58 protein-coding genes and 1 riboswitch (2 of these 59 running past the window's edge) are annotated in these 57671 nt (G+C 46.7%); of the genes, 35 read left to right on the top strand and 23 right to left on the bottom strand.

Translation table 11 applies throughout. From position 1 onward, the window contains the following. From EL173_RS09995 to EL173_RS09950, 9 genes are all read left to right on the top strand, one after another. Positions 1-1075, top strand: partial view of an ATP-binding cassette domain-containing protein gene (locus EL173_RS09995; RefSeq protein WP_005692952.1) — the 3' portion only. It extends 512 nt beyond the left edge of the window; the window shows 1075 of its 1587 coding nt (coding positions 513-1587); its start codon lies beyond the left edge, outside the window; it ends in the stop codon at positions 1073-1075. 1 nt (position 1076) lies between these two features. Then, a complete protein-coding gene (locus EL173_RS09990) occupies positions 1077-2729 on the top strand; it encodes an ATP-binding cassette domain-containing protein (RefSeq protein ID WP_014571433.1) in 1653 nt (550 codons plus the stop codon). A gap of 65 nt (positions 2730-2794) precedes the next feature. Further along, entirely contained in the window at positions 2795-3058 is a 264-nt protein-coding gene (locus tag EL173_RS09985; RefSeq protein ID WP_005692954.1) for a hypothetical protein, read from the top strand. A gap of 968 nt (positions 3059-4026) precedes the next feature. After that, entirely contained in the window at positions 4027-5697 is a 1671-nt protein-coding gene (locus EL173_RS09975; protein ID WP_005692955.1) for a peptide ABC transporter substrate-binding protein, read from the top strand. A gap of 103 nt (positions 5698-5800) precedes the next feature. Continuing rightward, complete coding sequence (locus EL173_RS09970; protein WP_005685979.1) at positions 5801-6751, top strand: ABC transporter permease; 951 nt, start codon at positions 5801-5803, stop codon at positions 6749-6751. A 14-nt stretch (positions 6752-6765) separates the two neighbouring features. Next, the gene (locus EL173_RS09965; RefSeq protein ID WP_005685980.1) at positions 6766-7722 is read left to right on the top strand and encodes an ABC transporter permease; all 957 of its coding nucleotides are present in this window, start codon (positions 6766-6768) and stop codon (positions 7720-7722) included. Between the two features lie 101 nt (positions 7723-7823). Continuing rightward, positions 7824-8132 carry a hypothetical protein gene (locus EL173_RS09960; protein ID WP_005716811.1) on the top strand — a complete coding sequence of 103 codons (309 nt, stop codon included), beginning with the start codon at positions 7824-7826 and terminating at the stop codon, positions 8130-8132. A 72-nt stretch (positions 8133-8204) separates the two neighbouring features. Beyond that, the gene (locus tag EL173_RS09955; protein WP_005692957.1) at positions 8205-9269 is read left to right on the top strand and encodes an ABC transporter ATP-binding protein; all 1065 of its coding nucleotides are present in this window, start codon (positions 8205-8207) and stop codon (positions 9267-9269) included. A gap of 20 nt (positions 9270-9289) precedes the next feature. Continuing rightward, positions 9290-10180, top strand: coding sequence for an ATP-binding cassette domain-containing protein (locus tag EL173_RS09950; RefSeq protein ID WP_014571432.1), 891 nt, complete (start codon positions 9290-9292; stop codon positions 10178-10180). A 390-nt stretch (positions 10181-10570) separates the two neighbouring features. Here the strand turns inward: EL173_RS09950 and EL173_RS09945 are convergent, their stop codons facing one another. The 8 genes from EL173_RS09945 to EL173_RS09905 form a co-directional block, all read right to left on the bottom strand. Beyond that, a complete protein-coding gene (locus tag EL173_RS09945; RefSeq protein ID WP_019728359.1) occupies positions 10571-11275 on the bottom strand; it encodes an ABC transporter ATP-binding protein in 705 nt (234 codons plus the stop codon). Positions 11276-11293: 18 nt separating this feature from the next. Then, complete coding sequence (locus EL173_RS09940; RefSeq protein ID WP_005692960.1) at positions 11294-12670, bottom strand: hypothetical protein; 1377 nt, start codon at positions 12668-12670, stop codon at positions 11294-11296. 174 nt (positions 12671-12844) lie between these two features. Beyond that, the gene (locus EL173_RS09935) at positions 12845-14260 is read right to left on the bottom strand and encodes an IS5-like element ISLrh2 family transposase (protein WP_019728464.1); all 1416 of its coding nucleotides are present in this window, start codon (positions 14258-14260) and stop codon (positions 12845-12847) included. Positions 14261-14561: 301 nt separating this feature from the next. Continuing rightward, the gene (locus EL173_RS09925; RefSeq protein WP_005690384.1) at positions 14562-14792 is read right to left on the bottom strand and encodes a hypothetical protein; all 231 of its coding nucleotides are present in this window, start codon (positions 14790-14792) and stop codon (positions 14562-14564) included. A 58-nt stretch (positions 14793-14850) separates the two neighbouring features. After that, complete coding sequence (locus EL173_RS09920; protein WP_019728464.1) at positions 14851-16266, bottom strand: IS5-like element ISLrh2 family transposase; 1416 nt, start codon at positions 16264-16266, stop codon at positions 14851-14853. Positions 16267-16392: 126 nt separating this feature from the next. Next, positions 16393-17100: a hypothetical protein gene (locus tag EL173_RS09915; protein WP_019728502.1), complete on the bottom strand. Its 708-nt coding sequence runs from the start codon at positions 17098-17100 to the stop codon at positions 16393-16395. Next, complete coding sequence (locus tag EL173_RS09910) at positions 17093-17809, bottom strand: ATP-binding cassette domain-containing protein (RefSeq protein ID WP_005692962.1); 717 nt, start codon at positions 17807-17809, stop codon at positions 17093-17095. The genes EL173_RS09915 and EL173_RS09910 overlap by 8 nt, the downstream gene beginning before the upstream one ends. After that, positions 17799-18176 carry a GntR family transcriptional regulator gene (locus tag EL173_RS09905; protein ID WP_005685986.1) on the bottom strand — a complete coding sequence of 126 codons (378 nt, stop codon included), beginning with the start codon at positions 18174-18176 and terminating at the stop codon, positions 17799-17801. The genes EL173_RS09910 and EL173_RS09905 overlap by 11 nt, the downstream gene beginning before the upstream one ends. Before the next feature lie 166 nt (positions 18177-18342). Here EL173_RS09905 and EL173_RS09900 point away from each other — a divergent pair, with 166 nt between their 5' ends. Beyond that, the gene (locus EL173_RS09900; protein ID WP_005692966.1) at positions 18343-19200 is read left to right on the top strand and encodes an alpha/beta hydrolase; all 858 of its coding nucleotides are present in this window, start codon (positions 18343-18345) and stop codon (positions 19198-19200) included. A 103-nt stretch (positions 19201-19303) separates the two neighbouring features. On the opposite strand, the gene EL173_RS09895 is transcribed toward EL173_RS09900, so the two are convergent. After that, positions 19304-20335: a helix-turn-helix domain-containing protein gene (locus EL173_RS09895; protein ID WP_014571428.1), complete on the bottom strand. Its 1032-nt coding sequence runs from the start codon at positions 20333-20335 to the stop codon at positions 19304-19306. 112 nt (positions 20336-20447) lie between these two features. After that, entirely contained in the window at positions 20448-21185 is a 738-nt protein-coding gene (locus tag EL173_RS09890; RefSeq protein WP_005692970.1) for a sulfite exporter TauE/SafE family protein, read from the bottom strand. 346 nt (positions 21186-21531) lie between these two features. Between EL173_RS09890 and EL173_RS09880 the strand changes: the two genes are divergently transcribed. Next, positions 21532-22935, top strand: a complete 1404-nt coding sequence (locus tag EL173_RS09880; protein WP_005692972.1) for an MFS transporter — start codon at positions 21532-21534, stop codon at positions 22933-22935. Between the two features lie 147 nt (positions 22936-23082). On the opposite strand, the gene EL173_RS09875 is transcribed toward EL173_RS09880, so the two are convergent. The 6 genes from EL173_RS09875 to EL173_RS09850 all read right to left on the bottom strand — a co-directional run bounded on the left by EL173_RS09875 (position 23083) and on the right by EL173_RS09850 (position 28717). Continuing rightward, entirely contained in the window at positions 23083-23715 is a 633-nt protein-coding gene (locus tag EL173_RS09875; RefSeq protein WP_005692974.1) for a TetR/AcrR family transcriptional regulator, read from the bottom strand. Continuing rightward, positions 23712-25328 carry an ABC transporter permease gene (locus EL173_RS09870; protein WP_014571427.1) on the bottom strand — a complete coding sequence of 539 codons (1617 nt, stop codon included), beginning with the start codon at positions 25326-25328 and terminating at the stop codon, positions 23712-23714. Before EL173_RS09870 ends, EL173_RS09875 begins: the two co-directional genes overlap by 4 nt. Then, complete coding sequence (locus EL173_RS09865) at positions 25315-26232, bottom strand: ABC transporter ATP-binding protein (protein ID WP_005692978.1); 918 nt, start codon at positions 26230-26232, stop codon at positions 25315-25317. The genes EL173_RS09870 and EL173_RS09865 overlap by 14 nt, the downstream gene beginning before the upstream one ends. A 305-nt stretch (positions 26233-26537) precedes the next feature. Then, positions 26538-27326 (bottom strand): NADPH-dependent oxidoreductase, encoded by a 789-nt coding sequence (locus tag EL173_RS09860; RefSeq protein ID WP_005692979.1) that lies wholly within the window; start codon positions 27324-27326, stop codon positions 26538-26540. Between the two features lie 75 nt (positions 27327-27401). Beyond that, on the bottom strand, positions 27402-28247 hold the full coding sequence (locus EL173_RS09855) for a DUF1129 domain-containing protein (RefSeq protein ID WP_005692981.1): 846 nt from the start codon (positions 28245-28247) through the stop codon (positions 27402-27404). A 131-nt stretch (positions 28248-28378) separates the two neighbouring features. Beyond that, positions 28379-28717 (bottom strand): PadR family transcriptional regulator, encoded by a 339-nt coding sequence (locus tag EL173_RS09850; protein WP_014571425.1) that lies wholly within the window; start codon positions 28715-28717, stop codon positions 28379-28381. 231 nt (positions 28718-28948) lie between these two features. Between EL173_RS09850 and EL173_RS09845 the strand changes: the two genes are divergently transcribed. Continuing rightward, complete coding sequence (locus EL173_RS09845) at positions 28949-29566, top strand: NADPH-dependent F420 reductase (RefSeq protein WP_064522070.1); 618 nt, start codon at positions 28949-28951, stop codon at positions 29564-29566. Between the two features lie 4 nt (positions 29567-29570). Here the strand turns inward: EL173_RS09845 and EL173_RS09840 are convergent, their stop codons facing one another. Further along, positions 29571-30077, bottom strand: a complete 507-nt coding sequence (locus EL173_RS09840) for a GNAT family N-acetyltransferase (RefSeq protein WP_005692987.1) — start codon at positions 30075-30077, stop codon at positions 29571-29573. A 52-nt stretch (positions 30078-30129) separates the two neighbouring features. On the opposite strand from EL173_RS09840, the gene EL173_RS09835 reads away from it, so the two are divergent. The 16 genes from EL173_RS09835 to EL173_RS09745 all read left to right on the top strand — a co-directional run bounded on the left by EL173_RS09835 (position 30130) and on the right by EL173_RS09745 (position 43545). Next, entirely contained in the window at positions 30130-30684 is a 555-nt protein-coding gene (locus EL173_RS09835) for an RNA 2'-phosphotransferase (protein ID WP_015764554.1), read from the top strand. A gap of 81 nt (positions 30685-30765) precedes the next feature. Then, on the top strand, positions 30766-31023 hold the full coding sequence (locus tag EL173_RS09830) for a hypothetical protein (RefSeq protein ID WP_005686010.1): 258 nt from the start codon (positions 30766-30768) through the stop codon (positions 31021-31023). A 281-nt stretch (positions 31024-31304) separates the two neighbouring features. Beyond that, the gene (locus tag EL173_RS09825) at positions 31305-32654 is read left to right on the top strand and encodes a CitMHS family transporter (RefSeq protein ID WP_005686012.1); all 1350 of its coding nucleotides are present in this window, start codon (positions 31305-31307) and stop codon (positions 32652-32654) included. Between the two features lie 394 nt (positions 32655-33048). After that, the gene (locus EL173_RS09810) at positions 33049-33372 is read left to right on the top strand and encodes a hypothetical protein (protein WP_014571423.1); all 324 of its coding nucleotides are present in this window, start codon (positions 33049-33051) and stop codon (positions 33370-33372) included. A 5-nt stretch (positions 33373-33377) separates the two neighbouring features. Then, a complete protein-coding gene (locus tag EL173_RS09805; protein WP_005692993.1) occupies positions 33378-33785 on the top strand; it encodes an acetyl-CoA carboxylase biotin carboxyl carrier protein subunit in 408 nt (135 codons plus the stop codon). 14 nt (positions 33786-33799) lie between these two features. Beyond that, entirely contained in the window at positions 33800-34924 is a 1125-nt protein-coding gene (locus tag EL173_RS09800) for a sodium ion-translocating decarboxylase subunit beta (RefSeq protein WP_005686017.1), read from the top strand. A gap of 66 nt (positions 34925-34990) precedes the next feature. Continuing rightward, positions 34991-35134 (top strand): OadG-related small transporter subunit, encoded by a 144-nt coding sequence (locus EL173_RS09795; RefSeq protein WP_005686020.1) that lies wholly within the window; start codon positions 34991-34993, stop codon positions 35132-35134. 1 nt (position 35135) lies between these two features. Beyond that, the gene (citC, locus tag EL173_RS09790; RefSeq protein WP_005692996.1) at positions 35136-36140 is read left to right on the top strand and encodes a [citrate (pro-3S)-lyase] ligase; all 1005 of its coding nucleotides are present in this window, start codon (positions 35136-35138) and stop codon (positions 36138-36140) included. Next, the gene (gene citD, locus EL173_RS09785) at positions 36130-36435 is read left to right on the top strand and encodes a citrate lyase acyl carrier protein (RefSeq protein ID WP_005686024.1); all 306 of its coding nucleotides are present in this window, start codon (positions 36130-36132) and stop codon (positions 36433-36435) included. Before citC ends, citD begins: the two co-directional genes overlap by 11 nt. Beyond that, positions 36423-37301, top strand: a complete 879-nt coding sequence (locus EL173_RS09780) for an aldolase/citrate lyase family protein (protein WP_014571422.1) — start codon at positions 36423-36425, stop codon at positions 37299-37301. The genes citD and EL173_RS09780 overlap by 13 nt, the downstream gene beginning before the upstream one ends. Next, a complete protein-coding gene (citF, locus tag EL173_RS09775) occupies positions 37301-38833 on the top strand; it encodes a citrate lyase subunit alpha (RefSeq protein ID WP_005692998.1) in 1533 nt (510 codons plus the stop codon). The genes EL173_RS09780 and citF overlap by 1 nt, the downstream gene beginning before the upstream one ends. Beyond that, the gene (citX, locus tag EL173_RS09770) at positions 38826-39374 is read left to right on the top strand and encodes a citrate lyase holo-[acyl-carrier protein] synthase (protein WP_005686029.1); all 549 of its coding nucleotides are present in this window, start codon (positions 38826-38828) and stop codon (positions 39372-39374) included. The genes citF and citX overlap by 8 nt, the downstream gene beginning before the upstream one ends. Further along, the gene (locus EL173_RS09765) at positions 39367-40770 is read left to right on the top strand and encodes an oxaloacetate decarboxylase subunit alpha (protein WP_005692999.1); all 1404 of its coding nucleotides are present in this window, start codon (positions 39367-39369) and stop codon (positions 40768-40770) included. Before citX ends, EL173_RS09765 begins: the two co-directional genes overlap by 8 nt. A gap of 177 nt (positions 40771-40947) precedes the next feature. Next, positions 40948-41643, top strand: a complete 696-nt coding sequence (locus EL173_RS09760; RefSeq protein ID WP_005686034.1) for a GntR family transcriptional regulator — start codon at positions 40948-40950, stop codon at positions 41641-41643. Continuing rightward, positions 41636-42496, top strand: coding sequence for a triphosphoribosyl-dephospho-CoA synthase CitG (gene citG, locus EL173_RS09755; RefSeq protein ID WP_005693000.1), 861 nt, complete (start codon positions 41636-41638; stop codon positions 42494-42496). The genes EL173_RS09760 and citG overlap by 8 nt, the downstream gene beginning before the upstream one ends. Before the next feature lie 737 nt (positions 42497-43233). Then, positions 43234-43545, top strand: coding sequence for a hypothetical protein (locus EL173_RS09745; RefSeq protein WP_005693001.1), 312 nt, complete (start codon positions 43234-43236; stop codon positions 43543-43545). Positions 43546-43849: 304 nt separating this feature from the next. On the opposite strand, the gene EL173_RS09740 is transcribed toward EL173_RS09745, so the two are convergent. Further along, complete coding sequence (locus tag EL173_RS09740; protein WP_005693002.1) at positions 43850-44248, bottom strand: hypothetical protein; 399 nt, start codon at positions 44246-44248, stop codon at positions 43850-43852. 220 nt (positions 44249-44468) lie between these two features. Here EL173_RS09740 and EL173_RS09735 point away from each other — a divergent pair, with 220 nt between their 5' ends. Then, the gene (locus EL173_RS09735) at positions 44469-45080 is read left to right on the top strand and encodes a hypothetical protein (RefSeq protein WP_015764553.1); all 612 of its coding nucleotides are present in this window, start codon (positions 44469-44471) and stop codon (positions 45078-45080) included. A gap of 104 nt (positions 45081-45184) precedes the next feature. Here EL173_RS09735 and EL173_RS09730 read toward each other — a convergent pair whose 3' ends face one another. Then, positions 45185-45994, bottom strand: a complete 810-nt coding sequence (locus tag EL173_RS09730) for an alpha/beta hydrolase (RefSeq protein WP_014571420.1) — start codon at positions 45992-45994, stop codon at positions 45185-45187. A 135-nt stretch (positions 45995-46129) separates the two neighbouring features. Between EL173_RS09730 and EL173_RS09725 the strand changes: the two genes are divergently transcribed. Further along, the gene (locus EL173_RS09725) at positions 46130-46999 is read left to right on the top strand and encodes an RluA family pseudouridine synthase (protein WP_005693005.1); all 870 of its coding nucleotides are present in this window, start codon (positions 46130-46132) and stop codon (positions 46997-46999) included. 205 nt (positions 47000-47204) lie between these two features. Here the strand turns inward: EL173_RS09725 and rpmG are convergent, their stop codons facing one another. The 3 genes from rpmG to EL173_RS09710 all read right to left on the bottom strand — a co-directional run bounded on the left by rpmG (position 47205) and on the right by EL173_RS09710 (position 49315). Then, positions 47205-47354 carry a 50S ribosomal protein L33 gene (gene rpmG, locus EL173_RS09720; protein WP_003566154.1) on the bottom strand — a complete coding sequence of 50 codons (150 nt, stop codon included), beginning with the start codon at positions 47352-47354 and terminating at the stop codon, positions 47205-47207. Between the two features lie 62 nt (positions 47355-47416). Then, positions 47417-47992: a hypothetical protein gene (locus EL173_RS09715; protein WP_005693007.1), complete on the bottom strand. Its 576-nt coding sequence runs from the start codon at positions 47990-47992 to the stop codon at positions 47417-47419. Positions 47993-48283: 291 nt separating this feature from the next. Then, positions 48284-49315 carry a DUF916 domain-containing protein gene (locus EL173_RS09710; protein ID WP_005693009.1) on the bottom strand — a complete coding sequence of 344 codons (1032 nt, stop codon included), beginning with the start codon at positions 49313-49315 and terminating at the stop codon, positions 48284-48286. 1037 nt (positions 49316-50352) lie between these two features. On the opposite strand from EL173_RS09710, the gene EL173_RS09700 reads away from it, so the two are divergent. From EL173_RS09700 to EL173_RS09675, 5 genes are all read left to right on the top strand, one after another. Beyond that, the gene (locus EL173_RS09700; protein ID WP_024305651.1) at positions 50353-50889 is read left to right on the top strand and encodes a GNAT family N-acetyltransferase; all 537 of its coding nucleotides are present in this window, start codon (positions 50353-50355) and stop codon (positions 50887-50889) included. A 106-nt stretch (positions 50890-50995) separates the two neighbouring features. Next, a complete protein-coding gene (locus EL173_RS09695; protein WP_005686059.1) occupies positions 50996-51547 on the top strand; it encodes a hypothetical protein in 552 nt (183 codons plus the stop codon). A gap of 322 nt (positions 51548-51869) precedes the next feature. Continuing rightward, positions 51870-53546 (top strand): acetolactate synthase AlsS, encoded by a 1677-nt coding sequence (alsS, locus tag EL173_RS09690; protein ID WP_005686061.1) that lies wholly within the window; start codon positions 51870-51872, stop codon positions 53544-53546. A 351-nt stretch (positions 53547-53897) separates the two neighbouring features. Continuing rightward, positions 53898-54608 (top strand): acetolactate decarboxylase, encoded by a 711-nt coding sequence (gene budA / locus EL173_RS09685; protein ID WP_005714610.1) that lies wholly within the window; start codon positions 53898-53900, stop codon positions 54606-54608. Between the two features lie 59 nt (positions 54609-54667). Then, positions 54668-54843: riboswitch (Lysine riboswitch) on the top strand. Between the two features lie 421 nt (positions 54844-55264). After that, positions 55265-56728: an amino acid permease gene (locus EL173_RS09675; protein ID WP_014571418.1), complete on the top strand. Its 1464-nt coding sequence runs from the start codon at positions 55265-55267 to the stop codon at positions 56726-56728. Positions 56729-56856: 128 nt separating this feature from the next. Here EL173_RS09675 and EL173_RS09670 read toward each other — a convergent pair whose 3' ends face one another. Then, positions 56857-57671, bottom strand: partial view of a helix-turn-helix domain-containing protein gene (locus EL173_RS09670; RefSeq protein ID WP_005693027.1) — the 3' portion only. The gene runs 712 nt beyond the window's last position; the window shows 815 of its 1527 coding nt (coding positions 713-1527); its start codon lies off the right edge, out of view; its stop codon occupies positions 56857-56859.

The raw sequence follows: 57671 nt of genomic DNA, 5'->3' as shown, positions 1-57671 counted from the left end.
TCGCCGCCAAAATCAGGCACAAACCAGTTTAATTGCGGTGGATGATCGGCATAAGGGATTTTTCAATAACTTTTTGGCAAACTTTGAGCCGGTTCGTAATCTGAATGTCTTTGGTTATATTCGGCAGCGGCATCAAACCATTTTTCAGGAAGCGCAACCGGCTATTCGGCAACTGGCAGGCGCAACCGGGGCGCTGGCAGGTATTTTTAATGGCGGCATTTATTTGGCAGAGGTGCTGACACTGGCGCTAGGGTTTGGCTTGCTTCCACTGACGCATCAATCTGTTGCCGGTGTTTTGGGAGCCTGGAATGCCGGTGTAGGGTCCATTCTGTGGCCGTTTTTAGGATTGGCTCCAACCATTGGCTATCTCGCGCAACAACGGACCTCTCTGAACCGGATTTTGCCGCGCTTGCAGGCATCATCAAAAGTTCAAATCGCGTCTACCGAGATCGATTCGGCACAACTGTTGACCATCGTAGGCGATCAGGTTGCTTTTCATTATCCGCATAGTGAGCGCCAATTATTACGAGGATTGAATTTTAAAATCCATAATCGCGGGATCACTTTTATCGTTGGGGCAAACGGTGCTGGCAAAACAACGCTGATGAAATTGATCCTCGGCGATTTGACGCCAACATCTGGTCAGATTAGGCTCCAGGGATCCGTAGATAAAGTCACCCCGGCTGAATTAATGGCATTTGTCCCGCAACGCAGCGTGATGTTTACCGCTTCGGTGACGGCCAATTTGCTTTTGAACACGGAGGCTTCGTCACCTCAGATAAGACCGTTACTGGAAAAACTTGGGCTGGGAAAATATGCTGAGGATCTCAATCAGATTCTTCAGCCTGCACAGTTATCGCCGGGTGAACAGCGGCGATTCGGCATTGCCCGCGCCTTGCTTTCAAATCGTCCGTGGCTAGTCTTGGATGAGCCGTTCTCGGATATTGATGCTGCCAACCAGATGGCAGTGATGCAAGTGTTGCGACAGGCTGCCCACACCCACGGCATTTTGATGATCACGCATACGTTTAATTTTGTCACTTCTGCTGATCAAATCATTAAGGTGGGTGAATAAGATGACTGAATTAAAGCAGTTTTGGCATCTTTTTAGTACGCGGATTGTGCCAGTGCTATGGATTATTGCCATGATTTGTGCCGCAATTGAGTTTGGGTTAGCGCGGTTGATTCAACGGTTGACCCAGCGAGGTGCACTTACCATGCCGTTGATGATGATGGCTGTTGTAGCAGCAGGGGTGATTGGCGGTGGTCGCTGGCTCATCGCACGCTGGCAAACGCAGGCACATTATCAACTCACCCAAACGCTGCAATCACGTTTAATGGCAGCACTAATGAACGGACCGGTTGCAGTCGATCTTGAAGCTCGAAATGAACGGCTCAATAGTTTGACAACCGAAGCGCCACTAGCAGCACCTTTGTTTATCAAATCGGTAACGGCTATTTTAGTCGGATTACTTTCATTTCTCGCTGCCAGTCTATTTGGCTGGTTAAGCTCCTGGCCGTTGATGCTCATCATTATTGGGTTGTGCTTGACGGCTTTGCTGATTCCTAAAGTAATGGCCGGTCGTTTAACTCAGGCACAAGACACGCAACAATCTGAAAATGCGCGGATGCAAGCAGCACTGTTAGAAATTCTCGCCGGAAGAATGCTTCTGAAAGATTATCAAAAAGAACAGTTTGGTTTGCAACTATTTAGCCGAACATACCAAAGCTTTGCTAATTCCCAATATCGCATGGGCCTGCAACAAACCGGTACGATTGTCATGGGGTTTGCACTGGGCTTATTTGTTGATATTGTGATTTTGGGCGTGGAATTACTGTTTGTCGGCTTCAAATTTATCTCCATCGGGCAATTTGCTGCGTTTGCAATGCTGACGCCCAGTTTTACCTGGTTATTTTACAGTATGCCAGACCAGTACGCTCAGTTATCACGGAATCTAGTTGCAGCTAAAAGAATCTTCGGGTTAATTGTGCCGTTACAAGCAGCATCGAGAAATGTTGCTGCTGAAAGCCAAGAAGCGCCCTCAGCTCACCAGCCAAAAAACTCGGTACAACAGTTGCTTCTCAAACACATCACTTACACGTATCCAGATGCATCTCGGCCGGTTTTGGCGCAATTGGACTTAAAGTTAAATGTGGCGGCACATGAAAAGATTCTGATCACAGGGCCAAGCGGTGGCGGTAAATCAACTTTGATTCGAATTATCTTGGGGCTTTTATCACCGCAAGCGGGCAGTGTTCAAATAGAACCGGCTACTCTTGAAGCTCCACGCCAACTTGCGCACATCATCGGCTTTGTACCCCAAGTGGTGGCTTTGTTTGATGATACGTTGCGGCAAAACATCGCGCTTGACCGCAATGTAAGCCAGACGGCACTATCGGAAGTGTTAGTCCAGACTGATTTACAGACATTTGTCCAGCGATTGCCAGAAGGACTCGCCACGCCGCTTCATGGCCAGACAAGAGCCAATGTTTCGGCCGGTGAATTACAAAAGATTGGTTTGGCACGGGCACTTTTGGCACGACGGAATGTTTTGGTGTTAGACGAGCCCTTTGCAAATTTGGATGCCGCCGCCGCAAAAAGCCTCAGTCAACGATTGCGTCAACTACCAGTCGCATTGATTGTCATTTCGCACCGCCAAGATGTTGAACAATTTTGGGATCGCGCGCTGCAGTTAGAACATGGACGGTTGAACGAAGCCAAGCTTTGAATAAAAGTAATTGGCAAGCGCTCTCATTTTCCGTATAGTGAAGATACCAAGAAAGGAGATAGAGAATGTTTAACTGGTTGATTTTGGGACATATCGTATTTGGCCTCATTGCATTTGTTGGGTCGTTGCTGTTGGCGCTTGGTTTCCGTACCTCCTTTGCCAGCCTGACAGCGATGCAGCAATGGGGGATTGGCCTTTCGATCGGCGGCCTGTTTGCCACGATGGCCTTCGTTATGTTCACAGCGGCGAATATCGTACCTGCGCTATTATTCATCGGCGCTGGCTTAGCACTTTTATGGATCCTTTTCCATCAACGCGCGAAGGCCTGAAGTGTCTATGCTATTTACTGGGAAAGTCGACTGAGCGCTTACTCGGTCGGCTTTTTTAAAAGAGCAAAAAGTTAAGCTGATGAAGCAAGTCAGATTTTGGATAGATTTAAATAAAACACTTTTAAATGAACACAGCTGGCAACATATACACGATTATGGACGTGTCAAATTGATTCGTTGTTCGCGGAGACATTTAGCACTCGTTCAGGCCCTGACTCAAATATTAATTTTGCAATTAAAAAAGTGTTTTTTAAAGCGAATTAAAAGTGGCTGAGTATCTACCAAAACTGATATACCAGTTTTTCTTAATGTTATTTAGTTTCCTGATGAGACATTTCTACAAAATTACCCGTTGACGAACCGTTTTTTTAAAAGTATGCTAATGACAATTTCTTCGAGAGGAGTTCACGTGATGACCCAGTTTAACCAAGTCATGTCCATGTGCATGTGCAGCTGCTATGAACAACATAGCGGTTCTATTTACATGGCTGGAGATTGGCTTAGGTGACGGTAATCACGTGACTTGAACGAAGAACGAAACTGGCGGTGTATCTAGAATCCTAGATGCACCGCCAGTTTTTATTTTCTAACGCGTTTGCTGGCGTAGAAATATGGGTGTAGGAAATTTGGCTAAAATGATCAATGCCGGGCCCGGTTATCATATGCAAAGCCACCGTTCTTACGCGCGCTGACTCACGCTCCATAACGCGTTCACCGGCGCAGAAGTCTACGTGTAAGGACCTCAGCCGCAATGGCCAAAGTGCGGCCATCACGTCTGAGGCCGCTTACACTCCGACTTCTAAGCGCGCCGGTTCACGCTCACTATAACGCGTTCGTCAGCGCAGGAATCTGCGTGTAAGGACCTTGGTCGCAATGGCCAAGACCGGGCCATCACGCCCAAGGCCGCTTACACTCCGATTCCTAAGCGTGCTGACTCACGCTCACTATATTTTAGGAGATGGCTTTTTATGAAAAAGCACCATTTGTTAACGGCACTTATTACAGGCGTTGCGCTTGCGACGTTGTTGGTCGGTTGCGGAGGTCGGAGTGGTTCGGCGTCTGGGAATGCTCAGACGCTGAATCTAACTGAAGAAGATGACCCGACGACATTGGATGTCAATGATATGCGCAATGCCAATGAAAATGACATTTTATCTGAAGTGCAGGAAGGGTTGACGACGATTGAATCGGCAAATGGTAAGGATAAAGTTGTCTTAACTGGGGCTAAATCCTATACCAAGTCGGCAGATGGTCTTACTTATACTTTCAAGTTGCGTGATGCTAAGTGGTCAGATGGCAAAGCGGTGACGGCTCAACAATACGTCGATTCTTTCCGGCGGCTGTTGAAGAAGAAAAATGCCTTTTCGCAGGCCACCAATGCTTACTTCATCAAAGGTGCAGAGGCCTATAACACTGGAAAAGGCAGTGCCGAAGACGTTGGCGTGAAGGCAATTAACAAGAAAACTCTCCAGATTCAGCTTGCTTATGCTTACCCATCGCTTTTGTCAGACATGGCGTCAGTGATTTATTATCCGGTTCGACTCGACAAGATCAATCAGGTCGGCAATAAAAAGTGGAAAACAGACGTTAAGGATCAAGTGTTCAATGGGCCCTTTAAGCTGACTTCATGGAAGAAGAACGACAAGATCACACTGAAGAAGAACCCATCGTACTGGAATGCTAAAAAGGTAAAACTGCAGACCGTTACTTATACCACAACGAGTAAGCCGTCAACTGTTCTGTCGTTGATGCAAAGTGGTCAGTTAGATGCCTTGTCAGCTTCGGGTAAACAGATTGCTGACTTTAATAAACTTGCCAAGAGTAATAAGCTGACTTCTCGCACGCAAGATGGTGCCGGTACCACGGTCTTGATTATGAATCAGCACAATGGCGGAACGCAGGGGCTGTTCAAGAATACCAAAGTTCGCGAGGCGTTTTCATTGTCAATTAATCGCAATGATTACAATAAGGCGGTCAGCGATGGTCAGGATAAGTTGACCTATACAATGGCACCGCAAACGCTGAATGTTGGTTCGACCAATTATGGTAAATATGTTGGCAATCCGCTAAAAGAAGCCCAGGCACAATATAATACCAAAGCTAAACGCCAAGCATTGTTGAAGGAAGGCCTGAAAGAGTTAGGTAAGTCAACTGATCTCAGCAAGTTGAATTTTGTCTATTTAACCGTTGGCAGTGATGATACGGGTACTTGGTTGAAACAGGCGATTAAGCAACAATTAGGCGTCAAGGTGACCATCAAAACGGCACCAGATGATGCCAGCTTTGTTCAATTGCGTAATAAAAATCAATACGACTTGCTGGGCAATGGCTGGTTGGCCACAGCTGATCCGAACTCATATTTGAGCCTATGGAATTCAAACAACGGCTTCCAAAAGTTCTTCGGTGGGTACAGTAGCAAGACTTTTGACGCACTCGACAACAAACTGAACGGTAATTTGACCACTAAAGAACGCCTAGCTTTGTACAAACAACTGGAAACGCAATTGGTTGCCAAAGACTTTGGCGTCGTACCGTTAACCAACCCACAGTCACGGATTTACATCAATAAGTCGGTTAAGAATCTGCAAACAACGGTGTTTGGCGGAACCTTTAACTACACTTATGCATCAAAAAAGTAACCAATTGAAAACATTCGTCGTTCTTTTGACTAATGTAAGTTAAGACTGTTGGGAGATGGCAATAAATGGCAAACCATGATTTTGAAAATAGGTGGTTGCACTTATGATTAAGCTGATCATTCGGCGTTTCATCGAATTGCTGATATCGACCTTTTTAATAGCAACTGCAACGTTCTTCTTGATATCTGCAGTACCAGGCGATGCGTTGAGTGCGCAGACCGATAAGTTGCCGGAAGCCACACGGGAACAAGTCTATAAAAATACTGGTCTGGACAAGCCGGTTTTAGAGCGGTATGCCATCACGATGAATAACATGGTACATGGGCAATTTGGTGAGTCGATTAGTGACCCTTCTGTGACCATGAGCAGTTTGATTCGTGATCGGTTGCCAGCATCGGCCCGGCTGGGTATTCAGCAGATGCTGCTAGGCATTCCGCTGGGGCTGTTGCTTGGCATTTTGGCGGCGGTTTATAAAAACACCTGGATTGATCGTGTCATTACGATTTTGGCACTGTTCTTAATGTCAATTCCCAGTTTGGTGTTGGGCCTGCTTTTGCAGAGTTATTTTGGCGGAAAACTTGGCTGGTTTCCGATTATTGGCTGGCCAAGCGGTGATCAGACTTGGTGGGGTGGCTGGATTTATACGGTCCTGCCAACCATTGCTGGTGGCATTGGCTACATTGCGGGTTATGCGCGTTTATTGAAAAATTCAATGGTCGATGTTGGCTCAAGTGAGTATGTCATGACGGCACGCGCGAAAGGATTGTCAGAGCCGCAAATTGTCTTACACCATATCGTGCGAAATGCCTCCATTCCAATTATTACGTCATTACCGGTTACCTTGGCATTCGGTATTACCGGATCGGTGTTTATCGAAAGTATTTTCGTCATTCCGGGTGTCGGGCAATATTTTGTCACGGCACTGAATAATCGGGACGTTCCGATTATCATGGGCGAAACGGTGCTGCTGGCGATCTTGTATATTGTCACGATGTTCATCACGGATTTACTGTATACACTGGCTGATCCGCGAATTAAACTCTATGACAACTGAAGGGAGATGGACGAATGGCTGCAAGTGATACGGATTTTCATTTTGTTCAGGCAAGTGGCAATTTTAGTACGCCAACTGTGCTGACCGAGCCAGACCAAGTCGCGACCATCGAAGCAAATGCTCCCAAAAGTATCAGTTTCTGGGCATCGGCTCGCCAAAAGTTGTTAAAGGATCGGCTTGCTGTTGCCTGGGGGATCATTTTGATCTTAATCGTATTGGCGGCGTTAATTGGTCCACAGATTCAACATTATGATCCTAACCTCATTCGTGTTAACAGTCGTAATGTTGGCCCAAGTGCCGCTCACTGGTTTGGAACTGATCGCTTAGGTCGGGATTTGTTTACCCGAACCTGCATTGGCGTTCAGGTGTCATTGATGGTCGCTATTTTGAGCACTTTTTTGGCCATTGGTTTTGGAACCATTTATGGGATGATCATGGCTTTCTTTGGCGGCTGGGTTGACGAAATCTTGATGCGGATTATTGAAGTGTTTAATTCGTTACCGGGCTTGCTCATTACGATGCTGATTATGGTGGTTTTAGGCAATGGTATGTGGACGATGCTATTTGCCTTGGCGGTTACCAGTTGGTCTGGTTCAGCGCGGCAGGCTCGCGGATTGGTGATGCAGTTGCGGGGCTTGGATTATGTTACAGCGGCAGTGATGTTGGATACACCGTTGTGGCGGATTATGGCGCGGCATCTGGTTCCCAACATGATGAGTATTTTGATTCTGGATATTGGCCAAAGCATTCCGGATAACATTTTCGGTGAAGCCAGTCTTAGTTTCCTAGGGCTGGGGATTCAAGCACCGAATACGAGTTTGGGAATTTTGATTGCTAATGGTCAAGACCAGATGCTCCAACATCCGTTGCAACTGTACATCCCGATTTTGATTTTAATCGCCATTGTCTTTGCGTTTAACATTCTGGGGGATGGCTTGCGTGATGCGTTGGATCCAAAGTTTCAGGACTAATTGAACCGACTGCCGGCAACGAGAAGTGTTTCGTCAGGAAAACTTCACCCAAAAGCCGTTGCTCAGGCAGTCGCGATGAGAAGGATTGAAGGAGGACCATCATGATTCAAAAACATCCCTGGCAAGTCATCACCGCTTTATTTGTCGGCTTGTTTGTCACAACAACCGGCTTTTCCCTGACGCATGAGCCCGTGTTAGTGGCTTTGCTGTGGGGGTTGCATCAAACTTTTTGGCTGCTAGTTGGCTTAGCGTTACTTGCAGTCGGCATTAAATTACTGCTACACACGCGGCGACCGCATGCTGCTTTAACCAGTCGCTTTCTTGGCAGCCTCCCCGGAAATGGTCAATTGGCACTTGTGGCAGCGATTAACCTGCTGGGTGGTGCGTTAATTGATTTGTATTTGTACTGACAAGCAACGCGATCTAGAATCGTTTATACAAAGCAGTAAAATGGCTAAACTAATTCATGAAAGGGGCGCGGCATGACTGATATTGTTTCCATTAAGAATTTAAACGTGACATTTCATGAAGCAAATGAAAATGTTTATGCGGTCAATAGCGTCAACCTGACTTTGCATCAAGGTGAGACGCTGGCATTGGTAGGCGAATCAGGATCGGGCAAATCGGTAACCACGCATGCGTTATTAGGCTTACTGGGTAAGGATGCCGAGGTCAAAGCGGACGTCATGCGATATGGTGACACCGATCTTTTACATGCAAGCAAAAAAGCTTATACCCATTTACGCGGTCAGGAATTGGGCTTGATTTTTCAAGACTCGCTCAGTGGCCTTAACCCGACCATGCGGATTGGCCGTCAAATCGGTGAAGGCGTCAAAGCACATCAACATCTACATGGCGCGGCGTTGAAAAAAGCGGTGTATGCTTCTATTCAAGATGTCGGCCTCGATGATCCTGCTTTGATTGCCCGCAAGTATCCGCATGAACTTTCCGGCGGGCAACGGCAACGAGCGATGATTGCGATGGCTTTGATTATGCACCCGAAAGTATTAGTCGCAGATGAACCGACCACGGCTTTGGACGTTACCTTGCAGGCACAAGTCTTGGATTTGATTAAGACCCAGAAGGCGAAACATGATCTAAGTGTCATTTTTATCACCCATGATCTCGGCGTGGTGGCTAACATTGCCGATCGGGTGGCGATTATGTATGCCGGGAAAATCGTGGAAGTCGGCACTGCCAATGAAATCTTTTACAATCCGCAGCATCCCTATACATGGGGCTTGTTGGATGCCGTTCCGAGTTCGGATGACCAGCGGGAGCAGTTGTTTACGCTACCGGGAACGCCGCCGGATATGCGCAAACCAATCACAGGTGATCCGTTTGCACCGCGTAATCCTTATGCGATGGCGATTGACTTTAAAGAAGCACCGCCGTTGTTTCAGGTATCGCCTACCCATTTTGTTCGCTCGTGGCTGCTTGATCCGCGCACACCAAGCTATCAGCCGCCAGTGACGATTCAAAAACGGTGGGAACGGTTTGCAGATATGACGGAAAAACCGCAAACCATTGTCGCGAGTCAGGCTTAGGTAAAGGGAGATGATCATGTTTGACAGCACCATTGTTTACCATTGACGACCTGAGTGTTACGTTTCATAAAGGCCGCCAGCCCATTAAAGCAGTGGATCATATTAGCTTCACAATTGAGCCGGGGACAACGGTGGGGTTGGTTGGCGAATCGGGCTCTGGCAAAACCACCACGGGTCGCGCCATTGCTGGTATCGGGCCGATTTCAGGCGGCAACGTGCGCTTTTTGGATCAGTCAATTCAGCATTTTTCCCGTACTGAGCGCAAGCAGTTTCGGCGCCAAGTTCAGATGGTTTTTCAAGATCCGTTTGCGTCGCTGAATCCGCGGCAAAAAGTGGCGGATATTATTGCAGAAGGCATTGATAACTTCCATTTGGCTGGCTCGCATCAGGAACGAATGGATCAGGTCTTGCAGCTGTTGGCGCAGGTCGGATTACCACCGGACGCCATTAATCGGTTTCCGCATGAATTTTCAGGTGGTCAGCGGCAGCGGATTGGGATCGCGCGCGCTTTAGCCGTTCAACCCAAGTTTCTGGTGCTGGACGAACCGATCTCGGCATTAGATGTGTCCATTCAGGCCCAAATTGTGAACCTATTGCGGCGGATTCAAAAAGAGCAGCAGTTGACCTACTTATTTATTGCCCATGATCTATCCATGGTGCACTACATTAGTGACAAAATTGTCGTCATGTACCGTGGTCGGATCGTAGAAGCAGGTGCAACGGAAGCGGTGTATCGCCATCCGCTGCATCCCTATACGCAAACATTACTGGCTTCGGTGCCGCAAGCTGATCCGATTTTTGAACAGCAAAAGACCCATGTTCAATTTGATCATGAACCGATTGCACCCACGGCAAACTTAGTCGAGGCGGCACCGGAGCACTGGGTACTGGCGGCGCAAACTGAAGCGTAATAGGGTTAAATTGTAATAGATGAAGAAATGCCTTGATTATTTGGGCAACAGAAAGTGAATGAAGTTAAACGAAAAGCCTGTGTGACCAGTTGTGGTCAACACAGGCTTTTCTGTTGGAGTAAGTTCTTGGATGGGGATTATTCGATAAAATTTAACCCGAATAATGATTTGCTAGTTGGTACTTTGTTGAACGTCCCTGCCCACTTCTTGAATTTTCTGGTCGCCTTGTAACTCAGCCAAGGCACATTCTATCGTTCACCGGCTAATATCCGGCAACAAACTCTCCAGATTGGCTCTACTCAAAGGTTCATTAATTTATTTCTGTAACAAGAACTTTGAACTCCCCAGATGATAGCTTCCTTTTTATTGATTCAACCAGTTTATTACCGTTTATATTGTAACAGTATTAAACTGTGTCAATTCAATATCTCTTTCAATTTTTCCATCTCTCATCACGATTGTTCGGGAAGTTTTCTCAGCGAGTTCCAAATCATGAGTTACCATAATAATCGTTTTTCCTTGACCCACCAATTCATGAAATAAACCCATTGTCAACTTACGTGAATGGGTATCCAAAGCGCTGGTTGGTTCATCTAAAAAAATAATCTCCGGGTTAGCTAAAATAGTTCGTGCAATAGCCACTCGTTGCTGTTCACCACCTGAAAGTGCGTCAATTGGCTGATTGAGTTCTACTTTCAACTCAAGCCGTGTTGCGATTGCTTCCACGGAGGATTTTTCAATTTTTCGTCCATTCAAGATACCTGGTAACATCAAGTTATCAAAGGCTGATAGCGATGGTATCAATTGATAATCCTGAAAAATAAAGCCAATTTCTTGCCGTCGAAACTTGGCTAATTTTGAAGCACTCCATTCATAAGGAGATTTTCCCTTAATTAGCACTTCCCCTTCAGTAGGTGGCAATAAACTAGATATACAATACAGTAAAGTTGATTTTCCCGAACCTGAAGGACCCACGATCGATACAAATTCTCCTTGCTTTATCTCAAAAGAAATATCACTTAAAACCTCTAACACATTTCCCTGTGCCAACTCAATTTCCTTTTTTAGGTTTTTTACCACAACAACTTCATTCATCATGATCCCTCTACTTTCCTATCCATTGACATAAGCTTTTCTCTTACCCTTTTCCAACCAATAAATCGGTGCAAAACAAAGGAAGAATAGGGAAAATATCCCCAGCGTCAATAAAATATTTACTGTCCAATTTGCCCGGAAAATATCACCGCCGCCTAAAAAGGCAACCCTTAACAACGGAATCGCAAATAAAAGTGTTCCTAAAAAAGTAATGAGAATCGAAAGAATCGCAGCCGTGCCGATCTCCGTCAATTTGAGTTCAAAAATCCAACTTGGCGTACACCCGGTAAAAAAGTAGTTATCTGTTTCTTTTTGCGTTTTCATCTTGAAAAGACTAATTGAAGTGACAATATTCGCCAAGCTAATCAAGATCGGTGCACCAAAAACAAAAACTAGACTAACAATCAAATCGTAGATCGCACTTTCATCATTTCTACCGTCTACTAACATTTTTGTATTTAAAAATAAGGCAATAAAATTCCCAATCAGTAGGGCAATAACACTAACTGGTCGAATTAGCTTGATCATATTTTCTTGATGGAACTGCAAATCATAAAAAGCAGAACGAATCAACGGATGTTTGGTAATCGATGGCAGATGGGCAACCATCTTTACCATTTTGATAAATAAAGGACGAATCAAAAAATTCATGGCGACAATCAGCAACAACCATAATAGTAATAACAGATTCATTGCATTTTTCATACTATTCGTATAATCAGCCACGCTACTGGGATCTGGTATCGCCTTCAAAAATAATAGCACCGTTCCAACGATACATCCGATGATTGCCAGAGTACCGATGACCATCCCACCATTTTTCTTGCCTTCTTCTCGATCAGTGGACACTCTCCCTTTTCTCCGGCGATAATTTTTCAGGCAATATCTCATACAAGTCATACTGATCAAGACCGTTTGTATCAAGAGGACGATTCCTATCGTGTTTCCTGTCAAAGCAATTGGTAAACTGGACAATGATTGTGAACCAGCTCCTATAGGTAAAAGGCGTAAAAATCCTCTCGCAGCCGGTACTACAAATAGGATCCCGAAACTAGCACCTATAATACCTGTCAGTAGCATTTGTCCAGTCATCAAAAAACTCAGCTGTATTGGTGATGCACCTAGCATAAGCAGAATATCATTGGTGTCATCAAAAAAATCAATGCATTGCTTCATAGCATTATTTGTGAATAAGCAGAGTATCACACCGCCGATTACTATTGGCACTTGTAGAAATACCCCATAATCCACACCGCTACTTGCATCAGCACTACTCAAGGCACTTAACAAAACGATAGCGGCACCAAAAACAATCCCTGAGATAATGAAAATTGGAGTCACCGCTAACCAAATTCTCCAGTGCTTTATAAATAGCTTTGTAACTACTCTATTCATCGTCTTCCCTCCAATTCAAGATATTTTTTCACATTAACACGATAAAAAATCGAAATAATCAGTTTCTGGTCCAATCATTTAAGGTTAACGGTGATGCTAGGATTGAAATTCTTCTGTATAAAACGGATATTACTTAGTTTCAACCCATTTTTCCAGTAAGTAGTGCCTGGTGATTTAGGCTGCGGTTTCTGGCCGAATTTCAGTCACTTTATAGTTGATTTGATAATGCAGGCCACCCTGTTCGACCACAATAGAAATTGGTACAGAAAAAAGCTTAAGGAGGAGGTCGATATTTGCCAATGCAATCGCGCTATCCACCGTTACCACCAAGGACTCAGCCGTTCTGGTGTTCACTAAGTCAAGCCCAAGTGAACCTTTCAAGAAGGCAAACTTGCGCTCAATGGCACCGCGACGGTTTTCCGCACTGACATCGGCTTTGCGCTGTTTCGGATCCACATGTTTGGGCTTTCGACCCAGCTTTGGCCCATTAAGTTTAATGCCTAGCTTCTTACACAGATTGATGTTATCTCGCGTGCGATAGAGAGTATCGACCAGCACCTCATCCGGATATTCACCCACTAGGTCAAAAGCATGGTCAAGCGTTACTTCAAGATCAGTGCTTTCGTTAAATGAATTGAAGTCGAAACGCTCTACATCAATCACGCCATCCAACATGGAACAGTCAATCTTGGCGCCAAACTCAACGGACTGCTTTGCCTTACCTCGCACGATTGGCCGGATATACGGCTGTTGAAGGCTAACGATGCGATTCTCGACATGGTGAGTGTGGTTCTCAAACATGAAGAGCTGCTGCTCATAGACTTGTTTAATCACTTCCAGACGCTGTGCTTGCCAATCAGTGAGCTGACCGCCTTGCGCAAGCAGTTCCGCCACATATCGCAGATCTCTTCGGATGTATTGTAGCTGAGCCTGAAGCTGTTTGCGGCGTTCCTTGTTTTGACGCCGCGGTTTCCTCGAAAAAGCGGTCCACTTACCTTTTGCTTCACGTCTGTACGTCCGCGGAATTTCCACACCTAACCCGTGGGCCAGATCTGTGACCATTTGTTCGAGATTCAAACGACTCTGGTTAAGCAGCGTTGTATCTTGGGGATACTTGATCTTGACCGGAACGGCAGTCGCATCACTAATCAAAACATGTGTCCCCTCAGGTAGATCGGCCTCCAACCGCTCGCGCGTGAAGTCATTAGTAATGTTGCGGATCAAATCTGAGATGGCTGAAAGCCGTTGGCGAAAGTGCACCAACGTTGTGTGTTCAAATGGCTTCTTAGCGCGATATTCGGGTAATCCGATGAAGTACTGATAGGCTGGTGTATCACGGATATCGTCGACAACTTGGCGGTCGGTCAGGCCTTTCTTCAACTGGATCAACGTTGCGCCATAAAGCAATCGAAATGGCTTCGCTGCTCGGCCGGTTTTTGAAGGGAACTGTAATTGGTATGCCTCTTCAAGTTTGGCCCATGGGATCAATTCTGCATATTGAACCCACTCGTTGTCCGGGCTGAGCGGTGTTCCCAGAGCGCTTCCAAAGGATTCAAGTGATAGTTGCGTTGCTTTTTGACGATAAACCATGATCAATTCCTCCGATAGGTCAGCGATAAGTGCAAGGGTAAATCCCAAAGCATAGGCATTTCGGGCAAATAAGGCTTACACTTATTATACACTTAACTATTGTCAAAGCCTATCATGAAAGTACTTTTATAGTTTTTCACCATCCACTAGAGTAAAGGTTATTATTCCGATAAATCCAGCTATTGCAAGTTTAATGATTTTTTTCATTTGAGTTTCACTCCTTTTGAATTTTTTAATCATTCTTCTAAAAAAGCTGACACAAATACGTGTCAGCTTTTTCGCATCCGGCAGGTCTACTACCTTACCACCAGCATGTCGCCCAGTAACCCGCTCCCGTAGCTAAACCACCTGCTCCACCTGCGCCCAGAGCGGTGAGGAATCCACCGGGAAGTCCACCAACGAACCCGCCAACAAAAGCATTTCCCATTGCTTTATTAGCTTCGTTCGCTGAGCATTTACCACGGCCACCATTGATACCTTGGAGTTGATCCTCACCTAAGGCATCGTACAAACTAAGAGTTGTCGTCATCATATTCGCTCCATTTCTTTATTTTTTAGAAAACTAGTTTTCCTATGTAGTGCCTGGTGATTTAGGCTGCGGTTTCTGGCCGAATTTCAGTCACTTTATAGTTGATTTGATAATGCAGGCCACCCTGTTCGACCACAATAGAAATTGGTACAGAAAAAAGCTTAAGGAGGAGGTCGATATTTGCCAATGCAATCGCGCTATCCACCGTTACCACCAAGGACTCAGCCGTTCTGGTGTTCACTAAGTCAAGCCCAAGTGAACCTTTCAAGAAGGCAAACTTGCGCTCAATGGCACCGCGACGGTTTTCCGCACTGACATCGGCTTTGCGCTGTTTCGGATCCACATGTTTGGGCTTTCGACCCAGCTTTGGCCCATTAAGTTTAATGCCTAGCTTCTTACACAGATTGATGTTATCTCGCGTGCGATAGAGAGTATCGACCAGCACCTCATCCGGATATTCACCCACTAGGTCAAAAGCATGGTCAAGCGTTACTTCAAGATCAGTGCTTTCGTTAAATGAATTGAAGTCGAAACGCTCTACATCAATCACGCCATCCAACATGGAACAGTCAATCTTGGCGCCAAACTCAACGGACTGCTTTGCCTTACCTCGCACGATTGGCCGGATATACGGCTGTTGAAGGCTAACGATGCGATTCTCGACATGGTGAGTGTGGTTCTCAAACATGAAGAGCTGCTGCTCATAGACTTGTTTAATCACTTCCAGACGCTGTGCTTGCCAATCAGTGAGCTGACCGCCTTGCGCAAGCAGTTCCGCCACATATCGCAGATCTCTTCGGATGTATTGTAGCTGAGCCTGAAGCTGTTTGCGGCGTTCCTTGTTTTGACGCCGCGGTTTCCTCGAAAAAGCGGTCCACTTACCTTTTGCTTCACGTCTGTACGTCCGCGGAATTTCCACACCTAACCCGTGGGCCAGATCTGTGACCATTTGTTCGAGATTCAAACGACTCTGGTTAAGCAGCGTTGTATCTTGGGGATACTTGATCTTGACCGGAACGGCAGTCGCATCACTAATCAAAACATGTGTCCCCTCAGGTAGATCGGCCTCCAACCGCTCGCGCGTGAAGTCATTAGTAATGTTGCGGATCAAATCTGAGATGGCTGAAAGCCGTTGGCGAAAGTGCACCAACGTTGTGTGTTCAAATGGCTTCTTAGCGCGATATTCGGGTAATCCGATGAAGTACTGATAGGCTGGTGTATCACGGATATCGTCGACAACTTGGCGGTCGGTCAGGCCTTTCTTCAACTGGATCAACGTTGCGCCATAAAGCAATCGAAATGGCTTCGCTGCTCGGCCGGTTTTTGAAGGGAACTGTAATTGGTATGCCTCTTCAAGTTTGGCCCATGGGATCAATTCTGCATATTGAACCCACTCGTTGTCCGGGCTGAGCGGTGTTCCCAGAGCGCTTCCAAAGGATTCAAGTGATAGTTGCGTTGCTTTTTGACGATAAACCATGATCAATTCCTCCGATAGGTCAGCGATAAGTGCAAGGGTAAATCCCAAAGCATAGGCATTTCGGGCAAATAAGGCTTACACTTATTATACACTTAACTATTGTCAAAGCCTATCATGAAAGTACTTTTATAGTTTTTCACCATCCACTAAGTAGACGTTGATAGCAGAGATGAGGGTAAAGATGATGAGGAAAACAGCGATCACGGCACCGAAATTGTAAGTGTGTAACGGCATGAACAAGAGGCGCTGTAGTTGATTGAATAGATATGAAGCGATAACAATGACGACTAAATAAATGCCCCATTGAACAATACGAATCCGGGTTTCTGGTAAGAACGCCATGATGGTGACGGATAACATATGCACGAGGCTGACAAACGCCCAGATGAAGAGGCAAGTTAGTGCGATGATAATGAAGCCTTCGATAATCTCTGGCCAGGCACTAGCAGCTGGCAAGTGCATGCCACGACCGGAAAATTCCAGGCCACCTAATACAAGCCCTTCAGCAAGGCTATAACAGGCAAAATTAACCGCCGTGCTGAATAGATTGGCGGCATACAGTTTCAAATTTGTGATCGGAACGGCACGATAATAATTATTAACCCAGGTATGTTCCTGTTTAATCGTGAGCCGAATAAACAGATAGATGGTGCCAAATAAGACATAAGGTGAAAGCATACTGTAAATGAATTGTGGGGATAACTTCGGGGAACCCGCAAGATAAACCAAAATAACGGTAATGACAGCTGCGACTATCGTGACAATAAATGTATTGACTGCTGTCTTAAATCGTTGCCGAGTCAGCACTTTTGCCATTGTCCAGGTATTAGTCATTGCTTTTGCCTCCTTGATACAGACTTTCATAGTAAGCTTCCACGCTCATGCCGGTTTCCGCGCGGAGCTGTTCCGTGTTTTTATGGGCGACAATATGTTTATCTTTTAAGACAACGATTTCATCAAGAATATTCACGATGTCGTTAACGTGATGATCCGAAATAATCACGGTGGCGGCATCGGGTTTCCAAGCGATCATGTTGCTGATGAGTCGTTTGCGGGTCATACTGTCAATGCCTTCAAAGGGTTCATCAAGCAGATACAGTTGGGTTTCGCGGGCCAAAGTCAACGCGGCGATGAACTTTTTACGATTCCCGGTTGAAAGGGCGTTGAGTTTTTGGTGCAGGTCCAATTCATATTCAGTGGTGAATTCAGCGAACGCCTTTTCGGAAAAGTCGAGGTACATCATGGCATAATCGATGGCGATTTGCTGAAGGGTGCGACTGGCGTTGACACCTTTGAGTGATTCGCTGAAATTGCTGAGTTGTTTGCGATCGACAATGCTTTCTGAGGCGCCGATTTGAATGGTGCCGGTAAAATTGGTTGCCAAACCGTTTAACAGTCGCATCAAGGTGGTCTTCCCGGCGCCATTCGCACCAAGCAAACCGATGAAGTGGCCTTGGTGGACGTTGAGATTAAGATCGTCCAAAATCAAATGACGATTGCGTTTATAAGTAAGATGTTCTGCTGAAATCATGCTAGTTGTCATGGTGTTCCTCCTGTTCGTCAACATACTGAGAAAAAGCGTCCTTCATTTCGTCTGCCGTTAGATTCAAGTCGGCTAATTGACGGTATAAATGGTCAAGTTCGGAGCCGATGACGCGTTTTTTCATATCGATCAGCACTTTAATGTCATCAGTAACGAAATTACCTCTCCCCCTACGCGTCACGAGTACGCCTTCTTGAATTAACTCGCTTAACGCACGCTGCACCGTGTTGACGTTGACGGTTAACTCAGCGGCAAGTTGGCGAACCGCTGGCAGTTGCGCGCCTGATTTGAGCCGATCGGTAATAATGGCTTGGTAAAGATATTGTTTGATTTGAAAATAAATCGGCACCTTATCATCGAATTCCACGGTGTCCCTCCTCACTAGTGTATTAGCTATCTATTACACTATATCATTAAACGATGACATTGCCAAGGAAGTTTGACAACTATTTTGAAATCAAGAGCCTTAAACCTCAAAATCAAGGTAAGCGTGGTACAATGCAAAGCAAGAAGCATCGGGAAGAGCGAGGCGAATGATGACGAAAAAACGGGGAAAAGTCCTTCTAATCATTAGTATCTTTCTTGTTGTCAGCGGCGGCGCGTGGCTGTGGCTGAATCGCGGGGTGACCCCTTCGACCAAACGGGTTGCCGGAACCTACCAGACGCCTACCATTTTTGTTCACGGCTTTGGTGGCGGCTATGGTTCTGAAAAGGACATGATTAACGATCTCAGCAAACATCCCGGATTCCGCCAAGTCCTACGATATACGGTGACCAACACCGGACAGCTTAGTGTTAGTGGGTCGTGGTCGCCAAGTATTCGGCATCCATTAATCGCGGTGGTGTTTAGTAGTGGCCGGCCAGATGCACCGACACTGGATAAGATTCTAAAACAAGTCAAGAAGCGATATGGCGTTAAGGCCTTTAATGCAGTCGGTCATTCTGCGGGTTCGACGGCTTGGGCAGAATGGTCCCTCATGCCGGATAAAAAAGGGACGCCGGCATTGGAGAAACTCATTACGATTGCCGGACCTTTCAATGGCTTTCCGGGGATGGGCGGCATGAATAGTGGTCTTGATATTAAGCTGGCCAGCGATGGCCGACCGAGTACAATGTCGGATCGGTACAAACCGATGTACGAGCATCGCCAGTATTTTCCCAAAACAGCCGCGGTTTTGAACTTGTATGGAAATCTAGGCAAAGGCTCAGATGGCCGGGTGCCGGTTAACTCAGCCCGGTCATTGCGATATCTGGTAGCAGATCGTGCCAAAAGTTATACCGAGCGCGAGATTACCAACAGCAAGGCGCAACACAGTAAATTACACGAGCATAATCCACTGGTGAATCGGTACTTGTATGAGTTCTTAAGTACGGGGAAGATTAACCATTAAGGATCGCCAGCACAAACAAAAAACCTCATCACAAGAAAATTCGCGGTGAGGTTTTTATTTGCAGTTTGGTAGTTCCTAAAAGCCTAATTGGCCAAAAGGTATTTTACGCATCAAACTGGTGGATGAGTTTTTGAAATTCAGGGTCGTCTTTTAAATAGTCCAGTTCAGGATCAGCAGCAAAGCTTTGGGCTAATTGTTTTTGGGCTTCTGTAAGTGATGCGATTGGCTGAAGCTTAGGTAAATGCTTTAGAACTGCCGGTATTTTTCGATCAATCTTGTCGATGGACTTTTGAAGTATGGCGATGGCTTCTTTAGGTTTGTTGGCAGCTTTTGCGAGTCGTAGTTGTGAATCAATTGCCCAGGGACTGTACATATTGAAAACAGCATCAAACTTGAGGAGTGTATCGACATAAAGCTGAGCCGTGGCCAGTTGGTGATCGGCGATGGCAACTTGAGTTAACAAATTGAGGACAATGGTAAGGGCGGAGAAATCGCTTGTAAGCAGCTGTTCGCCATCAACATAAGCTTTGTCAAACTGTCCTTGGCTCAACTGGAGTTTAAGCTTCAGCGCCTGATAAGCAACGGTTTCGGATGGTAGATTTTGAAGCTGCTTTTCCGCCGCATCGAATTCGTGCTCGCTTAAAAAGAATTGGAATAACCCTTCCGCTGCGATCTGAGCTTCTGGCAAACTTGAATGCGGTCGTTCACTTGCTTGGTAAAGTTGAATAATTCGCTCCCGAACTGCTGGCCACTCATTTGTCGGGATGTCAGATTTTAAACCTTGAAGAAACGCTGGTACCATCATTTGCAGCTGCGGTACAGACGGATATTCGCGTAGTTCTTCATCAACCAAAGCAACTGCCGCCTTCCAGCCATCCTTTTGGGCCGTTGCGGTTAGTTTCGTATAGAAACGACGCAGTGCAGCTGGATCTAAGTCAGCCGAAAAGTCCAACAACGTATTCACATCCGTGTTGAGATTGCGTGCGAGAATCGGCAGCAACGTGATATCAGGATAAGAAATACCTTTTTCCCATTTACTAACAGCCGGCGACGTGACACCAACTTTTTGCGCCAGCGCTTCCTGAGTTAAGCCTGCTGCCAGGCGTTTAGTGCGAATAATCTGATTTAAATGCATGATGATCACCCCTTTTGATCACCTTCATTATGATGGTGCTTCTTAGTGAAGACAATGGCGGCGTTTTCAAGTTGCTGGCAAATTTTTTAACTGATGGTTAAGTTGAAAATCATTACCATACTTGTTCGATCGCCATGACGACTAAAAGCAAACCGAGGAGCGGACGTAAGATGGCGGTCAACTTACGCGGGTCAAAGCGATTGAGGATGCGGGGTGTGATTGCGGCACCAACCAGCGAGCCGAGCATCAGGAGGCCGCCGACTGTCCACGCAATTTTTCCTTGAGTGGCGTGCAGAAAGCAACCGATGATGGATAAAGCTACTAAAGCATAAGATGAGGTTGCAGCGGCATGCGGCATATCCAAACCCATCAACATCAAACCAGCCATAATCGGGCCGCCACCACTTAGTCCGGCAACGCCAACCATTAAGCCGCTAATCATACCAAGCACATAGGCGAACCATGCCGGCTGGGTGGTCTTCTTTGCTTTACGCCCAAAGGATTGGCGCAACATTTGAACGCCAAGAACCATGAAAATAATCGCAATCGACCATGAATAAACCAGTTCCGGTATGTAAGGTGCGGCCAGACTACCGACAACCGTTGCTGGTACTGCCGTCAGCAGAATCCGGTTGCCGGCGTGAAAACGCATATTGCCAGTGCGATAGTGACTATAACACCCCACCGCCAACGCCGGAATCGCCGTAAACAGCGATGTCGCCGCCGCAGTACTCGGTGAAAGATGCGCAACGCCGGTCATAATACCAAGATAAAAAGCACCGCCGCCACCACCCATGGTCATAATAAATGCCCCGACCAAAAAGCCGAGAAGCACTAAGATAATTGTCATTATAAAAATTCTCCTAAACTAAAGTGAGTGTGAGCCAGCCCGGTTTTTGCGCTGAAGAACGCACTATATTGAAATGCGAGCCATCCTCTATACCGAACCTGCGCAGTCACGTTTACTCACGATTAATATAACCGAAAACCATAAAAATATTTGCATCAAGTATCCTTATCTTACCTCATTTCACAAATAGTTTTCATCGCAACCCGCAATCCAAAAGCAGAATTTTCACCAATCAAGCCGAAATTCAATGTTGTTACTGAAAATAATCCGGCCTATCATGAAACTATAACGCAATTGCCAGCAGGGTTTGCTAACGGGCCGGCAGTCGTATACAGAAGGGTCGATCATGACAAAAACAACCATTGAAGCAAAAGAACAGAATACTCGCCACGCCTTATTCGTCATCACCATTGTCGCCTTAATGTCGTTTTTTGGCGTTTTGACGGAAACTTCGATGAATGTCACATTTCCAACGCTGATGCATGACTTTCATGTGTCGTTGACAACCGTGCAGTGGGTGACATCCGGTTATTTGTTAGCGGCCGCTTTGGTCATGCTTAGTTCAGCGTACATGAAACGCCGCTTTACCAATCGCCAATTGTTTATCACCGCGGCATTGCTTTTTATTATTGGCGATTTGATGTGTGCTTTGGCGCCGGTATTCTGGGTGTTGCTGATTGGTCGGCTGGTGCAGGCAGGGTGTGTTGGCTTGTGCGGACCGCTGATGGTGAATATTATTTTGGACACGGTGCCGACCAGCAAGTTAGGGACGTATATGGGCGTTGCTAATTTAATCATTCTCATCGGACCGGCTTTGGGGCCAACTTTTGGCGGTGCAGTTGCTAACTTTTTTGACTGGCGCATGATTTTCTGGAGTACGCTGCCGTTTGCCTTATTGTTATTAATTTTAGGACAAGGGCGGATTAAGCAGTACACGCATACTTCCGCATTCGCGTTTGACTGGTTGCGGTTTGCTGCGTTAGGGGTGGCGCTGATCAGTCTGACGGTCGGCTTGAATGGGGTGAGTGATCGAACGTGGGCGCTGGCCGGTGTGGCTGGTCTTGTGGTGGTGGTTGCCATGCTGGTTTTCCTTTGGCTGTCAAAACATCACGCCAAAGCTCTGTTTAAGCTGGATGTTTTCCATGACGCAGGCTTCCTGTATAGCTTTTTGCCTTACATCTTATTGCAGTTTTCCAATGTCGGCATTAACTTCTTGCTGCCTAATTACGTGCAAACCGTGGATGGGGCCAGCGCGTTTGTCGGTGGGTTAATCTTGTTGCCTGGCAGTGTGTTTAATGGACTTGGTCAGCCTGTATATGGGTGGATGCTGGATCATTTTGGCGGACGGCTGCCACTTTTGTTAGGCAATAGTTTGTTTACACTGGGCATGTTGGGCTTTACGATTTGGGGGCGGCATATTAGCGTGCTATGGGTCACGGTGCTGTACCTGATTTTTGCCATTGGCCGCTCGATGGCATTTGGTAACAGCACGGCTTATGGACTGAAGGTGATGGCACATCAGTATCAAAGCGACGCCAATGCGCTGTATAGTACCGGCCAACAAGTTACCGGTTCAATTGGCACCACGGTGTTGGCCGGCATGATGACCGCCGTCACCGTTCCGGGTTTAACCCACGCCCAAAACGTCGGGATCGGCAGTCAGCTGGCATTTGGCTTGTTGCTTCTGATTGGGTTGGTTAATTTTGGGTTGTATCTGCGACTCTTTAAAGCTACTAAAAGTCAGGATTAGTTAGACAGGGAAAAACTCAGGCAACTCGCTAGCTTTTGTGCGGTAGCGGCGTGCCTGAGTTTTTTGTGGGTGACTTGATTTACATGGTTTGAATACGGGCATTCGATGCAAAACTGATAATAATCAGAGACTAAACCGACTTTCCTATCAATCAGGTAAAAACCCATGCTCGATAATTTTCAGCTGACGATCCATCTGGTCCACGACAACCTGTAAATCATCAAAGTTGCGGTAATGGCCGGTTGCAATCATCCGGGTGGTGGTAGCCGTTTGCTGGGCAATGACGGCGGAAACCACACTAAAAATGTCAGCAACCGAAACACCGTCCCGGCGCGGGAGTTGCTCGATTTTTTGGCGGAAAATACGGTTGGCTTCAGCCGAAATTGCCTGGGTTTCTTGCTGGATTTGTTGCTGTAAGGGTTTAGGAAAATGCGATAAGTCGGCATAAGCCTGCATCATAAGGCGATACTCGTCCGGAAATTTCAGCTGCAGTTGCATCTCGTATTTAACGGCTTGCGTCATCATCGCTGCCAGTCCTGGTGCGTCCTGCCATTTATGGGGGTTCATATGATCATAAATACGATGATACGCGGTTTTAAAAGTATCTAGATAAAGGTCTTGTTTGTTACCGAAGTAGTGGAAGATAAGCCCCTTAGAAACACCTGCCGTTGCGGCAATATCATCGGTTTTGGTTTTAGCAAAGCCTTGTTGGCCAAAAGCGGTGGTAGCCGTTGCGAGAATTCGGGTGACTTTTTGCGGATCATTGACGACATTTTTCATACGCTCAAGTCCTGTCTGCGGTAACCGGCCATTCCCAATATAACTAGGATAATGGCGCTAATGAGCATCACGGGCAGCCATGGTTGGGCCAGCGTTTTGAGTGGGACATCGGCAATCCAGCCAAATGGCGTAAAGTCGGCGGCGTGTTTGGGCAAATCGAATAAGCCGCGGAAGACTTGCACAATCAGCCCGGCGCCCATATACAACCAGAAAAGATTGCTCAGGCGCGGCCATAAACCAGACAGGGCGATGCCTAACGCAATGAAAGCCAAGACAGCCGGAATGCCACCAATAAAGAGTCGACCAAGGTACTTCGCTGGCAGCGGATGACTCAGCACCTGATTGCCGGTGAAAAACAAGGCGAGTAAGCCAACTGTCAGCACCAAAACGCCGGCTAACAAGGCCATGCCATTGTAACTGGCGCTGATTAAAATGCGGGTTGGCTTTTCGGCGTGAATGATGCTGAGATAGCCGTGCTGATCGTCATGTTTGAGTCGAAAGGCAATCTGAACGCCCGCTGTCACCGCCAAGGCCACAAAAATGCCCATGTACATCGCCAAAAACGAAAGCACCATGGTTTGATTGGCAGCGTTAATTTGGCTGACATCCAAAAGTTTTCGATAAATTGGATTGGTTTTCAGAATATCACCTACGCCACCGAGCACGCTGCCCATCACGCCGCCAAAAACAACGGCCCCGACTAACCAGCCAGCCAACAAGCCGCGTTCGGTGCGCCAGACTAAAGCAGGCATGGAGCGCAGCCAGTTTGCCGCTCGCGGACGGCCACCGTTTTCAGCAATGATCCCCGTGCCAAGATCCCGTGTTTGGGCGATCATGACGGCCACGCCTGCAAGCAGTGCGCTGACGATAAGCCCTAAAAGCAGGGGTACAGGGTTGTTGTCGGTATAAAAGTTGGCTTTTTCAAACCAGCCGATTGGTGAAAGCCAGGTCAGCTGTTGATGGTTGATATCGGTGACTAGCCGCATGAGATAAGCAATCATGAGTACCATATAACTCAGCATGCTGGCGGTACGACTGTTATTGGCAAGCTGGGAAAATAGCAGTGCAATCGTGCCGAAGACAAAATTGGCAACGACCATTCCTAAAGCAAATAGCAAGTCGCCTGCAAGGGTCGCACCATCCATTTTAATGGCGACCAAGCTGATCAAGTAGGTGAGTCCCATAACGAGACTGCTAAAAATCAATTCGAAAATAGCCGCAGTGACAGCGGCGGTGCGGCCAACATTGCGTGCACGCACCATTTCCAGCAACCCGCTTTCTTCTTGCCCCCGCGTGTCGCGAATCATCAGCGGCATGACCCACAATGCTTGCAGAATGATCATGAACACAACCATAACGCCAGCAAAGATAATAGCCGAGTTATAGGTGACAACTTTTGGCGTGGCACCAAACATCGCCGCCATGCCTGGTGCTTGCAGCATTTTGACGATATCCTTCGCCCCAGCTGTGCCGTTTGCAAAAGCTGCTTCCAATTTGGCAGCTCCACTGATGATCATCATGATGAGGATCACAAGCCAAATGCCAGAAAATTTGAAGTTTTGTTTCAAATTAGCCTGGAATAGGTAACCAGCATGGCGATTATTGTGCCGCATGATCAGCACCTTCTTTTTCGTAATAGCGCATAAAGAGATCTTCCAAAGTTGGCGGCGTGACTTGCAAATCCAGGATCGCATGGCTAGCTAAGGTTTGCATGATCGCACTTAGGTCATCGCGATCAGCAGTGAAAATGGCCTTCGTGTGCTGTCTCTCTGGAAAGGTCAGCTCATGAATACCGGTTGATTGGGTCAAACTATCCAAAGCCGTTGTCGACGTGACTTCAACGCGTAAACGCGATAAATGCTGCATTTGGGCGAGATTGCCACTTTCAATCACGCTGCCGTCACGAATAATCACAATCGAGTCACACATTCGTTCCACTTCTGACAGAATGTGACTGGAGAGCAAAACACTTTTTCCCGCCTGCTTGAGTTTAAGCACTTCTTGTTGAAAAGTTTGCTCATTCAACGGATCCAGTCCTGACGTTGGCTCATCGAAAATGTAAAGATCAGCGTCTTGTGACAAAGCGGCGATGATCGCAACTTTTTGGCGGTTACCTTTTGAGTAGGTACGGGCTTTTTTCTTCGGATCAAATTCGAATCGTTGCATCAGTTCATCGGTTTTTTGATTATGAGTCCGCCCGTTTAAGCGGAGTAACAAGTCAATGATTTCGCCGCCGGACAAATTCGGCCACAGATAAACATCGCCCGGGATGTAAGCAATTCGCGGATGAATCGCAGCATCATCATGCCAAGCGTCCTTGCCAAATACGGTTACCGAGCCGCTGGTTTTCTTTAGTAACCCCAAAATAATCCGAATCGTTGTCGACTTGCCAGCACCATTCGGCCCTAAAAAGCCTAAAACCTGGCCTGACGCCAACGTAAAACTGACATCTTTTAAAGCCTCAAACTTACCAAATCTTTTTTGAATATGGTCAAGTTCGATAACATTTGTTGTCATGACTAACCTCCTAAGTAAAGTGAGCGTGAGTCAGCGCGTGTTTCTACGGTATGGTGCGTGCGGATACCAAGTCGTTGAACGAACCGAGAGCCGATGTTTTCGTTACAGTAGTCAATCATCGCTCATTTCAACCGAAGTATAGTCGCCATTGACCCATCAGTCAACAAGAAATTGACTGGTGGGTCAATAATTCTTCATCTATTTTAAATGCTCGACAGAAGACACAAAAATAACCGCTTGATCAACGCTTCAAGCGGTTAGTATTGTTAACAATACAGGTATGGACCAAAAAGAAAAACAAACGGTTAGCTTTCAGGGAAGAAGCCTTGATGACGCATCACATCAAATAAATCAGCGCGTTTTGCCGGCGTATAGCTTCCGGCACTCACTGCGAGGTCGGTGTAGGTCTCCTTACGATGGGAACCATGACGGGTGGCGTAATAATTATGCACTGTTTGATCATAGTCGCTCAGTACATCTGCTTTTGGCGCCGGTTCACCATAATGATTGGTGAAAGCAACCAGCGACTGAGGCATGCGCGGCTTTTCGTCTGGCTGGTCAGCTGGCAAGCCCACTGCTAAGCCTAACAATGGAAATGTGTACTTCGGCAGATGCAATAAATCAATCATGGCTTGGGCATCATTTTGAATACTGCCTAGTGTGACGGTTCCAAGACCCAGGCTTTCAGCGGCCACCACCATATTTTGCAGTGCCAAGGTAGCATCGGCGCTTGCCTGGAGAAACTTGTCCATCCGCCCAACGCGATCAAGCGGGTGATTGGCAGCGGCGGTCAAGGTGGCAACGCGATTCAAATCAGCAATAAAAATAAATAATTCCCCAGGACCGTTTAAATAGCCTTGTGTGCTAATTTCGGCAATTTTAGCCCGGATTTGCGGATCGAGAATATGAATAACCGAAAACAGCTGCAGATACATGGAACTTGCCGTATGCTGAGCGACATCAAGCAATGTGCGGATCGTTTGCTGGCTAAGCTGTTCCGGTTTAAATTGCCGAATCGAGCGGTGGTGAAGCTGGTGCCGGATGGTTTCATTAGGGATCAAAATAGTCACTCCTTCAGTTGGAACGTATGCCATCTATTGTAGCTGAATTTGCGGCCTAGAAAACCCGTTGGCGCGAATTCTCGTACCGACACGCGATACACGCAACGGTTAGTCTGGATGGCGGCGTTGATAAAACCGGTAAACAAGTCCTCCAATCGCGAGTGAAAAGAGCACAAGCCCAATGATAACGACCCATTTCCACGGACCTAAGTTGACTTTAGCTGTTAGAAAAGGCTTGGTTTGTGGAAGACGAAGAAGCAATCCTAAAACGAAGTAAAACGCAACATAAAGATAGAAGAAAATGTTGAACTCATTTAGATGCTGGACGAATGGGAAAATAACGATAATGACTAAACCTAAGACAATAACCGCGAGTGATACTTGGGAGGGAAGCGTGATCCGCCAGCCGGTTTTAACAAAAATTGACACGAAAAACATAACAGCAAAGACAATAATGCTAAAAACGATTAAACTAAAAATTTGAATACGAGTGTGTTTTGCAAAAGCAGAACCACCTAAAAGCCAAACAAAACACCAGCTGCCAATAATTGCAATGACGCCGCAAAGAAATGTCATCCCGATATCAAGGGTCATGACCGGGTTAGCTAGCTTCGGAATCCACAAAATAAAAAACATCATGAAAACCAGTTTTAAATTAAACCAGAAGAAGTCAGCGAGATTGAACGGAATCGTCTTCAGCAAATCATTGGCCGTTGCTTCCGGATTCTGGCCAAAATAAGCAGCAGCCTCAACCCCATCCGCCTGAGCATCAATTAAGTCCTGCAAAATAGTTAACAAGTTTTGCTCGACTTGATAATCATCGCGTAAGAAAGATTTTCCTCTTAAGTAAGTCAGCAGATTCTCGTAATAGTCACGGTTTTCCTTAGTTAACTGTTTACGTAGTTCATTGTTCTCCGCAACCATCTTTTTGACTGCTTGTTTCCGTTTTTTCATCGTCAAGGCCTCCTCGTATAAGTGCGCGTGAACTGGCGCGGTCAGAAGTCGAAGTGTAAGTAGCCTTAGCCGCAGACTTCTGCGTCAGTGAACGCGTTATGGAGCGTGAACTAGCGCGATTGTAACCTGTTCTATTCTTCCGGTTGATCGGCAATAAGCTGTTCGACATGATCCTTAAGTTCCGACCATTGCACCATAAAAGTCTGGCGGGCAGTTTCTCCCAAAGGCGTCACGGCATAGTATTTACGCTGCGGGCCATCCGGTGACGGGCGCATATGGCTGACTAGCAGGCCTTTTTTCTCCATCGTCATCAATAGTGGGTAGATGGTGCCTTTGGGGACGTCGCCAAATCCGAAAAGATCAAGCGATTCACTGATGGCATAACCGTATTGTTCTTTTCGCGCCAGTAAAATAAGCAAGCACCCTTGTAAAATTCCTTTTAGCATCTGACTGTTCGCGTCGGCTGCCACGTGCATCGCTCCCTTTCGACTAGCATGTTTTACATACTAGTAGTTTAAACCGACTTAACTAGTTTGTAAACCATAATAGTGGAAAAGAGACAACTGGCCCAGTCTGTCTGCTAAATTAAATAATTATAAAAGATGTAATATCTGCACGCATAACAAGGATATAAAAGCTTATTTGCCTCAAAAAGCAATGGCGCGATATAATTAATGAATAATGAAGGTGTGTGATGATGAATGAAAATCGGGATGATTGGTGCAGGTTATGTTGGTCAGGTTTTGACGCAGCTTTTTGTGCGGGCGGGGAATACCGTCATGCTGGCTCATCGCGGTTCGGTGGATGCATTAGATGATTTGGCACGCGTTTTGGGGGCAGCAGCAGGTACAGTTGAGCAGGCAGAGGCGCAGGATTTAGTCGTGTTGGCGGTGCCGTTTTTTGCGATCAAAGCGTTACCGTTACCAACCGGAAATGATCCGATTATTGTGGATGCAACCAATTACTTTCCGGATCGGGATGAACGGATTCCCGAGATTGAATGTCATCAAAAAGCAACGTCACAAATGGTCGCGGAACATTTTCATTCACACCGCGTTGTCAAAGCCTTTAATTCAATTGAAATGGCGGTATTTGCACAGCTGGCACGTCCCAATCGGTCGGTGGATCGCATTGCGCTGCCTTATGCCGGTGACGATCCTCAGGCTAAGAAGCAAGTGGCGGCGTTAATCTGGGCAATTGGTTTTGAGCCGTTTGACTTAGGTGATTTGGGCGCTAGTTTGGCGGCGCAGGCTGACGGGTCGCTTTTTTTAGTCAACGAAACAGCACCGGTTTTGCGACAGCATCTGCATCAAAGTTAGCAACCTAGATTTTTGCGACGGGCTTGACTGGTTTTGACATATTGAACCAGACTTCACCGGCATGGGTGGAAGCTGCAAGACCGTCATTATGAAAGCCGACATGCTCATAAAAAGGGATAAGGCGTGATAGGCAGGTTAAAGTGAGCGCAGTGCGTTTTTGCAATTGAGCAACTTGAGTCAGCTTAGCTAGTAGTTGACGGCCGATCCCATGGTGTTGCATGTTTGGGGCCACGGCTAAGCTGAGAATCGCAAGGTAAGGGGCAGCGGGCTGATTAGGCTGACTATCCGTAAAAAGATCATCTGTGATTGTAGGCTTGAAAGTGGCTGGACCCACAACATAACCCACAATGGTATTTGCAACCCGGGCGACAATAAAGGTATCGGGATAGTTCGTAATGCGCGCCGCCATGCTGATACGGCTGGCCGCTTCTTGCGGGGTGAATCCGGCATGTTCAATTCGCATGATTGCATCAAGATCGGACATGCGTGCAGCGGAAAAATTAAGTTTCAAGGTGATCCTTCCTTTAGTCTCATTGGATTTTGTGAAAATGGGGTATATAGCAATGGAGAAACAACTTGTGAAGATCAGTAAGCTTCTCAGTTTTATTTTACGCCATCATCCGGAAAGACTCGGCTTAAAACTTGATGCATATGGCCGCGTGGATCTGGACACCTTGATCCAACGGTTTAACGCGCATTATCAAGTGCATTTAGATCGACAGGTACTGGCTGCCATGATGCGTCAAAGCGATAAGCGGCGATTCGCGCTTGAAGATAATAGGATTCGGGCAGTATATGGTCATAGTGTTCCGGTTTTACCGCTAATGCCCGCCAGCAAACCACCTACTTGGTTGTATCATGGGACTTCCCATCAGGCGGCCATCATGATTGAAAGTGAGGGGTTGCGGCCGATGAATCGTGATTTTGTCCATCTGTCTAGTGATCTTGACATGGCTAAACAAGTCGGGTCGCGCCATGATGCGCACCCGGTTATTTTTCGAATTGACGCATTAGCAGCATTCACGGCGGGCGCACTTTTTTACCCCACTGGTAGTCGGGTTTGGCTAACTGGAAAAATTTTACCAAAGTTCCTAACCCGAATGCCCACATCGGGTTGACCGAGAATGAACGTTTTTTCTCAAGAAGCGTTCTTTTTTTATGTTAGTATTAGGCATACTTAAGAAAAGGGGGGTTATATTATGAAGGCTGATTCGCCGGATGATTTACGGTTAAATCCGAAACAGTTCGCTAATCTTGTTGTTGGTTCACACCAGGTACCCGATGACAAAGATCCGGAAACAATTGTTAAACGGAAGCTAACACTTTATCTGACCGCTTACTACTTAGCAGAGCGGTTTAACGAGCTTCAGGAAGAAACACTGAGTCATAGTCCATCGCGCGAAAATTTCAACCAGTTATTGAAAAAGTTGGAAGAAGAACGCTTCCAGGACTGGTAGACTGATACAGAATTTTGTTTCTGTATTAGTCGAATGTGAACTATGTAACAATTATTATAGCCTCTTTTCAAACTAATCTGCACACCTTTGCTAAAGTGCCCTCATTGACTTAAAAGCGAATTTTAAGCCAATGAGGGCGCTTTCTTTTTGGGGAAATTTATTTTTGCGGTCAAACGACGATTGTTCTTTTCGTGTTCTAAACGGGCAAAAACCGCCATTTAGTGACGAATATCACGTAATATGAGGGCAGCGATAAAAACTTATGAAAAGAGGTTGGGACTATGTTACTCACCGTCATTGCTTATGCCATGATCATTGTCTTCATGTACGTCATCATGACTAAGAAACTTTCACCGTTTACTTCCTTGGTTATGATCCCGCTATTATTTGCGATTATTGCAATGGTGGCTGGCGTGGCAAAGAAAGGAACGATAGGCGATTTCGTGTTAAAAGGTCTGACGACGACTGCTAACACCGGGATCATGCTCTTATTCGCCATTCTTTATTTCTCCATTATGCTTGACGCCGGTTTGTTTGATCCGATTACGGCACGCATGATCAAGATTGCAAAAGGCGACCCAATGAAAGTGCTGATGGCAACCGCAATTGTTGCGATGGCCGTTTCACTCAACGGGGACGGCACGACCACTACTTTGATTTGTTGCTCGGCATTTATTCCGATTTATAAGAAGCTCAACATGAATATGATGAACCTGGGTGTTTTGATTATTCTGCAAAATACCATCATGAACCTGTTGCCTTGGGGTGGGCCAACTGCACGGGCAATGGCAGTTTTAAAAGTTGATGCGGATATTTTGACCTACCTGTTGCCAGGGATGATTTTGGCACTGGCTTATGTGATCTTCTATGTGGCACCGCACATGGGTCGCGCAGAACGGAAACGCTTGGGAGTTCGGGAATTAACCGATGAAGAAATTGACGAAATGACATCGGTAGTGGATCCGGAAGTTTCTGAAATTCGCCGCCCGAATATGTTCCTGTTTAACGGTATTTTGACGATTGTTCTGATTGCCTGGTTGGTGGCAAGTTCCTTTATTAAAGCCATTGCAATGCCGCCATTGTTGCTGTTCTTGGTCGGAACCTGTATCGCATTGATGGCAAACTATCCTAAGTTAGGCGACCAAAGCAAGCGGATCGGCGCTAATGGTGGCGATGCCGTGCAAGTGGTTATTCTGGTGTTTGCAGCCGGGGTCTTCATGGGTCTGTTCCAAGGAACCGGGATGGCAGAAGCGTTGGCTAAGAGCTTTACCGCGATCATTCCAAATTCCATGGCTGGCTTCTGGGGGCTCGTGATCGCATTGATTTCGGCGCCAGGGACATTCTTCTTAAGTAACGATGGTTTTTACTTCGGCGTTATGCCGGTTTTGGCAACTGCCGGCCGTGCCTATGGGTTTACTAACATGCAAATGGCATTGGCTTCATTAATGGGTCAGGCATTCCACTTACTGTCGCCATTGGTTGCCTTCATCTACCTCTTACTGCGGCTAACCGGTTTGGATATGGGTAAGTGGCAACGCGAAGCCGGAAAATATGCATTAGGCGTGTTTGCAATTTTTGTGGTGACGGTTATGCTCTTTGGCCACGTGCCATTTTACCTGCCGCAAAAATAGCATTTAACCGAAAAAAGACACCGAAAAGCCAATTGTGATTGGCTTTTCCCCGTATGATAGATCTATCAAAGTTATGCGGGTTGCGCTATTTAATAACGCGCGTTCGCAAGCGGGCTGACTCACGCTCACTTTAACGCGTTCATCAGCGCAGAAGTCTGCGTGTAAGGACCTTAGCCGCAATGGCCAAAGCCCAGCCATCACGTCTAAGGCCACTTACACTCCGACTTCTACCCGCGCTGACTCACGCTCACCATAACGCGTTCATCAGCGCAGAAGTCTGCGTGTAAGGACCTTAGCCGCAATGGCCAAAGCCCGGCCATCACGTCTAAGGCCACTTACACTCCGACTTCTACCCGCGCTGACTCACGCTCACTTTAAGAGAAGAGGTGATGTTATGTTTGGATGGTTGCATCGTAAAAAGCAGCCGCCGCAGACACCGGTTGAACCGACAACGAAGAAAGTAGCGGCTCCGGTCGAAACAACACAATGGGAAACGGTGCCGAACTTTTTGGAGGTTGATCCTAAAACCGAGTTAACTGCCAGCCTAATTGCCGCGGCGGTTACTGCGGATTCGGCACCTGATGCAAAGCTGGTGTTGAAACATCTGTACGTTGAAAATCCCGAAGCTAAGCGTGTGGGTTTAATTGCCAGTGCGATTGCTGCTGGTGATGGCGATGCTCAGTACGTGGTCAAGTCAATTAAGAAAAAGGTGGACTGAAGAAGATGTTGAGAAAGTTCAAGATAACGATCGATGGGAAAACCTATTTGGTCGAAATGGAAGAAATCGGCGGGACACCGGCTGCCGCGGCTCCGACGCCAGCACCGGCTGCGGCACCAACACCTGCAGCTGAAACACCAGCGCCGGCACCGGCAGCACCAACACCCGCCCCAGCAACGCCGGCAGCGGCAAGCGGAGAAGGTGAAGTGGTCACGGCACCGATGCCAGGCACGGTTACCAAGGTTTTGGTTAAAAGTGGTGATGCAGTCACCGAAAACCAACCCTTGATGATATTAGAAGCGATGAAAATGGAAAACGAAATCGTCGCGCCTAAAGCCGGGACGGTGGGCGATATTATCGCAACGCTAAATCAAAGTGTCAATTCCGGTGACGGTCTTATTAGCATTATTTAGGGAGGAGGAAGCTTATGGAAGCGCTCATTCACGGAATCACCACTATCACATTAGGTCAAATCGCGATGATGTTGATCGGTGCACTCCTGATGTATCTGGGAATCAAGAAAGAATATGAACCGACCTTATTGGTTCCGATGGGACTGGGCGCCATTTTGGTGAATTTTCCCGGAACCGGCGTTTTAACGCAAGTTGTCGGCGGCACCAAGGCAGAAGGGGTGCTGGATGTTTTATTCAAGGCCGGCATTAACACCGAACTTTTCCCATTGCTGATTTTCATTGGGATTGGCGCCATGATTGATTTTGGCCCGTTATTACAAAATCCGTTTATGCTGCTTTTCGGAGCGGCGGCACAGTTTGGTATTTTCGCTACCGTTTTTGTTGCAGTATTCTTCGGCTTCAACATTAAAGAGGCTGCTTCAATCGGGATCATCGGGGCTGCCGATGGTCCGACATCCATTTTTGTTTCAAACCAGTTGGCGCCGAATCTGTTGGGGGCCATCACAGTGGCGGCTTATTCGTACATGGCATTGGTGCCGATTATTCAACCCATGGCCATCAAAGCAGTCACAACCAAGCATGAACGCCGCATTCGGATGACGTATAAGGCAGAAGGCGTGTCCAAGACGACTAAAATTCTGTTTCCGATTATCATCACCGTCATCGCTGGCTTCATTGCACCGATTTCACTGCCATTGGTTGGTTTCCTGATGTTTGGCAATCTGCTGCGGGAATGTGGCGTGTTGGATCGGCTTTCCAACACAGCGCAGAATGAATTGGTCAACATCGTCTCCATTCTCTTGGGCTTAACCATTTCCGTTAAATTGCAGGCAGATCAGTTCTTAAATATTCAAACATTGATGATTATTGCGTTTGGTTTGTTTGCCTTCATTATGGATTCGGTTGGCGGCGTTCTTTTTGCTAAGCTGTTGAATCTTTTCCGAAAAGAAAAAATCAATCCAATGATCGGTGCGGCCGGTATTTCAGCCTTTCCGATGTCGAGTCGCGTGATTCAGAAAATGGCCACTGACGAAGATCCGCAGAACTTTGTCTTAATGTATGCAGTCGGTGCCAATGTTTCTGGTCAAATTGGCTCAGTGATTGCTGGTGGGCTATTGTTGTCATTCTTTGGCGCTTGATGTGGTTTGTAAGTGCGGAAGTCAACCCGCACCAGCTCACGCTCACTTTACTAGGAGGTTTTTACCATGAAGTTTGATCCCACAGCAGTTGAACAGGCTGGTGAATTGATGTTGGTCGGTATGGGCGGCGTGTTTATCGTTTTGTTCATTATCTACATTGTGGCCAAATTATTGCTTAAGTTTGCGCCAGCCGATAAAGCGGCGAAGTAAGATGGCAACGTTAAAACGTATTTGGTTTGACCTGAATCCGCAAGAAAAAACAGCTTGGCAAACGCTTTTACGTGCGGCTGAATTGACGCCGGATGAACACGTTGATTTTACAGTTGGTATTTTCGAAGATGGTGCGTTATTAGCAACCGGTTCATTAGCTGGCAACATCATTAAAGAGGTTGCGGTGTCACCAGATGCTCAGCATGAAAATCTATTGGCACAGATTATTCAGGCACTGTTGGATCGGCTGGATGATGAGGCGATCACGCATAGTTTTGTCTATACCAAGCCAAGCACGAAAAAGTTTTTTGAATCGTTAGGCTTTAAGCAGTTAGTGGCAACAGACACGGTGGTTTTGCTCGAACGTGGTTATCCTAATTTTGCTGACTACACGGCATTGTTGGAGCAGCATCAGCACTCAGGACAGCCGGTTGCGGCAATTGTGATGAACGCTAATCCGGTTACCCGCGGTCATGCGTATCTGATTGAGCAGGCAGCTAGGGACAATGCCGTGGTTTACGTCTTTGTGCTGTCAGCCGAACGCTCGCTTTTCACCGCTGCCGAACGCTTGGGCCTCGTAAAAAAAATCGCCTCACGCTGGGCGAATGTCGTGGTGTTGCCAACCGCTGATTACATGGTGTCGAATACCACGTTTCCGAGTTATTTTCTCAAGGATCAGGCGGATGCGGCAATTGCGTCTGCTCAAGCCGGATTGGATGCTGCGCTTTTTAAACAGCGAATTGCCCCCATTTTAGACATTACCCGGCGTTATGTCGGTGAAGAGCCATTGTCACCCGTGACCGCTATTTACAATCGCCAATTAGCCGCCACTTTTGGTGACACTATCGAACTGATTGTTGTTCCGCGCTTGCAGATTGCTGGCGAAGTTGTCAGTGCCACGCGGGTTCGGGCGGCGATTGCACAACAGGATTGGAAAACGGTGCAACAACTCGTTTATCCAGAGGTTTATACAGAAATAAAGGAGCGATCAACCCATGAAAATTAATCATCCCGGTACGGCTGGGACACTGGAGTCAAGTGATATTCAAATCACGCTTGCACCAGCCGCTGACGGTATCACGATTCAGTTGCAAAGCAGTGTTGAAAAGCAATTTGGCGAACAAATTCGCGCGGTCATCAAAGCAACACTTGCAAAACTGGCGATCGAAAACGTTGCGGTTGAAGCCAATGACAAAGGTGCACTGGATTGTACGATCAAAGCACGTACCATTGCGGCGGCTTACCGTGCTGCCGATAACAAGACATTTGACTGGGAGGAGATCAACGCATGGATAAATTAAGAAGAACCATGATGTTTGTTCCGGGCGCTAATCCGGGCATGCTCCGTGATGCGCCGATTTATGGGGCAGACGCCATCATGTTTGACCTTGAAGATGCGGTTTCGTTAAAAGAAAAAGATACCGCGCGAATGCTGGTCTATTCTGCATTGAAAACTTTTGATTACAGTAGTGTTGAAACCGTTGTCCGGGTGAATGCCTTGGATGCAGGCGGCGATCAGGATGTTGAGGCAATGGTGCTTGGCGGTATCAATGTGATTCGGCTGCCAAAAACCGAAACGGCGCAGGACATTATTGACGTGGATGCGGTCATTACGGCAGTTGAAGCAAAATACGGTATCAAAAACGGCACGACCCATATGATGGCCGCCATCGAATCGGCAGAAGGGGTATTGAATGCCCGGGAAATTGCCCAGGCATCCCCACGAATGATCGGGATTGCACTTGGCGCCGAAGACTATCTAACCAGTCAGCATACCCATCGTTCCGCTGACGGAGCCGAGTTGTCATTTGCCCGCAACTTCATTTTGCATGCTGCCCGTGAAGCCGGCATTTCCGCAATCGACACGGTTTACACGCAGGTTGACAACGAAGAAGGTCTGCGTCATGAAACCGAGCTGATTAAGCAACTCGGCTTTGATGGTAAATCCGTGATTAATCCGCGGCAGATTCCGGTCATTAACAGTGTGTTTGCGCCTGCTTTGGCTGAGGTTCAAAAGGCTCGGGAAATTGTTGCCGGACTAAAAGAAGCAGAAGCAAAAGGGGCCGGCGTGGTTTCGGTCAATGGTCAGATGGTTGACAAGCCAGTGGTAGAGCGTGCTCAATATACGATTGCGCTCGCTAAGGCGTCAGGAATGGAGGTAGACTGATGGTCAAGAATAAGCTTAATCGTGAAATCTCGGAGCCATATGCCGATCAATATGGCGTTTACGGTGGCGAGTTTGCCAATATTCAACCTTATGATGAACATGCGCGCCACATTAAACCCGTCAAGCCTGATCACAGTAAACTAGTGGCGTCAATTCATGATGCCATTGTCGCAACCGGCCTAAAAGACGGGATGACCATTTCATTTCACCATCATTTCCGCGAAGGTGACTATGTGATGAACATGGTACTGGCTGAAATCGCTAAAATGGGGATCAAAAACCTGTCGATTGCACCTAGTTCAATTGCCAATGTCCATGAACCGTTGATTGAACACATTAAAAATGGCGTGGTCACCAACATCACCAGTTCCGGTTTGCGGGATAAAGTCGGCGCGGCTATTTCCAGCGGGATCATGAAGAATCCGGTCGTCATTCGTTCTCATGGCGGACGGGCTCGTGCTATTGCTCGTGGCGATATTCATATCGATGTGGCGTTCTTGGGCGCACCAAGTAGTGACGAATACGGCAATATTAACGGTACCAAAGGCAAAGCGACTTGTGGTTCCTTAGGTTATGCCATGATTGATGCCAAGTATGCCGATCAAGTGGTTGCCATTACCGACAGCCTAATGCCATATCCCAACACGCCGATCAGTATTCCCCAAACAGATGTCGACTATGTGGTCCAAGTAGATGCGATTGGCGACCCAACCGGTATTGCCAAAGGTGCCACCCGCTTTACGAAGAACCCTAAGGAATTAAAGATTGCCGAATATGCAGCTGAAGTGATCACGAAATCTGCCTACTTCAAAAATGGCTTTTCCTTCCAAACCGGTACAGGCGGCTCTTCGTTGGCCGTAGCCCGCTTCTTGCGTGAGGCGATGTTGCAGCAACATATCAAAGCAAGTTTTGCCTTGGGCGGGATTACCAACTCCATGGTTGAATTGTTGAAAGAAGGACTCGTTGAGAAGGTAATTGATGTGCAGGATTTCGATCACCCATCCGCAGTCTCCCTTGGTGAAAATGCTGATCACTATGAAATTGATGCCAACATGTATGCGTCACCGTTGAGCAAAGGCGCGGTCATTAATCAGCTTGATATCGCTATTTTGTCAGCGTTGGAAATCGACACGGACTTTAACGTCAATGTGATTACCGGTTCCGATGGCGTGATCCGTGGCGCATCCGGTGGCCACAGTGACACGAGTGCCGCCTGCAAGATGAGCATGGTCATTGCGCCGCTGGTTCGTGGACGCATCCCAACGATTGTCGAAAATGTGAATACCGTTGTGACTCCGGGAGCCAGTGTTGATGTTGTTGTGACGGAAGTGGGCGTGGCCATTAACCCGGCCCGGTCAGATCTGATTGAAATGTTTAAGGATTTGAAGGTGCCACAATTTTCGATTGAAGCACTCAAAAACATGGCTTATCAAATCACAGGCACACCTGCACCTATTCAATATGGCGACAAGGTAGTTGCTTTGATTGAATATCGTGATGGTACCTTAATCGATGTGGTGCACAATGTTTAAATTGTCAGTTTTGGATGGCCCCCAAGTTGACTTAGGGCAAATGTTGGCTGCCAAAGACGCGCGTATGACCAAGGAGTATGACTGGTTAAAGGCAAATCCGGACACGACGCTATTACACGTGACGTTGCGGATTCCGGGACCGGTCAAAACCGGAAAACGCGTCGTTACAGTGTTTACAGCTGCGATGCAAGCCTTGCAGGATCAATTACAACCAAACGTGCAAGGCATGCAAATCGAATCGTTACCAACTGGCCCTGAAGCTTACTTGGCGGTGCACATGGACCCGGTTAGTTTAAAGCGCCGAATGATCGGATTTGAACAGCAACAACGCTTTTGTGACTTACTGGATTTGGATGTGGTCACGTTGCAAGGTGAAGAACTGCATCAGGTTTCGCGCACCGATTTTAAGTTACCTCCGCGAGCCTGCTTGGTTTGTGGCGGGGACGCCAAAGCCTGTGCGCGCTCACGTCGACACGGATTGCCTGAGGTTCAAGCGGCAGTTGAAGCAATCATAAAGGAGGGTTGGACCACACATGGCTAAACAAAAAGTCCAATTCATGGAAACAGTTTTGCGTGATGGTCAGCAAAGCCTGATCGCTACCCGGATGCCATCAAGCGATATTTTGCCAATTTTGGATAAAATGGATGCGGCCGGCTACCACGCATTGGAGATGTGGGGTGGCGCTACGTTTGATGCTTGCTTGCGTTATTTAAACGAAGACCCGTGGGAGCGACTGCGGAAAATTCGTCAAGCCGTCAAGCACACTAAGTTGCAGATGTTGCTGCGTGGCCAAAACTTGCTTGGTTATAAGAACTATGCTGATGATGTCGTCGCCGATTTTGTCACGAAATCAGTTGAAAACGGTATTGACATCATTCGTATTTTTGATGCGTTAAATGATACACGTAATTTGAAAACCGCACTGGAAGCTACCAAGCAAGCGGGTGGCCACGCACAGCTGGCGATTAGTTATACCACCAGTGATTTCCATACGATTGACTATTTCATCAAGCTGGCAAAAGAAATGGCAGACATGGGCGCTGACTCCATTGCCATTAAAGACATGGCCGGCATTTTAACCCCGCAGAAAGCCTTTGATCTTGTAAGCGGCATTAAGCAGGAAATTACGGTTCCGCTAGAGGTCCATACGCATGCGACTGCGGGAATGGCTGAAATGACGTATCTTGAGGCAGTGCGCGCAGGTGCTGATATTATTGATACGGCGGTTTCCCCATTTGCTGGCGGTACCAGTCAGCCGGCAACCGAATCAATGCTCGTAGCTTTGCAGGACTTAGGCTACCCGACTGATGTCAAACTAGCCGAAGTCAGTGACATTGCCAGCTATTTTGCACCGATTCGCGATCAATTCCGTGATGCCGGGCAGCTAAATCCCCGCGTTAAAGATGTTGAACCAAAGTCACTGATTTACCAAGTGCCAGGCGGGATGCTTTCTAACTTGTTGGCGCAATTGAAAGATCAGGGGCAAGAGGCCTTATATGGGGATGTTTTAAAAGAAGTGCCCCGCGTTCGGGCTGACTTGGGTTATCCGCCGTTGGTTACCCCATTGTCACAAATGGTTGGTACGCAAAGCTTGATGAATGTGATGAGCGGAGAGCGGTATAAGCTGATCCCTAAAGAAATCAAAGACTATGTTCGCGGACTTTATGGTCGGCCGCCTGTGCCAATTTCCCCTGAGATGAAAAAGAAAATTATTGGTGACGCGCCGGTTATCACCACGCGACCGGCAGACCTGATTGAGCCGCAACTACCGACATTTCGTAAAGCTATTGCCGAATATGCCCATTCAGAAGAAGATGTCTTGAGTTATGCGCTCTTCCCTGATCAGGCAAAAGACTTTTTAGGCCGGCGTGAAGATCCGTTTTATGATGTGCCGGTTCAAAAAGTTTCACTGACATTTGATCCTACTCATAATTAAGGCACATGATCCTTTCGCCCCCTAATCAATTAACGTGCCGCCGTGAGTTGGTAGGCTAGCACAATTTGAGCTGTTGACAAATTTGTCGGCAGCTTTTTAAGTGAGCGTGAGCCAGCATGTTTTAAGTGGTGAGACACGTTAAGGTATAATATTGGGTTAGGTGAGGGGGGACAATCGATGAATCAAGTGGTGTCAGCGGTTAAGAAAAATTTGGATTTATCACAGAACCGGCCAATTAAAGAAGCGATTTACGAAGCGCTGCGCAAGACGATCCTTTTGGGCGAAATACCCAGCGGTGAGCGGATTAACGAGAAGAATCTTTCCGAAAATCTAAATATCAGCAGAACGCCAATTCGCTATGCACTTGAGCGTTTGGATGAAGAAGATCTGGTTGAACGCAAAACGGGTGTTGGTGTACTTGTCAAAGGTATTTCAATTAACGATGCCTATGAAATTTTTGACATTCGCAAGGAATTGGATGTGTTGGCCACGCGTAAGGCCATGCGTCTGATGACCCCTGAGCAATTCAATCAGATGCGGACTCTTTTGGAAGAAACGGATCGTTTGAACGCAGCCGGTCGTGTTGCCGAAGTGATGGCTAAGTTTACTGAATTCAATAATTTTATTTATGATGCCAGTCATATGTTGCGGCTGAAAATGATCGTCAACCAGCTGCAGAATTATTTGATTTATTTTCGTGATATCAGTATTAATGGCGATGATCGGCGCAATCTTGCCATTCAGGAACATTGGCTGCTTTATCGGGGGATGTTGAATCAAGATGACGATCAAATTAAGCTCATTACGCGCGAGCACTTAGAGCATTCCCTGCACTATATTCTGAAAGTTATGAAGGCAAAACATATTGAATGAACAAGCAATTGCACAAGCGGCAGTTACCAGTTTACAAGCAGAAGTTCAGTTGGCGCCTAAACCCGGCTTGGTCGACCCTGAATCAAATGGTGCACACCGCGACATGGATGTGACGACCTTTGCAGCTAGCATTGAAGCTTTGACGCCTTATTTTCAGCAATATTTTCATGCCGGCGTCGTTGCTAAAACGGTACCTGATCTTTATCGCCAATTACGCGCCATTGGGATTGCAGCAGAAAATGCCATGCTCGCCGCTACTGCTGGTGTTAATACGCATCGAGGGGCTAACTTCTCCTTTGGTTTTTTATTGGGTGCATTGGGCTGGCTCATGCAGCAACAATCCCTGCAGCAAATAGTCACCGCTGACTTTGCGCCGCTATTCCCGACTGTGGCTCAAGTGACGCAAGGTGTGGCTGGTGATTTTCGGGATTTGGAGAAAAAAGCCCGCTGGAGCCATGGCGAAGCGTTATATGTCAAACACGGCGTTACTGGGGTTCGAGGTGAGGCTTTGGCCGGTTATCCGACTATCCGGCATGTGATCTTGCCATATTTACGCAAGACTGCCAGACGCGGGGATATGCGCTATTTACGATTAATGGTGCACTTGATGGCGCAAGTTGAAGATGCCAATGTCCTCCATCGCGGCGGGCCAAAGGGATTACGATTCGTGCAAGATGCGGCTAAAACATTGTTGCATGTCCCGGATTCACACTTGCCCCATGCCTTGCGTCAGTTAAATGCTGAGATGATCACGTTTAATCTTAGTCCGGGTGGTACGGCCGATTATCTGAGTCTAGCTTACTTTTTTGATGCGCTGACGAGCTTGGCAACAACTAATTCCCAACCAGACTAGTTGAAACGCTTTAAGGTGGAGAAGTTGAGCTATAACTTGAATCTTTGGAATAAAGGTGTACTATTTTTCGAGTTCAATGAAAAATACTACGCCCTTTGATTTTTTGTTGAGATATAAGGAATTATAAGTTATAAGGCTCATGCAGTCCTTGTGCCGCTTGAAGTTAATCGCTTTCAATTCGGTCAAACTTCCGGTAGAATTAAGGTTTGAAGAAGAATATAGTTCAAGCGACTTCTTTGACGGACATCAAAATTGGGTCAAATTCTTGTGGCAGTTTAGATGCGGCACAAATTAATCGTAAAGTTAAGACAGAAAAAAGCTCAAGAGCAAGTGCCTCGACTTGCTCTTGAGCTTTTTGCCTTGTAACTGATCGATCACAACAAAATTACTGGAAGCAATTATATGGACCGCGGTTTCTTGTCCATGAATTGTTCAAGCATTTTTCAAACTTATCATCGAAAGGAGTTCTCGGCCCGCGTTGATAAGGAGGGACTTTTCCCATTCCGTTAACCCAGTTTAAAGTCCCTGGATTATAAGAATCACCACCAACGATTTGCTCCAATTCCCCTACATCCAGAACTGCCAAGCTGTCTTTTCCCAAATAATCCATCCCCTAAAGTTTTTTGATAGCGCTGTTATTATACTATGATGGATACTATATTTTCAACAAAAATAAAAGAAAGTGTTTTCATAACACTTGTTATAATGATATTATCTGGATTAAGGAGTGATTCAAAATGAATGAAAAGCAAGTCGTTATTGCTAAAATGCTGGAATTACAACATCTTTTTGAGAAGCAACCAGATGGGATATCCCAAAAAGTTGTCTCGAATATAAGACAAACGATCGGTAAACTTGCTAGTAACAAAACAGCAGCTATTGATATTTCAGCACAAGTGCGGCCAATAAGTCGTCTTATTAGAGATGAAATGTTAGAGCATAATTATAACCTTACGCTAGAGCAGCGGACTCTCCTTTTTGACCTAGAAGGCAAAGCACAAGATATTGAAAACAAATTCCAAACAGCAGCAGATTGGATCCTTTTTTAGTGAGGCTGAATTTTAATGATTCCAGTGCCAAAGCGGAGCAATCGTAGGCCAGATGGGGATCAGCTGTGGAAATAACACAGCGACCGGTTTTTGCCGCTGATGTTGTTAGGCGGCTTGGAGACTGCTTGGCTGCAGGCTCCAAGCGCCGTCTCCGCTCTAGCTTCATCTGGCCGGAGATTGCGGAGTTTGGCATGGCGCGTAACTATTTTAGCAACTCGTGCCATTAAAATATTTGAAATTTAACAATTATCATATTTTTGAGGGAAATTTTGCCTCAACTATTTTTCGAGGCACACGCTCTGGATTAAACAGGAAACGGAATCAGATCGATGTGGCGAATCATGCGGATACTGATGTTCTGGTCGCCGACATGGACGACATCGCTATCGGTTACACCACCGACTTTACCGGTGATCGGCGGCAGCATCTGGCCATCCGGTGTTTGCAAATCGAGCTGAATGGTTACGGATTGGCCCTCAGCGTATGCTCGAAGCAAGATCATCCGAATGTAAGCCTGATCTTGTAACGAAAGCGGCGGATAAGTCAGATGCTCGGTCTGCGCCTGTTTTTTTAACGCGGCGGTGTGGTCGGAGAGGTAATAGCCTTGCCACTTGCGCATCCCGCGATCAATGTAACGATTAGCAAAAAAATCAGCCACCAAAGCAGCAAACTTTTGCTTACCGATTTTTTCTTCGTAAGTCATCAATCTCACCTCAAGGACCAGTTTACGAACACATGTTTGCCGTTTCAAGAAAAAGGTTATGTTTAGTTGAATGTTACAAAACGATGACAGCAAAAATCTTGATAAGTCTTAAGATTTTCTTGATTTGAAATCATTTTGTAACATTTCTGCTTGCCGCATGTTAGTCTGAAATTGTTGAAACGATCCGACAAGCGACAACTTCTGAGTGGGAGTGATTGACATGAAAAAATGGATGATGATTGCAACGGCATTCTTAGCACTTAGCGGCGTTTCCGGTGCCGCTTTATATCAACAACATGTCAGTGCTAAAAGCGATGTGAAAACCACAACGGTAAAAACAGTCACGAAAAAAACAACAAATCAGCCGAAAGCAACGAGCAAGTCACAGGCATCGTCAAACTCAGCATCAAGTACAGCTCAAACGACCAGCACGTATGAGTCCGGCGCTACCGTAACCGTTAAGACCCCTGCAACGACAACCGAAAAGACGACGGCAAGTTCAGCAACCACAGAGACTGATGCTGCTGCCACAACCAGTGATGCTGCAGCAACAACAACGACCCAAACGGCAAGTCAGCCCACGGTTCAAGCGCCATTTTATGTTGGCACGTGGCATAACGAACATGTATCATTGACCATTACGGCAACTCAGATGACCATTTCCCAAAATGGTGTTTCGAAGACGTCTCGCTACACGGCGACATCAAACGGTAATGGTTATGTTCTTACACCAACCGATATCGAAGCAGACGCGATTTACTTAGTACCAGTGACCGGCGGCGTTGAATGGGTTGCACCCGGCGCCACCACACCATTAATTCTCCGGCCGTAAGTGATGCGCATACCACATAGACTTATCTTTTGGAGCGATCAAAAAAGGCGCCGCGAAAGCCAACTTTTACTGGCATTCGCGGCGCTTTTAAAATGACGTCAAGACTAATCGGTTGCTTTATTCAGCGCCTTGTCTTCAAAACTTGCAAAAAGATGGTGATCGAAGAAGCGTTTTGTTTCAGGTAAGGCAAAACTGGTATAATCACGTGCATGGCCAACGCCGGGTACCACGTGGATGGAAATGTCCCGACCAAACATGGCAGCTTGCTGGACAAAATGCAGGGCACTTGGTAATGGCATTAATTCATCTGCCGAGTTGAACAATAAGGTTGGCCCAAGTTGATCAGTTAAATGATTGGTTGGGTTGACGGCGGTTAGTAAGCGCGGATCCAACCCGCCCAGATATGTCTGAATAAAGTATTTATAAAAAGCGTCATGGATTTCATGAATTTCGGTCAGGCCCAGTTCGTTCTTTGCGTCAACCGATGCTTTTACCATTTGATTCTTCTGCACCCAGTTGGCAAAATCAACTACGGGCGACCATGCCACAACTGGGTAGCCAGTGGTCAGACTATTTTGCAACACCATTGTGCCTCCCGAGCTGGCGCCTAACAAGCCTACTCGTTCGCGATCAAATTCATAAGGAGAGGCAAGTAGCCAGTTTATAAAATGATCAAAGTCGTTTTGGGCGGTCGGATATAGATACTTAGGAGCTAGCCGAAAATTGGGAATAGCCACCAGATAGCCGGCGTCCGCAAGATATTGGCCCAAATCGCTTTCATTTTCTTTATCGCCACGGAACCAGCCGCCACCGTGTGCGTATATGACGGCACCGCCATTAGCCGCGTCCGGTACGTAAATATCAACGGGTAAATCATGGGCCTCATCATAGATCACGTCTTTTTCCACTTGCATATTTGCCTGTTCCTCCTTATTCTTATACATTAACCATATTCTAACCATAGTCCCAAAAGCCGTTTAAATGCAAATCTTTACATATTTTTGTTCGGTTTTGAAACATCAGATTATTGGGATGGCGAAAGGAAAAGCATGCGATATACGTTTGATTCAAAGGTGACAACGGCAACCACAATTAAGCGCTGGTTAGCCAAACAAGGTGTTAGCCACAGATTATTCAAGAAAATGTTAGCGAACCATTTATTGTGGCTGGATGGTCATCGCACTGGCAATACTGCGATTCAGGCTGGGCAGACGGTGCGCTTCGCCATCCCAACGACGATGACGGTGACACCGGAAAAAGCCTCGCTCGATGTTCTGTATGAAGATCAAAACTGGCTGATTATCAATAAACCGGCTCATTTAACCAGCGTTCCCGGCCCTCATGATCCTCATCACAGTTTGTTGAATCGCATCGTCTGGTACCTGCAGCAGCAAAAGGTAACCGAACCGCAACCCGCGATTATCACGCGCCTGGATCGCGATACAGTTGGATTGGTTTTAGCCGCGAAACACCCGTATGCACAAGGGCGGTTTGACCAGGCTCATCATGCGACCTTGAAAAAAGAATATCTGGCTGTGGTTGCCGGGCACCTCAGTCATGCTACCGAGACAATTGAAGCACCCATTGGTCTGGGACCGGATGGCATTCATCGGATGGTTACGGAAAACGGACAATCGGCCATCACGAAGTATCAAGTGCTGAAAGAAGCGGTCAACACCTTGGTCGAAGTGCAATTATTAACCGGTCGCACCCACCAGATTCGAGTACACTTTGCCAGCCTTGGCCATCCCTTAATCGGTGATTCACTTTATGGCCAAGCGAGTCCGCTCATTGATCATCAGGCATTACAAGCGACCCGTTTAAGTTTTGTGGACCCATTTTCTGAAAAAAGAATTCAGGCTGATTTACCGATTCCTGATGACTTTATGAACCTTTTAATCAGTAGCAACCGATCCTGATTGTCATAAGTGCGACTCATCTTCTATGATTATTGACAAAAGCAAGCCCCACAACCGCTGTTTTCAGGTTAGGGCTTATTTGGCACTATACAACAGCTTTCAATATGGTCGTTCTCACCGATCAGGTACAAAAAGCAAAAAAATATCGCGTTCTATCAGTAAAAAACTGACAGAATGCGATATTGGCTGATGAACTGCGATCAGATTATTTAACTTCGGTGAAGACCACGCGTTTACGCAACTTTGGTGAATACTTCTTGAGTTGCAAACGATCAGGCGTGTTACGCTTGTTTTTGGAAGTTAAATAGATACGTTCGCCGGTTTCATTGTTACCTAAGATGATGTTGTTCCGCATCTTTTAGCACCTCGCTTTTTCATAATTTAACCTGTCAAGCATACAGGATTGACAGACTAAAATCAAGGCTGGACGTTAAAGGCAGCAAAGGGCGTGACGCCATGGGTTCGTGCAATTTCCGCAACGCCATCAGGATCAGCCGTGGTTAAGCCAGGCAGGTCAATGGCATCACTTTCGCCAGTATCGGCCTGAACGACTTGAAAGAGGGGTTCAGCCGGGTAAACGAGAAGTTGCGTTGAAGTTTTAACATCTTGTGTGTCTTCATGTAGCAATGGCACGTTTTGCAGTGAACTCAGTAATGCTTGGTTAGCTTCCAAGAAATCATTCAGGGTATCCCAACTGTCAAGAATTGCAATCGGAGGTTCTAGCGGTGTCAGATAAGCAACAAAACGCCGTAAATCGTCTTCCCATTTACGAACCGAACTTTCAGCAAAGGTGGTCTGATCTAATTGTTGGACTAATAGTTGCGGAACCGACTCACTTTTAACAGAGTCAGGCATCGCTGTCATTCGAGCGGTTAAGTCGCTAATGCAACGATAAGCCTGCTTAACATCTGCTAAAAATTTCAGAATATCAGTTCCACCGGCATTTTCATAGGCAGTTTGAAACTCATTGCCAAGTACACGTTTATTCGACATCAAAACTCCTCCTTACACGCAGGCTTCGCGGCTGGCAAACGTGTTGTGATGAATGCAGGCAAGTGGTCCTTCATGCTGACCGATGCCCACAAACGATCTAGCCTTGCAAAGCTTTGAACTTGGCAGCACTTAGCACACGCAACGTCTATTTCCAGCCATGACCGTACGATCAAAATGCGCACCAAATAGATGACACCGTGAGAAGGATTTACATTTTCCAAGGCGTTTCATAATCATTTGGTTTCGCGCTACCTTTATCATAAGTCAAACTGTCAATGCTGGCACGCTTTTCTACTGATTTTGCCGATGGTGTACCACGTTCCAGCGCCATAGACCGAGAACAATGATTAGCAAAGCGGAAGTGATGCCGGCAATTATCCAAGGAAGCAGGCCATGATCATCCGCATCGCTTGGTGATCGTGGTCGGGAAGCAGTCACACTGATCGGTAATTGGCCGTTGTAGCGAAAGTTGACTTGTTTGGACCAAGTGTAAGATCCCGATTTTGCCGTCCATTTGAGCGTGTAGGTACCTGCAGCCAACTTGGTCTCATTCAAAGGCATACTTTGGGTAAAAAAGGAATGCGGTGCAACCGCTAACCCCGTAAAATGACCTGTCAGTAGCGGCTTTTGGCTACCGGGTTTAACCAAAATATAATCTGTTGCAATTTCACCGAATTGATTACTTGAAGGGTTATGCAGCCGCGCCTTGACGACCGGTGTGTGGTTGTTGGTGCCGATGCTGGCTTTGGTTATATCAAGCAATGGTGGATTCGGCGTGGTAAGATCTTGCCGCAAAATGGTCGTAATGCCGATTGCAAAGCGGTTTGTGAATTGAACCCCGTTGCTGGAAGCACGACTTGATGTGGCGCCTTCTTGCAGGACATAAAAGCCGCCTGCGATAATCCCGATAAAATGCTCAGCCGGAGCTTGCAACTGATACGTTACGGTTTGCTCGGAATTGGCTGCAACAGTAACCGTTCTTGGTCCTTTAATTAAGGTGCTCAGACGAATGGCGTTTTGATCAAGCGGTGGTTGGCTTTGATCAAAGGCAATGACCCCGCTATTGGTCGTATATGCCGGATTGACTGCAATACGGTAGGTTTGAGTCTGGTCACTTTGATTAGCGATCCGGAGCTGTAAATCTTCTTGTTGGCCCGGGCTAACTTGTAAGTCAAAGTAACCGGTAACCGACTGACGCTGATTATTAGGCAGGACCGGCGTAACCGTGAATGTTGGTGAAATGGCTGCGGTTGTCACGGTCAATGGCCAAATAAAGAGCATGCTAAATAAAAGAACCAAAATGAGACTCATTATCTTTTTCATAATTGTCGTCACCTTTCGCCTGTCGGTATGTAGGGCAGCTGTTCGTTGAGAACGGAATCGGCTGCCATTACTGATTATCAGACGTGGTTAACTTTGGCTAGTAGATCGGTTGTTACTTAAAAGTCCTCAGTATGTTGGAAAAATTACCATATATGTTTGTGAGGTGATGGCAGGTGACCTCGCCGCGAGATCAATGTGTTCCTGCAAGTTGGCGAACTTTCGACTAACAGTAGTGCTTGCCGGCATGATGTCACGCACCTTTCTCAAGGGGTTATTTGAACGACTTTATTTTACCGATAAGAACAAATAATCAGTCGTCAAATGCTTAGGCTAAGTTCGATGTCCAATTAGCTGAAGCTTGTCATACCGTGGAAGATACTTGATAATATGAAAAGATAAATAGTTTCGTGTGCCGCAATCGCGAGAAAATTTGCTACTGGAAATATTTTTGTCTCAAAAAATGGAAAAATTTTGTCAGTTGATGAGACAAGGTTAATGTATTTTCACAGGCCGCAATTTATATGTGCGGATTTAGGGGTTATGAGTGAATATTGGATGTCTTGGTCGTTTGGATATAGGTGCGCTGGTTCATAACGCGCTCACCGGCGCAGAAGTCTGCGTGTAAGGACCTTAAGCGCAATGGCCAAAGCCTGGCCATTACGCCCAAGGCCGCTTGAGTTCTGGCTTACGCCCATAACGCGCTCACCGGCGCAGAAGTCTGCGTGTAAGGACCTCAGACGCAATGGCCAAAGCCCGGCCATTACGCCTAAGGCCGCTTATGTTCTGGCTTATGCCCATAACGCGCTCACCGGCGCAGAAGTCGGAGTGTAAGGACCTTAAGCGCAATGGCCAAGATCGGGCCATCACGCTTAAGGCCGCTTGAGTTCTGGCTTACGCCCATAACGCGCTCACCGGCGCAGGGATCTGCGTGTAAGGACCATGGTCGCAATGGCCAAGAGCGGGCCATCACGCCCAAGGCCACTTATGTTCCGGTTTCTAACCGCGCCGGTTCGCGCTTACTTTTTTTAGGAGGTGTCATTTTGAAAGGTCCGCGAGTGACGGTTCGTCCTTTCGCTGCATCAGATATTGATGATTATTTTGCTTATGCCAGACTAGAACAAGTCACGCGGGCGGCGGGGATGGCGCCTTTGATGACCCGTCAGGAGGCGGCTAATCACGTTAAACGGTTTGCCCGTGAGCGTCAGGACTTGGCGCTTGTTTATCAGTTGCATGTGATTGGCAACATCGGCGTTTATCCGCGCGAGTTGTCGCCATTGACAGGGGATGATATGACGCGTGAAATTGGCTATATCCTTCATCCGGCTTATTGGCATCGAGGTTTGATGCGTGAGGGACTGCAACTGGTCATTGCAAATCAATTTGCCCATGATATTAAGGCTATTTGGGCAGGTGTTTTTCCTAGCAATCATGCTTCAATTCACTTGTTGAAACGTTTAGGCTTTACATTTCAATTCGAAGTGCCGCTGCCACGGGGATTGAGTGGCGACCATCCCCGCGATGAACAATATTTTAGATTGTTACCGAATCAGTTTGAAAATGAGGATTTACTTTAATATTTTTTTGAAAACCGGGTGAATTCAATCCGGCTTTTCTCTTTTATATAGGCAACGAATTGAAAAATGTTATAATGAAAACGAGTATTAGTCTGGAGGTTTCAAAATGACTGTGCAAACAGAGTATGAACAGGCCTATCATAAGCGGCTTGCAGCAATCGAAGCTGATCCGCAATTGACAGTGCTATCAAGCATGAATCAACCGCAAGAATCGGATCAAAATGACGTGCGCCAATATATTGTCTTCACCGATTTTAAAGCCGATGAACAGAAACAAAAAACCAACTCGATTTACGTCTACACACCGTTTGAAAATGTTGACAAATATGGCCATTCGAAAGCAGATTATCAGGCACAGCTCTTATTTGAAACGAATCGCTGGGACAACGTGATGCATATTACGGTTTTAGAGACGCTGGGTTCCGAAAGTCGCTTGGCTTTTTACGATTTTGAGAACCTTGGCCTCGCACAGTTGGCACTGAAAGCTTTTCTGAATTTGGCGATGAAGGCTGACGTTGCGCTCGTGGATGGCACGATTAGCTCCTTTGACAAAGTTAATTTAGCCAAGTTACGGCATATTTTCACAAAATTTGGATTTAACCTGAAACTGACTGATCCGAAAACCGGTATCGGTAAAATCAGTCGTTCCTTACAATAGACTGGTAGCCGGCAAAATGATGCCGCAGTATCTTGAAACAGTATAGAAACTAAGTAAAATCGACCGCAAAGACAAGTTGTCTTGCGGTCGATTTTAGTTTGGCGTGAGCTTCCTTTAACGATGTTCCTACTAAATCAGTTAAACTTATATTGGAAAGATTAAACATGATCTATAAGCTTGAGTTGTCCGAAAATGTAACAGATTTATGAAAATACTGCAACAGAACCTCTCTGTTTAATCGGTGTTTTTCAGTTAAAATAGGGGTTGAAACGGAACACAAAAAGCGTATTATGAAACACATCAATAATGAGGAAGTGGCGAAATGGCTGAAGAGAAGCGTTATGGCGCAGATTTAATTGTCGAAAGTTTGGCAAATCACGGGATTGATTATGTTTTTGGAATTCCCGGCGCCAAAATCGATCGGGTTTTTGAAACCCTAGAACATCCCAAAACTAAAAAAAGTCCGCAATTAATTGTCGCCCGACACGAGCAAAATGCAGCCTTTATGGCAGCCGGTATTGGCCGTTTGACTGGTAAGCCCGGCGTTGTCTTGACGACTTCAGGACCTGGCGCTTCGAACCTGGCAACCGGCCTTGTTACAGCTACTGCTGAAGGCGATCCGGTTTTGGCATTGTCCGGACAGGTTAAGCGAGCAGATTTGTTACGTAGCTCCCATCAAAGTATGCGGAATGCGGATCTTTTTGCGCCGATCACAAAATATGCGGCTGAAGTTCAGGATCCGGACAATGTTAGTGAGATTATTGCCAATGCTTATCAGGCGGCGGAATCAGGCAAGCAGGGCGCAAGTTTTGTGTCAATTCCCCAAGATGTGACCGATTCACCGGTCAATTCCGAACCGATCAAACCGTTAGTGGCACCAAAGTTGGGACCGGCCAGCCCTAGTGACATGACTTACTTGGCACGTGCGATTAAGGAAGCCTCATTACCAGTGTTGCTGTTGGGTATGCGTGCATCGTCCAGCGATGTGACTGCTGAAATTCGCGAGTTGTTGTCGGTCACCGAGTTACCGGTTGTCGAAACATTCCAGGGTGCCGGCATTATTTCGCATCGCCAAATCGATAATTTCTTTGGCCGGGTCGGTTTGTTCCGTAATCAGCCGGGTGACATGTTGTTGCAACATAGCGATCTGGTTATTGCAATTGGATATGATCCCGTGGAATACGAACCTCGTAACTGGAATGCTGATGGCAAGGCACGCATCATTGTGATTGATGATGTTCCTGCTGAAATTGATCACAACTTCCAACCGGAAACCGAATTGATTGGTGACATTTCACAAACACTGGATATTTTGGTTCCGTTGCTGCGCGGTTATCAGGTGGCCCCGGAGAGTAAACATTATCTGAGTGAATTACAATCTAAATTACAAGACAGCGACGTACCGCCAGCCTTGACGGATCAAAAGCTGATTCATCCGCTAAGCATTGTTGCTGCATTACAGGAGCGGGTCGCAGATGATATGACTGTGGCAGTTGATGTTGGTAGTCATTACATCTGGATGGCACGGCATTTCCGTAGTTATGAGCCACGACACTTACTTTTCTCGAATGGTATGCAAACATTGGGTGTGGCACTACCGTGGGCGATCGCGGCAACTTTGGTTCGTCCAGGAAAAAAGGCGGTTTCAATATCCGGTGATGGCGGTTTTCTTTTCTCGGGTCAGGAGTTGGAAACTGCCGTGCGGCTCAAGGCGGATTTAGTTCATATTATTTGGAATGATGGCCATTATGATATGGTAAAATTCCAAGAAGAGATGAAATACGGGCGTGCAGCAGGTGTTGACTTTGGACCGGTTGATTTTGTGAAGTATGCAGAAGCTTTTGGCGCCAAAGGTTTGCGCGTTGATAAGCCAAGCGAACTTGGAACCGTGCTTGATGAGGCGTTTGCGACTCAAGGTCCAGTGATCGTTGACATTCCGGTTGACTATTCCGATAACGCTGAACTTGGCGCTGCGATGTTGCCTGATCAGATCTATTAATCGTTAACTGGATTGACGTGGGGGCGTGTGGCTCAGTGTGAGATTGTCTGTTTACACTCCGACTTCTAAGCGCGCCGGTTCACGCTCCATAACGCGTTCACCAGCGCAGGGGTCTGCGTGTAAGGACCTCAGACGTAATGGCCAAAGCCCGGCCATCACGTCTGAGGCCGTTTACACTACGACCCCTAAACGCGCCGGTTCACGCTCACCATAACGCGTTCACCGGCGCAGGGGTCTGCGTGTAAGGACCTCAGCCACAATGGCCAAAGCCCGGCCATCACGTCTGAGGCCGCTTACACTACGACCCCTAAACGCGCCGGTTCACGCTCACTTCAAAAAGGAGATGTCGTTTTGAATACGGATCGGTTGTATCAACATGGAACATTAGCCATGCTGGTTCCGGGGCTTTTTGCGGGGACGCAGACAGTTGGGGAATTATTGCAGCACGGTGATACTGGCATTGGAACTTTGACTGGGCTTGATGGTGAGCTAATTATTCAGGCGGGTAAGGTTTATCAAGTGAATGCCCAAGGCAAAGTTCGAGAAGTGCAAGAAGACGAGAAGGTTCCTTTTGCTAACGTTCACTATCAACACGACGTTGCAGCTGGTAAGCTTCAGGGGCTTGATTTGGCAGGGTTTCACAAAGCAACTCTTGAGCGGCTGCAGACCGGTAATTTATTTGCAGCAGTTCGTGTAGAAGGCACGTTTACGCAAATGCATACACGAGCGGTGCTGCCGCAACAGCCGCCTTATCCGACCTTGACCGAAACGGCCTCGGGTCAAAAAGAATTTCATGCTGAGAATATCAAGGGCACTTTAATTGGGTACTTTTCACCGGATCTCTATGCAGGTGCGGTTTCACCTGGTTTCCATGTCCATTTTCTGGCTGCTGATCATAGTATGGGTGGGCATATTCTTGGCTTCGAATTGGATAGTGGCGAACTGTTTTTACAAAAGTTTAGCGACTTCCAGTTGCATTTGCCAACAGATGATCAGCCTTTCTTGAAGCAACAATTTGATACAACAAGTTTGGTTGCTGATATTCTTAAAGCTGAGAGTTGAGTTAAAGCTGTGTGAGAGTGAGTTGCTGTTGTCAGTTGAACATGATATGGTGAGTCGTAATTGAGATTAGAGGTCGCATCAATCATGAGTCGCAGCTGCAATGGTCTGAACACCAAGCGCGCAGTTGTTAAAGGGAAAGGTGCCGAAATACCGGTTGAGTTCAGCCAATCGATATTGGGCCAGTTGGATAACATCCACTGGACTGTCGCGATTATCGCGGGGCGCTAACAAATCGGATCACGTTTATTCATGGTAAAAAGCAGAATAAGCCGATGGGTTAGTCACAACAGACCGACTCATTGGCTTTTTTTGTGTGAGCGTGAGCCAGCGCGGTTAGGGATCGGAGTGTAAGCGGCCTCGGGCGTGATGGCCCGCCCTTGGCCATCGCGTTCGAGGTCCTTACACTCCGATCCCTGCGCTGGCGAACGCGTTATAGAAAGCAGAATAAAATTAACGGATTGCCCAAAGAATAATGCTTCTGCCCTTGTTGCAGTTTTTCGTCCATAAACACCAGTCTTTGGCCAACGCATCGTTACATTTAACCCGCCACTGGCTGTCAACAACCAGCCAATCACGAAAATCTCACCCCAGATATCGACAGTAAAATCTGGCATTGTTTAGCAAAAATCAATTCACGTTAACAAAGGAGTTCATCTGTGGCACAATCAGCATCCAATCAAGTAAAACGAGAGCTCAAGACACGGCATCTATCCATGATTGCTCTTGGCGGTAGTATCGGAACCGGTCTTTTTGTTGCAAGTGGCAGCGCCATTGCCACTGCCGGACCGGGTGGAGCCATTGCAGCCTATATCGGAATCGGACTCATGGTTTTCTTTCTTATGACTAGTTTAGGTGAAATGGCCACGTATGTACCGGTTTCCGGTTCTTTTTCCGAGTATGCGAGTCGGTTTGTCGATCCGGCGTTCGGATTTGCTTTAGGGTGGAACTATTGGTTTAACTGGGCCATTACCGTTGCGGTTGATGTTTCGACGACTGCCATTGTTATGCATTTTTGGCTGCCAAAAGTACCTGGCTGGCTGTTTTCGCTGGGATTTTTGGCACTGATTTTCCTGATTAACATTATTTCGGTCAAGTCATTTGGTGAAACTGAATATTGGTTGTCGTTGATTAAGGTTGTAACGGTGTTTGTCTTTTTAATTGTCGGGTTACTGACGATTATGGGGATCATGGGTGGGCATGGTCCCATTGGGTTTAAAAATTACACAACTGGTGCGGCGCCGTTTGTGGGTGGTATCCCCGCAACTTTGGCTGTTTTTGTTGTTGCGGGTTTTTCTTTTCAGGGAACCGAGTTGATCGGGATTACGGCCGGCGAAAGCGAAACGCCTGAAACAAGTATTCCTAAGGCGATTAAGCAGGTTTTCTGGCGTATTTTGCTGTTTTATATCCTGTCGATTGCCGTGATTGCCGCGATTATTCCGTACACTAGCCCGAATCTGTTGGGGGCCAGCGTGGATCAGGTGGCGATTTCGCCGTTTACGTTAGTGTTTGATCGCATTGGGCTTGCAGGCGCAGCAAGTGTCATGAATGCCGTGATTTTGACCTCGGTTTTGTCATCGGCTAACTCAGGGATGTATGCATCGACGCGAATGTTGTGGGCGATGGGCGGCTCCGGCTTTGCACCACGGATTTTTCAAAAGACGAACAGCCGCGGCATCCCGCTTGCTGCGTTGTTGCTGACAACCTTAGTCGGCGCATTAACTTTCTTGACCAGTATTATGGGACCACACGTTTACCAGCTGCTTGTAGCGGCTTCAGGGTTAACCGGGTTCCTGGCCTGGCTCGGGATCGCGGTTTCGCATTTTCGGTTTCGGCGGGCTTTCGTGAAACAGGGACATGATGTTCACGAACTCAAATATCATGCCAAGTGGTTCCCGGTTGGCCCGATCCTGGCGATTATCATGAGTCTGATCGTCATCGTGGGCCAGGATTTGCAGGCAGTCCAGCACTTTGCTTGGGGGCGGTTAATGGTTTCGTACATGTCAATTCCGCTTTTTATTGTGTTATTTGTCTGGTATAAAGTGAAGCATAAAACCAAACTGATCCCGCTTGAAAAAGTCGACCTAGCCCCGCATCGCGAACATGAACCTAATCCTAAATAACAAGCTTACAAATGAAAAACGACTTGAAGGATGAATGTCATCTTTCAGGTCGTTTTTTATTACGCACCCTTATTGGTCACAAAAGGATGCTAATTTGAAATTGTCACTGGTTATCATGCGGTGACGATTTATAACCGTTCATCGTTGTCAGCCGATAAGGAAGCATCGGTTTTCTTAAGATATAAATGCCGAATCTGCAAGTAGAGCTGGAAAATAGCATTGTCACTATCTTCAGTCATCCAACTAATGATTTCACCGCGAAAATCGGCCGGAACAGCTGCCTTAATAGCCGGTTCATTGTCCACACTGGTGATGACAAGATCAGCTTTTTCAAATGCTGCATCTTCTGGAAGTAAATCAACAACCGGTAAATCAGTCAAAAGATTGACCATGCGCCGGTTCAACAAGTCGTGATCCAGGTAAGCCAATTTAACCTGTACAGTTGGCGTTTCAACAAAGTAGCGTAAATAAGGCGTTAATAGGAAATAAAGTGTGTGCAGGAATTGATGGTCGGTTCCCAAAAAATACTGATATTCAGGAGTTTTCGGCAAGGATGCCACGAATTTTTCCAGGACCCGGAATAGATTCGTCTTCGTGTAATTCAATCCGCGCGGCTGATAGAAGTCAACCAAATGCATGAAGTCCCCACCGAGCATCTCATTATTCAAAGCGATACGTGCGAGGTTGAGGATGAGCCCATGTTCATTGTTGAGATCAAAAGCGGTTTGATGCCGGACATGCTGATTTAAGAAAGCCAATAAGCGTTTCACAAAATCTGCCGTGACAGTTGGTCGCTGCAATAAATATTGGATGAAGTTTTGATCGTCCGGAATACTTGGCAAGAAGGTGATGGTCCGATGTTGCTGAAAATAAAAAAAGTCATTTTCACCCTTCATGTAGCGCTGGTTGAAACCAGGGAACATCTCACGTGTATAAACATCGT

It is taken from the genome of Lacticaseibacillus rhamnosus (assembly GCF_900636965.1).
GTDB lineage: Bacteria > Bacillota > Bacilli > Lactobacillales > Lactobacillaceae > Lacticaseibacillus > Lacticaseibacillus rhamnosus.
This window is presented reverse-complemented; position numbering and strand designations above follow the sequence as displayed.

What these genes read in the sequence shown, in the direction of transcription:
- EL173_RS09990 (WP_014571433.1), top strand. Translation starts at nt 1,077, where the DNA reads ATGACTGAATTAAAGCAGTTTTGGCATCTTTTTAGTACGCGGATTGTG.
- EL173_RS09985 (WP_005692954.1), top strand. Translation starts at nt 2,795, where the DNA reads ATGTTTAACTGGTTGATTTTGGGACATATCGTATTTGGCCTCATTGCA.
- EL173_RS09975 (WP_005692955.1), top strand. Translation starts at nt 4,027, where the DNA reads ATGAAAAAGCACCATTTGTTAACGGCACTTATTACAGGCGTTGCGCTT.
- EL173_RS09970 (WP_005685979.1), top strand. Translation starts at nt 5,801, where the DNA reads ATGATTAAGCTGATCATTCGGCGTTTCATCGAATTGCTGATATCGACC.
- EL173_RS09965 (WP_005685980.1), top strand. Translation starts at nt 6,766, where the DNA reads ATGGCTGCAAGTGATACGGATTTTCATTTTGTTCAGGCAAGTGGCAAT.
- EL173_RS09960 (WP_005716811.1), top strand. Translation starts at nt 7,824, where the DNA reads ATGATTCAAAAACATCCCTGGCAAGTCATCACCGCTTTATTTGTCGGC.
- EL173_RS09955 (WP_005692957.1), top strand. Translation starts at nt 8,205, where the DNA reads ATGACTGATATTGTTTCCATTAAGAATTTAAACGTGACATTTCATGAA.
- EL173_RS09945 (WP_019728359.1), bottom strand. Translation starts at nt 11,275, where the DNA reads ATGAATGAAGTTGTTGTGGTAAAAAACCTAAAAAAGGAAATTGAGTTG.
- EL173_RS09940 (WP_005692960.1), bottom strand. Translation starts at nt 12,670, where the DNA reads ATGAATAGAGTAGTTACAAAGCTATTTATAAAGCACTGGAGAATTTGG.
- EL173_RS09935 (WP_019728464.1), bottom strand. Translation starts at nt 14,260, where the DNA reads ATGGTTTATCGTCAAAAAGCAACGCAACTATCACTTGAATCCTTTGGA.
- EL173_RS09925 (WP_005690384.1), bottom strand. Translation starts at nt 14,792, where the DNA reads ATGATGACGACAACTCTTAGTTTGTACGATGCCTTAGGTGAGGATCAA.
- EL173_RS09920 (WP_019728464.1), bottom strand. Translation starts at nt 16,266, where the DNA reads ATGGTTTATCGTCAAAAAGCAACGCAACTATCACTTGAATCCTTTGGA.
- EL173_RS09915 (WP_019728502.1), bottom strand. Translation starts at nt 17,100, where the DNA reads ATGACTAATACCTGGACAATGGCAAAAGTGCTGACTCGGCAACGATTT.
- EL173_RS09910 (WP_005692962.1), bottom strand. Translation starts at nt 17,809, where the DNA reads ATGACAACTAGCATGATTTCAGCAGAACATCTTACTTATAAACGCAAT.
- EL173_RS09900 (WP_005692966.1), top strand. Translation starts at nt 18,343, where the DNA reads ATGATGACGAAAAAACGGGGAAAAGTCCTTCTAATCATTAGTATCTTT.
- EL173_RS09895 (WP_014571428.1), bottom strand. Translation starts at nt 20,335, where the DNA reads ATGCATTTAAATCAGATTATTCGCACTAAACGCCTGGCAGCAGGCTTA.
- EL173_RS09890 (WP_005692970.1), bottom strand. Translation starts at nt 21,185, where the DNA reads ATGACAATTATCTTAGTGCTTCTCGGCTTTTTGGTCGGGGCATTTATT.
- EL173_RS09880 (WP_005692972.1), top strand. Translation starts at nt 21,532, where the DNA reads ATGACAAAAACAACCATTGAAGCAAAAGAACAGAATACTCGCCACGCC.
- EL173_RS09875 (WP_005692974.1), bottom strand. Translation starts at nt 23,715, where the DNA reads ATGAAAAATGTCGTCAATGATCCGCAAAAAGTCACCCGAATTCTCGCA.
- EL173_RS09870 (WP_014571427.1), bottom strand. Translation starts at nt 25,328, where the DNA reads ATGCGGCACAATAATCGCCATGCTGGTTACCTATTCCAGGCTAATTTG.
- EL173_RS09865 (WP_005692978.1), bottom strand. Translation starts at nt 26,232, where the DNA reads ATGACAACAAATGTTATCGAACTTGACCATATTCAAAAAAGATTTGGT.
- EL173_RS09860 (WP_005692979.1), bottom strand. Translation starts at nt 27,326, where the DNA reads ATGGCATACGTTCCAACTGAAGGAGTGACTATTTTGATCCCTAATGAA.
- EL173_RS09855 (WP_005692981.1), bottom strand. Translation starts at nt 28,247, where the DNA reads ATGAAAAAACGGAAACAAGCAGTCAAAAAGATGGTTGCGGAGAACAAT.
- EL173_RS09845 (WP_064522070.1), top strand. Translation starts at nt 28,949, where the DNA reads ATGAAAATCGGGATGATTGGTGCAGGTTATGTTGGTCAGGTTTTGACG.
- EL173_RS09835 (WP_015764554.1), top strand. Translation starts at nt 30,130, where the DNA reads ATGGAGAAACAACTTGTGAAGATCAGTAAGCTTCTCAGTTTTATTTTA.
- EL173_RS09830 (WP_005686010.1), top strand. Translation starts at nt 30,766, where the DNA reads ATGAAGGCTGATTCGCCGGATGATTTACGGTTAAATCCGAAACAGTTC.
- EL173_RS09825 (WP_005686012.1), top strand. Translation starts at nt 31,305, where the DNA reads ATGTTACTCACCGTCATTGCTTATGCCATGATCATTGTCTTCATGTAC.
- EL173_RS09810 (WP_014571423.1), top strand. Translation starts at nt 33,049, where the DNA reads ATGTTTGGATGGTTGCATCGTAAAAAGCAGCCGCCGCAGACACCGGTT.
- EL173_RS09805 (WP_005692993.1), top strand. Translation starts at nt 33,378, where the DNA reads ATGTTGAGAAAGTTCAAGATAACGATCGATGGGAAAACCTATTTGGTC.
- EL173_RS09800 (WP_005686017.1), top strand. Translation starts at nt 33,800, where the DNA reads ATGGAAGCGCTCATTCACGGAATCACCACTATCACATTAGGTCAAATC.
- EL173_RS09795 (WP_005686020.1), top strand. Translation starts at nt 34,991, where the DNA reads ATGAAGTTTGATCCCACAGCAGTTGAACAGGCTGGTGAATTGATGTTG.
- citC (WP_005692996.1), top strand. Translation starts at nt 35,136, where the DNA reads ATGGCAACGTTAAAACGTATTTGGTTTGACCTGAATCCGCAAGAAAAA.
- citD (WP_005686024.1), top strand. Translation starts at nt 36,130, where the DNA reads ATGAAAATTAATCATCCCGGTACGGCTGGGACACTGGAGTCAAGTGAT.
- EL173_RS09780 (WP_014571422.1), top strand. Translation starts at nt 36,423, where the DNA reads ATGGATAAATTAAGAAGAACCATGATGTTTGTTCCGGGCGCTAATCCG.
- citF (WP_005692998.1), top strand. Translation starts at nt 37,301, where the DNA reads ATGGTCAAGAATAAGCTTAATCGTGAAATCTCGGAGCCATATGCCGAT.
- citX (WP_005686029.1), top strand. Translation starts at nt 38,826, where the DNA reads ATGTTTAAATTGTCAGTTTTGGATGGCCCCCAAGTTGACTTAGGGCAA.
- EL173_RS09765 (WP_005692999.1), top strand. Translation starts at nt 39,367, where the DNA reads ATGGCTAAACAAAAAGTCCAATTCATGGAAACAGTTTTGCGTGATGGT.
- EL173_RS09760 (WP_005686034.1), top strand. Translation starts at nt 40,948, where the DNA reads ATGAATCAAGTGGTGTCAGCGGTTAAGAAAAATTTGGATTTATCACAG.
- EL173_RS09745 (WP_005693001.1), top strand. Translation starts at nt 43,234, where the DNA reads ATGAATGAAAAGCAAGTCGTTATTGCTAAAATGCTGGAATTACAACAT.
- EL173_RS09740 (WP_005693002.1), bottom strand. Translation starts at nt 44,248, where the DNA reads ATGACTTACGAAGAAAAAATCGGTAAGCAAAAGTTTGCTGCTTTGGTG.
- EL173_RS09735 (WP_015764553.1), top strand. Translation starts at nt 44,469, where the DNA reads ATGAAAAAATGGATGATGATTGCAACGGCATTCTTAGCACTTAGCGGC.
- EL173_RS09730 (WP_014571420.1), bottom strand. Translation starts at nt 45,994, where the DNA reads ATGCAAGTGGAAAAAGACGTGATCTATGATGAGGCCCATGATTTACCC.
- EL173_RS09725 (WP_005693005.1), top strand. Translation starts at nt 46,130, where the DNA reads ATGCGATATACGTTTGATTCAAAGGTGACAACGGCAACCACAATTAAG.
- rpmG (WP_003566154.1), bottom strand. Translation starts at nt 47,354, where the DNA reads ATGCGGAACAACATCATCTTAGGTAACAATGAAACCGGCGAACGTATC.
- EL173_RS09715 (WP_005693007.1), bottom strand. Translation starts at nt 47,992, where the DNA reads ATGTCGAATAAACGTGTACTTGGCAATGAGTTTCAAACTGCCTATGAA.
- EL173_RS09710 (WP_005693009.1), bottom strand. Translation starts at nt 49,315, where the DNA reads ATGAAAAAGATAATGAGTCTCATTTTGGTTCTTTTATTTAGCATGCTC.
- EL173_RS09695 (WP_005686059.1), top strand. Translation starts at nt 50,996, where the DNA reads ATGACTGTGCAAACAGAGTATGAACAGGCCTATCATAAGCGGCTTGCA.
- alsS (WP_005686061.1), top strand. Translation starts at nt 51,870, where the DNA reads ATGGCTGAAGAGAAGCGTTATGGCGCAGATTTAATTGTCGAAAGTTTG.